Here is a 55,571-nt window from a genome sequence, read left to right as displayed (position 1 = left end):
TCGCCGCCCTGGGCGCCGGCGAGCACGGCGAGTACCTGCTGGCCGCCACCTTCGGCAACGTGCACGGCGTCTACAAGCCGGGCAACGTGGTGCTGCGCCCGGACATCCTCGGCGAGGGCCAGAAGGTCGCCGCCGCCAAGCTGGGCCTGGCCGCCGACGCCAAGCCGTTCAACTTCGTCTTCCACGGCGGTTCGGGCTCGCTGAAGTCCGAGATCGAGGAGTCGCTGCGGCACGGCGTGGTGAAGATGAACGTCGACACCGACACCCAGTACGCGTTCACCCGCCCGCTCGCCGCGCACATGTTCACCAACTACGACGGCGTGCTCAAGGTCGACGGCGAAGTCGGCAACAAGAAGGTCTACGACCCGCGCAGCTACCTCAAGAAGGCCGAGGCCGCGATGAGCGAGCGCGTCGTGGAAGCCTGCAACGACCTGCACAGCGCCGGTAAGTCGCTGGGCGTTTAGTCCTGACTCCCGCAGGGTCGGCCGGTTTCGGTCGGCCCTGCGTCAGCTGCGGGCCTGGCAGATCTTCCACTGGTCGTCGCGGTACTGCAGGTCGAGGCTGCGGGTCGACCGGGTCCGCGGCTCGTAGGCCATGAACGCGGTGACGTTGACCTCCGCCTGCCCGTCGTTGACGACGACCTGGTCGATGCTGGCGATCACCGGGTACTGCTTGGCGGCCGCGATCCGGCTGTAGGTGTCGTTCCAGGCGCGCTGGTCGTAATTGTCGTAGCGGTCCCGGATGTCACCGCAGGTCAGACTGCGCAGCGAGGCGAGGTCCCCGTTCTGCACCGCGACGTCGAAACTCTGGACGGTGTCGCGGACCCGTTCCTCCTGCGACGCCTGCGCCCGGCTGTCCCGGGTCAGCCACAGGGTGCCCAGCACGGCGACCACCGCCAGCGCCAGGATGATCAGGATCAGTGCCATCACCCAGCCCCAGCTGCGCGGCGTCGTCGCCGGCAACCGACCGCCGAAGCGGGCGGAGATCTGCCGTGGTGCGGCCTTGCCCGCCTCGACGCCAGGCTGGGCGGTGATCATCTCGGTGGCCTGCTCGGTGAGGGTCGGCATCACCTCGGTCTTGCTGGCGTCGAAGCCGGGCGCGGTGAACCGGCGCTCAGGCTGGGCTTCCGGCGCCGGGGCGGGGTCGGTGGTGATGACCTCGGTGACCTGCTCATCGGGGTTCGGTTCGGCCGCGGCCGTGGGTTGCGCGGTCTCGGCACTCTCGATGGACTCGATGGCCGCGAAGGTCTCGGTGGCCTCAATAGCCTCGGTGGCCTCGGTGATCTCGGCGATGTTGATGACTTCGGTGGGCTCGGCGGCCTCGTTGGGGTCCGGCTCCGGTTGCTTTGGCATGGGTGGCTGATGTTCTCCGGCTCGGGGATCGGCTGACGCTAGTTCGCAGCTTACTGACCGCACCTGCCAGTCAGCGGTATACGTGCCGACAGACGGCGGTGGAGATGGCTCAGCAGTCGACGCCGCACTCGCCGCCCGCGCCGGGTGGCTCAACCTGGACCGTGGCGTGCCGCAGCCCGCGCGCAGCCAGCACCGCGTGCGCGTCGGTGAGCACCCGTCCCGCGTCAGCGCTGCTCCGCAGGTGGGCGGTGGCCATGTCCTGACCGGGCACCAGGGTCCAGACGTGCAAGTCGTGGACGTCGGTGACCCCGTCGACCGCGGCCAGTGCCGTCCGCAGTTCGCCGACGTCGATGTGGCTCGGGGAGGCCTCCGACAGGATCCGCAGCGCGGCGCCGGCCAGTGAGAACGCCCGCGGCAGCACCCACAGCGCGACGAATACCGCGACGACGACGTCGGCGTAGGGCCACCGGGTGGTCAGCGTGACCACACCCGCGATCAGCACCCCGAGACTGCCCACGGTGTCGGCGACGACCTCCAGGTAGGCGCCGCGCACCGCGAGGCTGTGCGCTGAATGCGACCGCAGCAGCAGTGCCACGCCGGCGTTGACCACCAGGCCCAGCAGTGCGACGACGATCATCGGCACCCCGGGGACCTCCGGTGCCGACCCGATCCGGCGGATCGCCTCGGTGAGGATGAACGTCGCCACCCCGATCAGCAGCACGGCGTTGGCGACCGCGGTGAACACCTCGGCGCGGTGCCAGCCGTAGGTGCGGGACGGCGACGAGCTGCCGCGGCGGGCCAGCATCACCGCCGCCACACCCATGAACAGGGCGGCCAGGTCGGTGAGCAGATGACCGGCGTCGGCGAGCAGGGCGATCGAGTTGATCGCCAGCGCGGTCGTCACCTCGACGGCGAAATACGCGGTGAGGATGGTCGCGGCGATGACCATCCGGGACAGCCGCGCATCGCGGTGGCTGTGATCGTGACCGGCGCCCATGGCTAGTGAATATATTTCGGGGACGATCAGACCGGCTGCGTGGCCTGCACCCGCACGGTCGCCCGCGCCCAGGCGTTGTTCGCGTAGCCGCCGGGATTCCACAGCGTCGCAGGTGATTCCGGATGGCTGGCGCCGGTGTCGTCGACGGCGCGTGCGGTGATGCCCAGCGGACCTTCGGCGACGACGGTGTCCAGCGTCCAGAATCGCCAGGTCCACCGGTTGCGGGGTGCGCTCAGTGTGGCTTCCTGCCAGTTGTGGCCGTCGTCCAGGGAGACCTCGACCCGGGTGATCCGCTCGCAGTCCGCGCCGATCGCGTAGCCGTGGATCGTGAGTTTTCCGGCTGGAACGCCGGCGCCGTCGTCGGGGGTCAGGATCGCGCAGTTCAGCGGCAACGTCGACAGCGCCTCGCCGTGCAACCGATAGTCCACGGCCTGAAAATGATTCGCCGACGGGTCGGTCTGCACGCTGACGCCGGTCAACCATTTGACGCTGCGAGCGCCGATGAAGCCCGGCACCACCACCCGCACCGGGCCACCGTGCACGCGGGGCAGCGGTTCGCCGTTCATCTCCCAGGCCAGCAGGGTGTCACCGGAGAGAGCCGTGGCCAGTGGGATCGAGGCGCCGAACACCTGGTGGACCTGCGTGGCGAGGTCGGGACCGGTGAACGCCACATGCCCTTCGCTGCGATGAATACCCGCCGCCGCCAACACATCTGACAGCGACGCGCCGTGCCACACCGCGGTGGAGATCGCGCACTGCGCCCACGGCTCCTTGCCCGGCATCGGGCGGACCTGCAGCAACTCGCGCCGCCGGTTGCCGGCGCACTGCAGGGTGGCGATCACGTCGCGGGATCGGAAGGTGGTCAGGTCGTGGTAGGTCAGCGTGCGCGGTTCGGAGCCGTCGGTGGTGATCGTCAGCCGCCAGTCTTCGGGCGCGATGGCGGGGATGTGCCCGTGGTTGCGGCAGTAGAACGCCGGGGTTTCGGTGATCTCGTTTCCCGCCAGCGCCGCCGGTGGCGGCTCGCAGTTGAACGGGTCGTCGTTGTGGACGACCATGTCGGCACGCTTGCCCCACTCCGCCACCGCCGAGCGCATGGAGTCCAGCCTAGGGGTGCGATGACGGCTTCGTCTCTGTCTTGTCGTACCCAGGGTGCAGACTGACCCGGTAAGCACGAATGGGGAGGTTCAGATGGGGCAGTGTCAGCTGTACTACGCGGAGTCCGACGGCATGCGGTGCATGCTGGCTGAGGGGCATGACGGGTTGCACCAGGACGCCGACGGCATGGAGTGGACCGACGACGAATCGGACTGACTACGCCGGTCGCAGGATCGCCACCAGGAAGTCCGACTCGGCGGTGAACGGCCGCAGATCCCAGGTGGACAGCAGCAGATCCGGTGCAAGGCCGGCCGCTTCGACGTGGGTGAAGAACTCGCCGTAGTCGTAGCCGAACGCGGCGCCGAAACCGATCACCACCCGGCCGTCATCGGCGACGTGGGCGCGCAGGCGCTCGATCACCAGCGGCCGGGTGCTCGGGGCGAGGAACCCCATCACGTTGCCGGCGGAGACGATCACATCGAACTTCTCGGCGACGCCGCGGGCGGGCAGGTCGAGCTCGGCCAGGTCGCCCACCAGCCAGCGCGGGCCGGGGTGGTCCTCCTCGGCGGCGGCGATCAACTCCGGGTCGACGTCGACGCCGACCACGTCGTGGCCGGCCCGCGACAGATAGCCGCCGAGGCGGCCGGGGCCGCAGCCGGCGTCGAGGATGCGGGCGCCGCGGGGCACCATCGCGTCGACCATCCGCGCCTCGCCGGCCAGATCCTCCCCGGCGAGCGCCTTGGCGCGGAAGCGTTCGATGTACCAGTGTGAGTGGTCGGGATCGGCGGCGACTTTCTGCATCCAGAGACTCTGCTCAACCATGCAAGGCATTCTCGCAACCCGCGATCGGCGGCCGGGAGTCAGGGAATGCGCCGGGTCCACTCGTCGTGGCTGAACTTCTGCGCGCAGCGCTCCTGTGCGCGGGCCAGATCCGCCTCGGTCACCTCGCCCGGTGTCGCGGCGTATCGGGCGGTGAAGTGGTCGAGGAACACCGCGATGATGTCGGCGCGCGCCATCCCGGTCTGCGAGCGCATCGGGTCGACCCGCTTGGCGGCGGACCGGATTCCCTTGTCCCGGATCTTCTCCTGACCGATCCGCAGGCAGTCGAGCATCTTGTCGGCGTCGATGTCGTAGGCCATCGTCGCGTGGTGGACCATCACCCCGGAGGCGAACCGTTTCTGCGCCGAGCCGCCGATCTTGCCGGCGTCGGAGGCGATGTCGTTCAGCGGAACGTAGTGCGCGTCCACCCCGACCTTGCCCAGCGCCTCGAGCACCCACTGATCCAGAAACGGATACGACGCGGCGAAGCTCATGCCGTCGACCAGGGCGGTCGGCGCCACCAGCGAGTAGGTGATGCAGTTTCCCGGCTCCATGAACATCGCGCCGCCGCCGCTGGGCCGCCGGCAGACCGTCATGCCGTGCCGGTCGATGCCGGCCTGGTTGATCTCGTTGTCGTAGGACTGGAAGGAGCCGATCACGATGCACGGCGAATCCCACTCCCAGATCCGCAGGAACGGCTTGCGCCGGCGGGCCGCCACGTCCTCGGCCATCGTCTCGTCCAGGGCGACGTTGAGCATCGGGGCGACGGTGGGGGAGTGGATCACCTCGAAGTCGAGGTCGTCCCAGTCGAGTGCGTGACCGAGTGCCCGGCGTACCGCCACGCCGACCGCGTCGCCGTCGAAACCCAGCAGGGTGTCGCCCGGGTGCAGCGCGTCGGCGACGGCCTGCGCGATCTCCTGCGCGGAGGCGATCGCGGGCAGTCCCTCCAGGGCGCCGGTGATGCGGTCCAGTGCGGAGTCCGGGTCCAGGAAGAAGTCGCCGGCCACCCGCACGTTGGTGAGGCGCTCACCTTCGATGTCGACGTCGACCGTGACGAGTTTGCCGCCGGGGACCTTGTATTCGCCGTGCACGGGTACCGCCTTCTGTCGTGGGGGCGGCCGCGGTGAACCGGAGCCGTCACATCACGATGCCCGAGGTGGCGGCGGGGTTTCAATGCCCGGGAGCGGGCGGCTCGGGCGCCGACTCCCGTCGTACAATCGTCACGGCTCATTGAGCCGGTGTTGGCCGCGTTAGCTCAGTTGGTAGAGCGTCGCTCTTGTAAAGCGGATGTCGAGAGTTCGAGTCTCTCACGCGGCTCCATGCTCCGTCCCCGCCGAACGTGAGCGTGGGTTCACTGCGGACCGTCGAACGTGAACCTAACTTCACGCTCGGCGGGGCAAGCGGGTGGCGGGCGGTCGCTACCGCGAGTCGGGGCCACTCGGCAGTTCCCGCGCCGCCCGCCGGCCCCGGCGCGGCAGCAACGGGATGCGCTCGGCGATGTTGCTCAGCGGATTGACCACCAGCGTCAGTGCGACGACGGCGTCCTGCAGGGTCTCGATCGCCGGTTCCAGGGCCTCCATCCCCGGTGCCAGCCGGGCCAGGGTGTCGGCGACGTTGGCGAGCTGCTCCAGCGGCCCGTTGCGCGCGGTGAGCTTGTCGATCAACCCGCCCTCGCTCAGCAGTCGGTCGGCTAGCCCGTCCTCGGCCAGCAGTCGCTCGATCAGCCCGTCCTCGTCGGTGAGCTGGTCCACCAGGCCGCCCGGCTGCAGCGCCCGCTGCAGGCCGCCACCCTCGGCGGTGAGCCGGTCGATCAGCCCGCCCGGCCCGGTCAGCTGGTCGACCAGGCCGCCGGGGGCCAGCAGCCGGTCCGCCGGCCCGCCGGGTGCCAGCGCGCGTCCCAGCGGGGCGTCGTCGTCCATCAGCTTCGCCAGCCGGTTGGCCCGGCCGATCGCATCCTCCAGGCCCAGCATCTGCGCCATCGAGTTGCCCCCGACCGTGCCGCCGGAGACCTCGCCGAGGCTGCGCTTCGCCATGCCGAGCGCCGCTCCGGCGATGCCCAGGCCCGTCTCGGCGATCGCCAGTCCCATCCGGGCCGGTGCGGTGGATGCGGCGATCAGCTGATTGACCAGGCTCATTCGGCCAGTGTATGGCGCTCACCCGCCCGTATCCGGTAGTTTTGTTGACAACAAACACACAGTTGGTATCCAGGGAGTATTTACCGGACCACGAGGTAATTGAACGCATGGGAGCAACAGTTGCGCAGGAGGCTGCGCCGGAAGCCCGAGTGCTGGTGGTCGATGACGAAACCAACATCGTAGAACTGCTGTCGGTGAGCCTGAAGTTCCAGGGTTTCGAGGTGTACACTGCCTCCAGCGGCCCGGCTGCGCTGGATCGCGCCCGGGAGGTCCGTCCGGACGCGGTCATCCTCGACGTCATGATGCCCGGCATGGACGGCTTCGGCGTGCTCCGCCGGCTGCGCGCCGACGGGATCGACGCACCTGCGCTGTTCCTCACCGCGCGCGACTCGCTGCAGGACAAGATCACCGGCCTCACCCTCGGCGGCGACGACTACGTGACCAAGCCGTTCAGCCTGGAGGAGGTGGTGGCCCGCCTGCGGGTCATCCTGCGCCGCTCCGGCAAGGGCGCCAGCGAGCCGCGCAACTCCCGGCTGACGTTCGCCGACATCGAACTCGACGAGGACACCCATGAGGTCTGGAAGGCCGGCGAACCGGTGTCGCTGTCGCCGACGGAGTTCACGTTGCTGCGCTACTTCGTCATCAACGCCGGCACCGTGCTGAGCAAGCCGAAGATCCTCGACCACGTCTGGCGCTACGACTTCGGTGGCGACGTCAACGTCGTGGAGTCCTACGTCTCCTACCTGCGCCGCAAGATCGACACCGGTGACAAGCGGCTGCTGCACACGCTGCGCGGGGTCGGCTACGTGCTGCGCGAGCCGCGCTGAACCGACGCTACGGAATGGATAGTCACCGCGGCCTGGGGCTGCCGCTGCGGGTGAGCCTGGTCGCCGCCGCGCTGGCGCTGGTGGCGTTCGGGCTGGTGGCCCAGGGGTTCGCCGTCACCTCGATCCTCGAACACCGGCTGGTCAACCGGATCGACGAGACCCTGATCGACGCGACGCACGGCTGGGCGCAGGCCCAGCGCCGGGCGCTGCCGGTCGCCCACAAGAACCCGAACCCGGACCGGCCGCCGTCGCTGTTCTACGTCCGCGCCGTCGACCCGGACGGGCGGGTCTTCACCGTCGTCAACGACCAGCACGCCGAACCGTTGCTGCCGCCGGACAACGATGTCGGCCCCGAACCGGTCACCGTCGGATCCATCGACCGATCCCGGGTGCAGTGGCGGGCGGTGTCGGTGCGCGGTCCGCACGGCGGGCTGATCACCGTGGCCCGCGACCTGTCCGACGTGCACGCCACGATGCGCTACCTGGCCTGGTCGCGGGTGGCGATCGGCGCCGGTGTGCTGCTGGTGCTGGGCGTCGCCGGATATGTGATCGTCAACCGCAGTCTGCGCCCGCTGGCCGAGGTCGAGGAGACCGCCGCCGCGATCGCCGCCGGCCAGCTGGACCGCCGCGTCACCGAACGCGATCCGCGCACCGAGGTGGGCCGGCTGTCGTTGGCGCTCAACGGAATGCTCGCCCAGATCCAGCAGGCGGTGGCCGAGTCGGAGGCGTCGGCCGACAGTGCGCGCACCTCCGAGAACCGGATGCGCCGGTTCATCACCGACGCCAGCCATGAACTGCGGACCCCGCTGACCACCATCCGCGGGTTCGCCGAGCTGTACCGCCAGGGTGCGGCACGCGACGTCGAGATGCTGATGTCGCGGATCGAGAGCGAGTCACGCCGGATGGGGCTGCTGGTCGAGGATCTGCTGCTGCTGGCCCGGATGGACGCGCAGCGGCCGCTGGAGCATCACTGGGTCGACCTGTTGGTGCTGGCCACCGACGCCGTGCACGACGCCCGGGCGATCGCCCCGAACCGGAAGGTGCAGCTGGAGGTGTTCGACGGGCCGGGTACTCCCGAGGTGCTCGGCGACGAGGCGCGGCTGCGTCAGGTGCTGAGCAACCTGGTGTCCAACGCACTGCAACACACTCCGGAGAGCGCCGCCGTCACCGTGCGGGTCGGCACCGACGGCGACGACGCGGTGCTGGAGGTGATCGACGAGGGCCCCGGCATGAGCGAGGAGGATGCCGGGCGGATCTTCGAGCGGTTCTATCGCACCGACTCCTCCCGGGACCGCGCCAGCGGCGGCACCGGCCTGGGGCTGGCGATCGTCAACTCGTTGATCACGGCGCACGACGGCACCGTCACCGTCACCACCGCCCCGGGCAAGGGCTGCCTGTTCCGGGTTGCGGTGCGCCGGCTGGCCGACGAACACGACCCCGAAGTGGACCAGGCTTCGGCCGAGATCGGTTGAGCGCTACAGCAACTCGACCAGCGCGTCGGTGATCTTCTGCTGCGCCTGATCGAGGGATTCCGGAGACGGGTTGCGGTCCACGTTGGCGAAGCCGAAGTCGCTGAGGTCGCGGGCCGGGAAGACGTGCACGTGCAGGTGCGGCACCTCCAGCCCGGCGATGATCAGCCCGGCCCGGTCGGCGTCGAACGCATGGCACACCGCCTTGCCGATCCGCTGCGCGACCCGCATCACCTGGGCCAGCACCGCGCCGTCGAGGTCCTGCCACTGGTCGATCTCGGCGCGCGGCACCACCAGGGTGTGCCCCGGGGTCATGGGTTCGATGGTCAGGAAGGCGACGACGTCGTCGTCCTCGTAGACAAACCGGCCGGGCAGTTCCCGGTTGATGATCTTGGTGAAGACGGTGGCCATGGCGTTCAGCATATGGCCGGGTCCGACTGGGTCAGCCGGGTGTGGCCTGCATGCGGCCGAGGGTCTGGGCGAACAGTCGGTCCAGCAGTTGCCGCTCGGCGTCGACGCACTCGCCGGTCAGGATCAGCCGTCCGGTGCGGGCATAGGCGTAGTGCCGGATCCGGGCCTGCCCGTCGCCGTAGTCGGCGGTCACCGTGTACCGGAAGAGTTGCGGCCGGCCGCGCGGCCGGGAGTCCGTCACGATCCGCACGATCTCCCGGGTGCGCAGGAGCCTGGGGCCGCTGGTGATCTCACCGCAGCGGGCTACCCGCGCGATCATCTCGTCGAACCCGGCCGGCTGGAACTCCCGCTCGATCGCCAGTCGCACGTCGCCGGGGTAGCCGGAGGCGGTGGCGGCCCCGGCGATGTCGACGGCGGTGGAGCTGTCCGGTGAGGCGCCGAACTGCACGTCTGCGCACTCCTCGGGTGTGGTGGGTCCGAGGTCGTCGGCCCGGTGATAGCGCCAGTAGCCGAAGTTCTCGGCGTATCCGGGGTAAGCCTTGAGGGTCCAGCCGGCGGGGAAATCGCCTGCGCCTGGCAGCATTTCGGCGAGTTGCTGGTTGCTCAGCGCCGCTGATCCCGGCGCGGCGGGCTGCGGCCGCTGGGCGATGCTCACCGGGACGACGAGTGCCACCGCGGCCAGCGCGACCACCCACACCGCCGCGGCGAGCAGCCATTGTCGGCGGTTCACAGTGCGGCCAGCTTCCGGGCGGTTCGGGCGCCCAGTTCGCGCACCAGGTCCGCGTCGGCGCCGCGCATCGACGTCGAACACGTCAGCAGCAGCCCGCGCACCGGGTAGTAGCTGACCCGGTGGCTCACCGGCTCGGCGCCGCCGTTGACGTCGACGAAGGTCCGGGTGACGGTCAGCGCGGCGCCTGGATCGGGGGCCTCGACGGTGGTGGTGGCGAACCGCTCGACGCGGGTCCGGGTCTGCGGGTCGAAGACGGTGACCCGGTACGCGTCGCAGCGGCGCAGCCAATCCCGGTATTCGCCGATCGACGACGGTTCGCCCGGGGCGGTGATGACGAAGTCGGTGTCGGGTTCGTCGGTGTCGGGTTCACCGGCGGCCACCGAATCGCGCCAGTAGAGCTTCGCCGACGCGATGCCCACCGGCGTGGTGTCGACATGGACGTTGGCCGGCGAGTCGGCCGCTACGGCCAGCGCCGCCGGCAGCGACCCGCAGTCCGCCGGGGTGTAGGCGGCGGTCGGGATGAGCGGGCCGTCGGGTTCGGCCGTGGTGGAATCAGGCGGGGTTGCCCACCCCACCGACCCCCGGATCGCGTAGTTCCATTCGGCGGGGAAATCCGCCTGCACCGGCAGCGTCGCCGCCAGCTGCCAGTTGGACCGGCCCACCAGGCTGTTCGATCGCGGCGCAGTGGTGAGAACCAGCACGCCGCAGGCGCCGAGCACCGTCAGCGCCACCGCCCCGAGTATCCGCGGCGCCGCCCGCTGGGCTGGTCGGACGGTGGATTTCACGGGTTCGAGCATATTGCCGAGTACCGGATGCAGTCGGCCGCCGCTGGTTATCATCGAATGCGAGCCGGACCGATCGCCCACGGACGAGCCTTCACGAAAAGGAGAGGACATGTCAGCTGTCACAACCTTTCTCAGCAGCCGCGATGCCGTGGGCGTCTGGAGCCTGGATACCGGGCAGTCGTCCATCAGATTCGAGAACGGCACCATGTGGGGCGCGCTGAAGGTGCGTGGCGCTTTCACCGATTTCACCGGCAGTGGGGAGATCAAGGACGCCAAGACGGTGTCCGGCCGTGTCGACATCAAAGCGGCGTCGATCGACACCGGCCTGGGCACCCGCGACCACGATCTGCGCAGGTCGAACTTCTTCGACTCCGACCGCTACCCGGACATCTCCGTGGTGGTCAAGGGTGGGGAACCGGCCAACGGCGACGTCGTCAAGCTGGATGCAGAACTGACCGTCAAGGGGATCACCGGACCGTTGCCGCTGAAAGTGGAGGTCACCCCGCTCGATGACGGCGGCATCCGGCTGAACACCGAGGCGACCGTGACCCGCAAGCAGTTCGCCGTCGAAGGCAACTTCCTCGGGATGGTCGGCAACCGGACGCGGCTGCGGGCGAACCTGGTGTTCCGGCCGGCCGGTTCTTAACCGTTGAGTGTGCGTGTAGGGCGGGTTTTCGGCGTAGAGCCCGCCCTACACGCACACTGAAAACGGTGGCCTAGCGGTCTGCGTCGGTATAGCGGATGATGCCGCGAATGTTCTTGCCGTCCAGCATGTCCTGGTAACCCTCGTTGATCTGCTCCAACTGATACTGCCGGGTGACCATGTCATCGAGGTTCAGCTTGCCGATCTTGTACATGCTCAGCAGTTGCGGGATGTCGTACTGCGGGTTGCCGCCGCCGAAGATGGTGCCCTGCAGGTTCTTCTGCAGCAGGGTCAGCATCGCCAGGTTCAGGGTGACCTCGTTGTCGAGGATGCTGCCCATCGCGGTCAGCACGCAGGTGCCGGCCTTCGCCGTCAGGATCATGTAGTTCTCGATGTCCGCGCCGTGCACCTCGCCGACGGTGACGATCACCTTCTTGGCCATCAACCCGGCGGTGACCTCCATGATGCCGCCCATCGCGGAGTGGATATCGGGGTAGACGTGGGTGGCGCCGAACTTCAGCGCCTGGTCGCGCTTCCACTCCACCGGTTCGACGACGAACACGTTGCGCGCCCCGGCGGCCACCGCGCCCTGCAGCGCAGACATGCCCACGCCGCCGACGCCGACGATCGCGACGTCCTGACCGGGGCGGATGTCGGCCTGGCGCACCGCCGAACCGTAACCGGTGGTGACGCCGCAGCCGACCAGGCACGCCACCTCGAACGGCACCGACGGGTCGATCTTCACCACCGACGTCTTGTGCACCACCATCCACGGCGAGAACGTGCCGAGCAGCGTCATCGGGTAGACGCCCTGCCCGCGGGCGTGCACCCGGAAGGTGCCGTCGCTGACCGCGACGCCGCTGAGCAGTCCGGCACCCAGATCGCACAGGTTGCGCATCCCCGCCTGGCACGACGGACACTTCCCGCAGGACGGGATGAACGACAGCACCACGTGGTCGCCGGGCGCCAAGTCCTCCACGCCCGGCCCGACTTCGGTGACGATCCCGGCGCCCTCATGCCCGCCGAGCACCGGGAAGCCGGCCATCGGAATCGACCCGGTCATCAGATGGTGGTCGGAATGGCACATCCCGGCCGCTTCCATCTGGATCTTGACCTCGTCTTTCTGCGGGTCCCCGATCTCGATCTCCTCGACCGACCACGGCTTGTTGAACTCCCAGAGCAGCGCGCCCTTCGTCTTCACCTGCGAACCTGCTTTCCTGTCGAAAACCCGACCTGGACCCTGTTCCTGCAGCGTATAGCGGACCACCCGGTAGCGGAATGGTTAGCGTGAAATCACTTGCGCCCCAACCGCATCGACACCATCACCACAGCGGCGCCGGGGTTTTCCCGAGCGGGTAGTAGCCGGGCAGCTTCTCGCCGGCCATGCTGCGCTGGATGCGCTGCTGCATGCCCTCCGACAGCTTGCCCGCCTTGATCAACTCCAGGTACAGCGCCGAGACGTGCCCGAAGTCGAAGAAGTCCCGCTGCCAGTCCCACTTGCCGTCGCCGGCGTAGCGGAACCAACTGCCGCCGATCCCGTGGATCTCCGCCTGGCTCCCGTCGGCATCGGTCGCGACCTGCTTCCAGAATCCCACCACCTCACCCTGCTTGTCGTCGATGATGACCCGCTGGTACGGGTAGCTCCAGCCGTGCAGACCCTCCATCTCCAATCCGAGGGCGATGTCGCGGATCTCGTCGATCCCGACGCACATGACGTCCTCCTTCGGCCCGATGTTCCAACCGTAGGTGGCGTCGTCGGTGTAGAACGCGGCCAGATCGCGCCAGTCGCCGGTCTTTTCGGCATCCCGGTTGGCCTGCAGCCAGCGCTCGACGACATCCTCGAGCTCAGCACGGGGGAAAGCAGGCATGGTCACTCTTTCTCTCGGATGGACAGGGCCCGGGTGGGGCAGGCGCGCACCGCGCGCTCGACCTCGGCGCGGGCCTCGTCCGGTGGTTCGGAGTCGAGGATCTGCACCTTGCCGTGTTTGGGCACCCGGAAATAGTCGGGTGATTCCAGTTCGCACATGGCGTGCCCCTGGCACAAGTCCAGGTCGACCTCGACGATGTACTTGCCCATCTCGATCACCTCGCGGATTCACGACGGCGGTAGCGCACCTTGGCCGGGCGGGCCAACTGCACCACCATCTTGGAGTGGTCATTGCGGTAGGACTGCGGTGGTTGCGACATCTCGAAGGAGTACTCGCGCAACAGAACCGAGAAGATCGCCTTGATCTGCATGGTGGCGAACGCCGCGCCCAGGCAGCGGTGGCGGCCGGCGCCGAACGGGATCCAGTTCCAGCGGTGGACGACGTCCTCCTCCCGCGGTGGCAGGTAGCGCTCGGGGTGGAACTCGTTCGGGTCCGGGAAGGACTCCGCGATCCGGTTGGACACCGCCGGGGACGCGGCCACCATGTCGCCGGCGTGGATCGGATATCCGCATACCTCGAACTCGCCCTTGGCAATCCGCATCAGCACGATCAGCGGCGGATGCAGACGCAGCGCCTCCTTGAGGGCGTTCTCCAGGTGCGGGATCTGCCGCAGCGCATGGAAACTCACCTCGCTGCCGTCGGCGTACAGTTCGTCGAGTTCGGCGACGACGTCGGCGAGCACCTGCGGATTGCGCAGTAGTTCGATCATCGTCCAGGCGGTGGTGCCGGAACTGGTGTGATGTCCGGCGAACATGATCGAGATGATGATCCCGGTGATCTCGTCGGCGGTGAACCGCGGATCGCCGTTCTCGTCGGGGATCGACACCATCACGTCGATCATGTCGCGACGCTTCTTGTCCTCCTCCGGATTCGCGATGCGGCCGTTCATGATTCCCTGCACCAGTTCGACGAGCTTGACCCGCGCCTCGTCGCGGCGCCGGAAACTCTCGATCGGAAGATACGGGTCGACGTAGCACAGCGGGTCGGTGCCGCGCTCCAACTCGTAATACAGTTCGGCGAACCGGCCGTCGAGTTCATGACGGAATTTCCGGCCGATCAGGCACGCGGTGGACGTGTAGATGGTCAGCTCGGCGAAGAACTCCAGCAGGTCTATCTCGCCGCTGTCGCCCCAGCCGTCGATCATCTGGCGGACTTCGCGCTCGATGGTTTTGGCGTGGCTGCGCATGTGGTCACCGCGCAGCGCGGTGTTGTGCAGCATCTCCGCACGGCGCTCCGGGGGCGCGTCGAACACCACGCCGTTGCCGAAGATCGGCGTCATGAACGGGTACGCCTCAGCCTGATCCAGTTCCTCGTCGGTGGCCCGGAAGAAGAACTCGTTGGCCTCGGCGCCGGTGAGCAGCACCACCTTCCGGCCGGCCAGGTCGAACCAGCCGACGTCCCCGCACTCGTCGCGGACCCGAGACATCAGCCCGATCGGGTCGGTGCGGAACTCCTCGAGGTGGCCGTGCTCGGCCTGTCCGCCGGAGACCCGGGGCACCTCGGTGGTCGACGTCGTCATGACGGCATCCCTTCGTCGGGAAGTTGCAGGTGCTGCCGCTCGGAGGCGGTGTCTTTCAGCGGCGCCTCCGGTTGGACCTCCATGTTCACGATGTGCGCGCCACGCGGGGTCTCGGCGACGAACGCGATCGCCCGGGCCAGATCGGCCGGCCGCAGGAAGTAGCTGTGCCGGGCCTGCCCCCACTTGGCCCAGTCCTCCAGCATCGGCCCGACCTGCTCGGCGGTGAGCTGCCAGCCCATCCCGGTCAGCGTCGGGCCGGGATGCACGATCGACGCCCGCACCCCGGTGCCCTCCAACTCCATCTGCAGATTGGTGACCATCGCGACCAGGGCGGCCTTCGCGGCGCCGTACGCGCCCATGTGCGGGCGTTGCCGCAGTGCCACATCCGAGCCGACGAAGATGACGTCGCCGCGCCGGCGGGCCACCATGTCCGGCAGCACCGCGGCGGCCAGCCGCTGTGCGCCGACCAGGTGCACTTGGATCTGGTCGTTGAACGCTTCGGTGCTCATCTCGTGGATGCGGCCCGGCACCATGTCCCCGGCACCGGACACCAGCAGTTCGATCTCGCCGAGCGCGTCGATGCTCTGCGCGACGAACGATTTCACCGAGTCGGCGTCGGTGACGTCCAGTGGAAACGCGACCGCCTCACCGCCGGCGTCGTTGATCGTGGCCACCAGCTCCGACAGCTTGTCGGTGCGCCGTGCGCCCAGGGCGACCGGAAAGCCGCGTCGCGCCAGCTCTTCCGCGGTCGCCGCGCCGATCCCCGACGAGGCGCCGGCGACGATGGCGGGGCGGCGTGCCGGGGGAGCGTCGAAACGGGGCATTCAGGCACCGGCCTTCCGGGTGACGGTCAGCGGCAGGTTGGCGAAGCCGCGCACGTTCGACGAGTGCACCCGCACCGCGTTCGCCTCATCGATCTCGTAACCGTCGATCCGGGCGAACAACTCCTCCAACACGATCCGGGCCTCCATCCGGGCCAGGTGCGCGCCGAGGCAGAAGTGCGCGCCGCTGCCGAAGCTCAGCAGCTTCGCGCCGATGTCACGGCCGATCCGGAACTCGTCGGGCTCGTCGAACACCCGGCCGTCGCGGTTACCGGAGCCGGGCAGCAGCAGCACCACCGCATCGGCGGGCACCGTCACGCCGTGCAGGGTGAACTCCTTGACGCACTTGCGCGCCAGGATCTGACTGGGGGTGTCGTAGCGCAGGCTCTCCTCCACCCACAGCGGAATGCGCGAGGGGTCGGCGAAGACCGTCGACAGCTGGTCGGGGTTCTGGTGCGCCCAGTACATCGACGTGCCAAGCAGTTTGGTGGTGGTCTCGTTGCCGGCGATCACCATCAGGAACAGAAACGCCATGATCTCTTCGTCGGTGAGCCGGTCACCGTCGATCTCCGCGGACAGCAGCGCCGACGTCAGGTTGTCGGCGGGCGTCTTCTTGAAGTCGGCGATCATCGACGCGTAGTAGGTCATCAACTCCACCGACGCCTGCATCGCCGACGGCGGCACGTCGTTGATGCCCTCCTCGCGGTGCAGCACCCCGTCGGCGAGGTCACGCACCCGGATCCGGTCGGCGCTCGGCACCCCCATCAGTTCGGAGATGACGTCCATCGGCAGCTTCGAGGCGAAGTCGCCGATGAAGTCAAACGAATCACCCAGCGCCATCGCGTCATCCAGATGCCCCCGGGCCAGCGCGAGCACCTGCGGCTCCAGCTCCCGGATGCGGCGCGGGGTGAACGCCCGCGACACCAGGGTGCGCAGCCGCAGATGGCCGGGGTCGTCCATCGCCAGGATCGACATCACCCGGTGGGCGTGCGGCCCGCGGGAAATCGGATCCAGCGACACGCCTTCGCTGTTGGACAGCACGCCGTCGTCGCGGAAGCCCTCCAGCACGTCGGCGTGCCGGGACAGTGCCCAGAAGTTCAGCTCCTCGTTGTGGTAGACCGGCGCCTCCTCGCGCAGGCGGGCGTAGTACGGGAACGGGTCCTCGTGGAAGTCGTAGTCGTACGGGTTGAGCACGGGCTCGGTGAGCTGAGCGGTCACTGGTGTTCTCCTGGTTCGGCTTTGAGGATCAGGCCGGCCGCGTAGCCGAGCCGGTCGATGATCTGCTGATAGGTGAAGACACCGCTGCCGGCGTTGACCAGCGCGCCGAAGAACGTCATCTGCAGGGCCGACACCGTCCGCGGGTCGGCGTCGGGGCCGATCGCCGAGGTGATCCGGCGGTGGATCTCCGCGCCGATCCGGTCGCGCACCGTGCGCACGGCCGGCTCGCCGCCGCCGCTGAGCAGCGCCGTGGTGCAGGCCGCGGCCACCTCCGGTTCGTCGGCCACCACCAGGGCCAGCTCCCGCAGCGCCTGGTTGACCCGCCTGGGCATCGGCTCGTTGACGTCGGTGAAGAACGGCACCCGGCGCACCAGGTCGAGGTAGACCTCGGCGATCAGGTGGTTCTTCGACGAGAAGTAGGTGTAGGCGGTGGCGGGGGCGACCTGCGCTCTTGCGGCGACGGCACGCACGGTCAGGTCCGCGTACGACTTCTCCCGCAGCATCTCCACGCCCGCGGTCAGTACCTTGCGGAACGTCTCCTCCTGGCGACGGTTGCGTGCTGTGACGGGAACCACGGTTTCACTGGACACTTGTCCAAGTTAACCGAGTTGAGTCTGGTCGACAAGTATGCTGGTAAAACTCGGATGTGCCCTTGCGTTGCGCCGCACGGCGGGGCTAGGGTTCGGCTCGGTAAGTCGGACAGTTGTCTAATCCTCGGGGAGTGCACATGGCGTTACCGGCCGACGGCATCAGCAGCCTGCTCATCGACGGCAAGTTGGTGCCCGGCGGTGCCGGGACCTTCGCCACGATCAACCCGGCGACCGAGGAGGTGCTCGGGGAGGCGGCCGACGCCGACGCCGCCGACATGGACCGGGCCATCGATGCCGCCCGCCGCGCGTTCGACGACACCGACTGGTCGCGCAACACCGCGCTGCGGGTGCGCTGCGTGCGCCAACTGCGCGACGTGCTGCTCAAGCACGTCGACGAACTGCGGGAGATGACGATCGCCGAGGCGGGAGCGCCCCGGATGCTCACCGCCGGCGCCCAACTCGAAGGACCGGTGAACGACCTCGGCTTCGCCGCCGACACGGCCGAGAACTACTCCTGGACCGAGGATCTGGGCCAGGCCGCCCCACTGGGCATCCCGACCCGGCGCACCATCGTCCGCGAGGCCGTCGGCGTCGTCGGCGCCATCACCCCGTGGAACTTCCCGCACCAGATCAACCTGGCCAAACTCGGTCCAGCCCTGGCCGCCGGCAACACGGTGGTGCTCAAGCCGGCCCCGGACACGCCGTGGTGCGCGGCCGCGGTCGGCCAGCTGATCGCCGAACACACCGACATCCCGCCGGGCGTGGTCAACATCGTCACCGGAACCGACCATCGGCTCGGTGCGATACTCGCGAAAGACCCACGGGTGGACATGATCTCGTTCACCGGATCCACCGCGACCGGTCGCGCCGTGATGGCCGACGCGGCGGCCACCGTCAAGAAGGTGTTCCTGGAACTCGGCGGCAAGTCCGCGTTCCTCGTGCTCGACGACGCCGACCTGGGCGCCGCCTGCTCGGTGGCGGCGTTCTCGGCCTGCCTGCACGCCGGGCAGGGCTGCGCGATCACCACCCGGCTGGTGGTGCCGCGGGCCCGCTACGACGAGGCGGTGGCGGCCGCCGCCGGTGTCATGGGGTCGATCAAGGCCGGGGACCCGGCCAAACCCGACACCGTCTGCGGGCCGCTGATCTCCGCCCGGCAGCGCGACCGGGTGCAGGGTTACCTGGATCTGGCGGTGGCAGAAGGCGGTACGTTCGCCTGCGGCGGCGGGCGTCCCGACGATCAGCCGGCCGGCTACTTCATCGCTCCGACCGTGATCGCCGGGCTGACCAACGAATCCCGGGTGGCCCGCGAGGAGATCTTCGGCCCGGTGCTGACCGTGCTCGCCCACGACGGCGACGACGACGCGGTCCGGATCGCCAACGACTCGCCGTACGGGCTCTCCGGCACCGTCTACGGCGGCGATCCGCAGCGGGCCGCGGCGGTGGCGGCGCGACTGCGGGTCGGCACCGTCAACGTCAACGGCGGTGTCTGGTACTCCGCGGACATGCCGTTCGGCGGCTACAAGCAGTCCGGCAACGGCCGGGAGATGGGGATCGCCGGGTTCGAGGAATACCTGGAGATCAAATCGATTGCCACTTCGGCTAATTAGGGAAGGCCAGCACATGGGACAGTTCGACGGCAAGGTTTCGATCGTCACCGGCGCGGGCGGCGGGATCGGGCAGACCTACGCCGAGGCGCTGGCACGCGAAGGCGCGGCGGTGGTGGTGGCCGACATCAACACCGACGGCGCGCAGGCGGTGGCCAAGCAGATCGTCGCCGACGGCGGCAAGGCACTCGCGGTCACCGTCGACGTCTCCGACCCGGAGTCGGCGCAGGCGATGGCCGACGCCACCGTCGCGGAGTTCGGCGGTATCGACCACCTGGTGAACAACGCGGCGATCTTCGGCGGCATGAAGATCGACGGCCTGCTGACGGTGCCGTGGGACTACTACCAGAAGTTCATGAGCGTCAACCTCGACGGTGCGCTGGTGTGCACCCGCGCGGTCTTCGAGCAGATGGAGAAACGCGGCGGCGGGGCCATCGTCAACCAATCCTCCACCGCCGCATGGATGTACGCCAACTACTACGGGCTGGCGAAGGTCGGGATCAACGGGCTCACCCAGCAGCTCTCCCGCGAACTGGGTTGGCGCAAGATCCGGATCAACGCGATCGCCCCCGGTCCGATCGACACCGAGGCGAATCGCACGTCGACCCCGCAGGCGATCGTGAAGCAACTGGTGCAGCAGATCCCGCTGTCGCGCATGGGAACTCCGGACGACCTGATCGGCATGTGCCTGTTCCTGCTGTCGGATCAGGCCGGGTGGATCACCGGGCAGATCTTCAACGTCGACGGCGGACAGATCATCCGGTCATGAGCGAACCGCGACTGGGCTACATCGGGCTGGGCAACATGGGCGCCCCGATGGCGAAACGGCTGGCCGGCGCAGCCGGCGGGCTGACGGTGTTCGACGTGCGCGCCGAGGCGATGGCCCCGCTGGTCGACGCGGGGGCCGCGCAGGCCGGCAGTGTGGGCGACGTCGCCGCGGCCGCGGACGTCATCAGCGTTACCGTGCTCGACGACGCCCAGGTGCGGTCCGTCGTCGCCGAACTGGCTGCGCATGCCAAGCCGGACGCCGTCATCGCGATCCACTCCACGATCAGCGACACCACGGCCGTCGAACTCGCCGCCGACCTTGCGCCGCACGGCATCCACGTCATCGACGCACCGGTCAGCGGCGGCGCCGGCGCGGCCGCGAACGGTCAGCTGGCGACGATGGTCGGTGCGCCGCGAGCCGTCTACGAGCGAGTCAAGCCGGTGTTCAAGCAGTGGGCGGCGGTGGTCATCCATGCCGGCGAACCCGGCGCCGGAACCCGAATGAAGCTGGCCCGCAACATGTTGACGTTCACCGCGTACGCCGCGGCCGGCGAGGCGATGCGGCTGGCCGAGGCGGCCGGGCTGGACCTGCAGGCACTGGGCCGGGTGGTGCGGCATACCGACGCGCTGACCGGCGGGCCCGGCGCGATCATGGGACGGGACTCGGCGGGTCCGCTGCCGGCGGATCACTTCCTGCACGGCATCTTCACCCACACCCGGGGGCTCGGCGAGAAGGACCTTTCGCTGGCGCTGGGGCTGGGCGAGGCCACCGGCGTCGATTTGCCGCTGGCGCAGTTGGCCTTACGGGAACTGGCGGGCGCGCTCGGCGTGCCGCACACCGACTAGGGGAGACGTCATGGACGAACTGCGCCGCACCGGCCTGGCCAAGATGAACGAGGTCTACGCCTGGGAGATGCCGGACATGCCCGGCGAGTACTTCGCGCTCACCGCCGACCACCTGTTCGGCCGGATCTGGACCCGCGAAGGGCTGTCCATGCGCGACAAGCGGCTCATCACGCTGGCCGTCGTCACCGCGCTCGGCGAGCAGAGCCTGGCCGAGATCCAGGTCAACGCCGCGCTGCACAACGAGGAGATGACCGACGACGAACTGCGGGAGATGGCCATCTTCATCACCCACTACGTCGGCTTCCCACGCGGATCGGGCTTCAACGCGGTGGTGGAGAAGGTGATCGCCAAGCGCAAGAAGGCCGCCGCGGCCGGGCGGTCCGAGGACAAACAGGCCAACGTCGAGGCGGTGCTGGGCAGACACGGCGGCACGCCCGAAGCATCTGAACCTGCGTAATACCTGGGTAATCATGTTGGGCGGCTCAAGCACGGATATGCACATCTGAACGCGTGCGTTCGAAAAGCGCCGCGCTCTGGCGTCATGAGTACTTGGCGTATGTCTCTCTGGTCAGTCAAGACGATTCGTCGGAAAAAAAATGTCCATTTCCTTGTACCTGCTGAGACTAACTGGTAATCCTAATCACGGTTAGATCTTCGTCACAGTGCGTCTAAGGGGAGTGTGATGGCAAGTTCACATAGCGGCAAAGGTGGTGGGCGACGTCGGTTCGTCGGGGCGTCCTCGGCGGTGGGAGCGTTTCTTGCGTTGGGCCTGACGCCGTTGGCGTTGCCGAGCGCCCAAGCCGATGGCTTGGAGGACATCTTCGACCCGAGTGCGTGGAGCGCACTGTTCGATGCGCCGGATGTGTCGGGCATAGCCGCGCCTGGTGCCGACTTTGATTTCGCTGACTTCTGGACGCCGATCCACACCAGTATCGAGGACTTCGTGGCGAACACGGAGGCCGCGTTCGCGCCGATCAACAACATCGTGTCGCAGATGGCGGCGCAGAGCTTCCATCTTGACACCTGCGGTCTGATCTGTGACGGTGCGGCCGGCACCTGGGCTGACGGCGGCGACGGTATGGGTCAGATGGGTGGGCTGTTCCTCGGTGACGGCGGTGCGGGTGCGATCGGCACCGCGGCGCATATCGACGGCGGTATCGGTGGTGACGCCGGCGGCCTCGGCAACGGTGGTGACGGTGGTGCGGGCTTCACCGGCACCGCGTCGACGGCGGCGTTTGGCACGGCGGGTGCCAACGGTCTGATTGTCGGCGGTGACGGCGGTGCCGGTGGTTCCGGTGGTGAGTGGCTGGGCAACGGTGGCACCGGTGGTGCCGGTGCGAATGCATACATCGACGCCGGCGGCGGTATCCACGCGGCTGGCAACGGTGGGCTCGGTGGTGACTCCGCGAGCAACCTGACCGACCCGGGCGCACACGTCCCGCCGAACGCGGTGGACAACCCCTACAGCAAGGGCGCCCAGGCACTGGACATCTTCGCGATCGGTGCATCCGGCGACGGTGGTGTCGGCGGCGCCGGTGGTAACGGCCTGACCAACGTCATCGACGCTGACGGCCACGGCTCTCTCGACGGTGTGGCGGGTACCGCGACCAGCATCAACGGTCAGGCCGCCATGGACGCGACGGCCGGCGGTAACGGCGGTAACGGCGGTAACGGCGGGGTGTTCGTCGGTTCCAGTGGCGCCGGTGGCGCAGGCGGGGTTGGCGGCACCGGCGGTAACGGCGGAGCGGGCTTTGACGCCACCGCCGCCGGCGGCAACGGCGGCGATGGTGGTGCCGGTGGTGCCGGTGCCGCAGGTGGCCAGGGCGGTGTGGCCGGCAGCAGCTTCGGCAGCATGCTCGGCGCCAAGGGTGTCGCCGGTGCCGGTGGTGCGGACGGCAATGGTGGCAACGGTGGCGTCGGTGGTAACGGCGCCACCGGTGCCGCGGGTACGCCCGGTGTGATCGCCGGGCCCAACGACCTCGGCGGCACCGATGGTGGGACCGGCCAGGCTGGTGGTGTCGGCGGCAACGGTGGCGCCGGCGGTGCCGGTGGCGGTACCACCGGTAACGGTGGTAACGGCGGTGCGGCGGGCAACGGTGGCACCGGTGGTAACGGTGGCCTCGGTGGGGTGAACAACGACGGCATCCCGCCGGTGCACGGTTATAACGCGGCGGGTGCCGGTGGCGTCGGTGGCGCGGGCGGCGACGGCGGTGCTGCCGGTGCCGGCGCGGTCAACGGCCACGACGGACTCCTCGGGGTCGGCGGTAACGGTGGCAACGGTGGTACCGGTGGTGATGCGGCGCCGTACCAGGCCGCGATCGACCCGGGTAACTCGGCGGGCCCGGGTGGCACCGGTGGTGCCGGTGGTGTCGGCGGTACCGGTCTGCACGCCGGTATCGGTGGTAACGGCGGTGACGGCGGTAACGGCTTCAGCGGTACTGACAGTGCCTCGCAGGACGGCGGCGCCGGTGGTAAGGGTGGCGACGGTGGTGCTGCGGTCTCGGTCGCCAACGGTGGCGACGGTGTCGGTGGTAACGGCGGTGTCGGTGGTAACGGCGGTGATGGTGGTGCGGGCAACCTGACCAGCATCAGCCCGCTCAGCAACCTGGGCGCCAACCGGGTGCTCGACGGCGGCAACGGCGGTGTCGGTGGTGCCGGTGGTAACGGTGGTGCCGGTGACGGTGGCAACGACGGCAACGGTGGCGCCGGTGGTAACGGCGGTTCCGGTGGCGCCGGGGTCAATGGCGGCGGCAAGTTCCTCGACGGCACGATCAACACCAACGGCAGCAGCGGCGGCAACGCCGGTGCTGGCGGTGCCGGCGGTAACGGTTTCAACGCCGGTGACGGCGGCAACGCCGGCACCGCAGGCAACGGCGGCAACGGTGTCAACGGGGTTGACGAGACATCCACCGCCCTCGCCACCGCCGGCGGGGCCGGCGGCAACGGCGGCAACGGTGGCGCCGGCGGCGCCGCCGGTACCGCCGCCACCGGCGGCACGGCCGGCACCGTCGGCACCAGCACCAACGGTGCCGACGGCGGCACCGGCGGCAACGGCGGCAACGCCAACGGCGACACCACCAGTCAAGCGACGGCGACCAACGGTGCTGCCGGCGGCAAGGGCGGCACCGGTGGCACCGGCGCCAAGGACGCCGCGGGCGACTTCGTCACCAACGGTGGCAACGGCGGTGCCGGTGGCAGCGGCGGCGACTACTTCGGCACCACGACGGCCGGCATTGGTACTGCTGGTGCCGGCGGTGCCGGTGGCTCTGGTGGCGCCGGCGTGACCGGTGGCACCGGTGGTGCCGGAGGCGACGGCGGTGGACATGGCGCCGACGGCGACACGAACTGGGGCTTCGGCGGCGCCGGTGGCGCCGGTGGCACCGGTGGTGCCGGCACGACCGGCAACGGCGGCGACGGCGGTGCCGGTGGTAACTCGGGCACCATCGACGGTGGCCATCTCGCAGGCGCCATCGGTGCCACCGGTGGCGCAGGTGGCACCGGCGGAGCCAGCGACAGCGGCAACGGCGGGGCTGGCGGCAACGGCGGCAACGGCTCCACCGGTGCGAACGGTGACGCCGGCGGCGCCGGCGGTGCTGCGGGCGCCGGTGGTGCCAGCAACACCGGCAACGGCGGTGCGGGCGGTACCGGCGGTGCCGGCGGTGTCGGCGGCGGCGGTAACACCGCCGGCAACATCAACGGTTCCTTCGGTGGCGCGGGTGGTGCCGGCGGTAACGGCGGCACCAGCACCTCCGGTGCCGACGGCGCCGGCGGTAACGGCGGTAACGGCGGTAACGGCGGCACCGATGTCGGTAGCACCACGTTGGGCATCGGCACTTCCGGCGCCGGCGGCGCCGGTGGGTCCGGCGGTAACGGCATCACCGGCGGTGATGGCGGTACCGGCGGAAACGGTGGCGGCAGTGGTGCCGAGGGTGATACGCACTGGGGCTTCGGCGGCGCCGGCGGCAGCGGCGGCGCCGGTGGCACCGGCACCACCGGCAACGGCGGCGCCGGTGGTAATGCCGGCAACGCAGGCACCATCGACGGCGGCCACACCGGGGGCGCGACCGGTCAATTCGGTGGCATCGGTGGCGCCGGTGGGGCCAGCGACAGCGGCAACGGCGGAGCCGGTGGCAGCGGCGGCAACGGCTCCACCGGTGTGAACGCTGACGCCGGCGGCTTCGGCGGTGCCGGTGGTGCCGGTGGGGCCAGCAACACCGGTAACGGTGGCGTCGGCGGCGTCGGCGGTGACGGCGGCAAGGGCGGCGGCGGTATCACCGGCGGCTTCACGAACGGCGTCAACGGCGGCGGTGGTGGTCTTGGCGGCAACGGCGGTGTCAGCACCGCCGGCACCACCGGTGCCGGCGGGAACGGCGGCAGCGGCGGTAACGGCGGCGACGCCGTGACCGGTGGCACCACCGGCGGCACCGGTGGCCCCGGCGCGGCCGGCGGCGCGTCGGGCACGACCCCCGGCGGTGCTGCCGACAACACCAACGTCGCACCGAGCGGCACCACCGGTGGCACCGGCGGTATCGGCGGTGCGGGCGCCAAGTAGCAGTACCGCTTCAAACCGGAACACCCCGCACGTGGATCCCCCTCCGCGTGCGGGGTGTTCCCGCGTTCGGGGGCGGTAGCGCGGGACTCAGACAAGCCGGCAGGCAAGCGCCGGAGCGCTACAGTGGCGCTATGGCGACGATTCAGATTCGGGAGATCCCCGAGGACGCGTACGAGGTGATCCGGAAACGCGCCCGGGCCGCCGGACGCTCGATCCAGTCCTATATGCGGGACTGGGTGGTTGACTTCGCCGGCCACTCCACCGCCGACGAGGTGCTGGCGGCGATGGCCGCGGTGCGGGACGCCAGTGGCACTCCGGGGGCGACGAGGGAATCGATCCTTGAGGACCTGGCTGCGGACCGGCGGTGACCGACTACGTCATCGATGCGTCGGCGCTTCTCCTCGCACTGATCGGCAAGACTTCCGACGCCGACGAACTCCGGGCGCGGCTGCCGGAGACGCGGCGTCACGCACCGCATCTGATCGACGCGGAGGTCGGCAGCGTGCTTCGTCGGCACGAGCAGGCAGGGCGGATCAGCGGCGATGAAGCCGAGACCGCACTGCGCGCGGCCGGCCGGCTCGTCGACCACCGTTATCCGCACACCGGCGCGCTCGCCGAGCGGGCGTGGGGGCTGCGGCGCAACGTGACTTTCTACGACGGCCTCTACGTCGCGCTCGCCGCCCACCTCGGCATTCCCTTGCTGACCGTCGACACCCGGCTCAGCCGGGCGCCCGGGCTACCCTGCCGGACCGAGTTGGTCTGACCGCCGCCGCCTGCCGATAGGCTGGTGAACCGTGCACGTTCTCGTAATCGGCTCCGGTGCCCGCGAACACGCCCTGCTGCTGGCGCTGAAGAAAGACCCGCAGGTCGACAAGCTGGTGATCGCCCCCGGCAACGCCGGCACCGCCGCCGTCGCCGAGCAGCGCGACGTCGACATCTCCTCCGCCGACGCCGTCGTCGCCCTGGCCCGTGACGTCGGCGCCGACCTGGTGGTGATCGGGCCCGAGGTGCCGCTGGTGCTCGGGGTAGCCGACGCGCTGCGGGCCGCCGGGATCGCCTGCTTCGGCCCGTCGAAGGACGCCGCACGCATCGAGGGCTCGAAGGCGTTCGCCAAGGACGTGATGGCCGCCGCCGGGGTGCGCACGGCCGCCAGCGAGACCGTTGACAACCCCGCCGACCTGGACGCCGCGCTGGACCGGTTCGGGCCGTCCGCCGGCCAGCCCGCCTGGGTGGTCAAAGACGACGGCCTGGCCGCCGGCAAGGGCGTGGTGGTCACCGCCGACCGGGCGGCCGCGCGCGCCCACGCCGCCGGCCTGCTCGACGACGGGCACCCGGTGCTGCTGGAGTCGTTCCTGGACGGCCCGGAGTTGTCGCTGTTCTGCGTGGTGGACGGGGCGACGGTGGTGCCGCTGCTGCCCGCGCAGGACTTCAAGCGGGTCGCCGACGGCGATGCCGGACCCAACACCGGCGGCATGGGCGCCTACGCGCCGTTGCCGTGGCTGCCGGCGGGCGCGCTGGCCGAGATCGTCGCGGACGTCGTCGAACCGGTTGCGGCCGAACTGGTGCGGCGTGGCAGCCGGTTCTCCGGGCTGCTGTACGCCGGGCTGGCGATGACGTCGAACGGGCCGGCGGTGGTCGAATTCAACTGCCGCTTCGGCGATCCCGAGACCCAGGCGGTGTTGGCGTTGCTGGAGTCCCCGCTCGGACAGTTGCTGCACGCCGCGGCTACCGGCACCCTCGCCGACTTCGGCGCGCTGCGCTGGCACGACGGGTCCGCGGTGACGGTGGTGCTGGCCGCCGAGAACTACCCGGGCCGGCCGCGGGTCGGGGACGTGATCGTCGGCGCCGAGGGCGACGGGGTGCTGCACGCCGGCACCGCCCGCCGCGACGACGGCGCGATCGTGTCGTCCGGCGGCCGGGTGCTGTCGGTGGTGGGCACCGGCGCCGACCTGGACGCGGCGCGGGCCGCGGCCTACGACATCCTCGGTTCGATCCGGTTGCCGGGCAGTCACTTCCGCACCGACATCGCACTGGCGGCGGCCGAAGGCCGGATTCAGCTGTAGGTCGCAGGGCGCGGATCGCTCCAAAGAGTCCAGCTATAACAAACTTTGACTGGGTCAAAGTATGTTAAGGGTGGCGTTGGTATCGGTTGCCGGCGGAAGGTGCAGCATGAATTGGCCACCTCACCACAGCGATGCAACCCCGCGTACCCGCGTACCCGCGTACCCGCGCAACCGGGTGTGGGCGGCATCAGCTGTCCTCACCGAGTTGGATGTGCTCTCCGCGGCGATCGGACGCCGCACCATGCTGCAGTGACCACCGTTGAGCCTGCACCGGATTCAGCTCAGTTCGATGACGGCGACCCGCTGCACTCGGCTTCGCCGAGCTTGCGATCGCCGCTAGAACCCGGCGGCCTGCCCGTCGCGCCGCGGATCGCTTACCCCGAGATAACCGTCACCCAGCCGCCAGATCGCCTGGCAGCTGCCGAACTCCTCATGGTGGTCGGGGACGGTCACGCGGTGCCCGCGGTCGCGTAACCCGTCCAGCGTGGCAGCGGGAAAGCCGTTCTCGCAGTTGACGTCCAAGCCCCCCGCCCAGCGGAAGCGCGGCCCGTCGCAGGCCGCCTGCGGATTCTGCCCGTGGTCGGCGATCCGGCTCACCACCTGCACGTGCCCCTGCGGCTGCATGTCGCCGCCCATCACGCCGAAACTCAGCACCGGGACGCCGTCCTTCGTCAGGAAGCCCGGAATGATGGTGTGGTACGGGCGTTTCCGCGGGCCGACCCGATTGGGGTGCCCCGGCGTGGTGACGAAACCCGAACCGCGGCTCTGCAGCGAGATGCCGGTGCCCGGCACCACCACGCCGGAACCGAAACCTGCGTAGTTCGACTGGATCATCGAGACCATCCGCCCGGATGCGTCGGCGGCCGTCAGGTACACGGTGTTGCCGTGCGGGGTGCCCGCCGTCGTCGGCCGGGCATGCCGTGGGTCGATCAGCGCCGCCCGCTCCCGCAGATACCCGGGGTCGAGCAGTTGATCGGGCCGCACCGGCAGGTGGTCGGCGTCACCGACATACGCGTAGCCGTCGGCGCACGCCAGCTTCATCGCCTCGATCTGCAAATGCACGCTGTCCGCCGAATCCACCGGCAGCGACGCCATGTCGAACTGTTCGAGAATCCCCAGTGCGATCAGCGCGACGAGCCCCTGCCCGTTCGGCGGCAGCTCGTGCAACGTGTAGCCCCGGTAGCCGGCGCTGATCGTGCCCACCCAGTCGCAGCGGTGCGCGGCCAGGTCGTCGGCGCTGAGCGCCCCGCCGTGAGCGGCGCTGTGCGCCACCAGCTTCGCCGCCAGCTCACCGTGGTAGAACGCCTCGCCGGCGGTGGCCGCGATCAACTCCAGGGTGTCCGCGTGCTGCGGCAGCCGGACCTGTTCGCCTGCCACAGGCACCCGACCGCCGGGCAGGAACGTCTCGGCGAAACCCGGCTGGTCGGCCAGCAGTGGGGCCTGCGCCGCCCACTGCCGGGCCACATGCGGGGACAGTCCGAAACCGTTGCGGGCGTAGCCGATCGCCGGGGCGAACAGCCGCGCGAACGGCAGCGCACCGAACCTGGTGTGCAACTCCGCCCAGCCGGCGACCGCACCCGGCACCGTCACCGAGTTCCAGCCCAGCGCCGGCACGCCGGCGTCGCCGAAGAACTCCGGGGTCCACGCCGCCGGTGAGCGGCCGGAGGCGTTGAGGCCGTGCAGTTCCCGGCCGTCCCAGACGATCGCGAACGCATCGGAGCCGATGCCGTTCATCGTCGGCTCCACCACCGTCAGCGTGATCGCGGTGGCGATCGCGGCGTCCACCGCGTTGCCGCCGTCGTGAAGCATCCGCAGGCCGGCCTGCGCGGCCAGCGGCTGCGACGTGCACACCACATTGCCGGCCAGCACCGGGGTGCGCGGCCAGCGGTAGGGGAGGTCCCAGGAGAACGGTGTGCTCATCAGGCCGTCAGCAGCGGTGCGATCCAGGCGATCTCGGCGGGCAGCTGTGAACTCCAGTACGCCCCGTCGTGCCCCCCGGGGGAGAAGCCGCCGGCCGGCGGGTGCGGCAGTTGCGCGATGAACGCCTTCGTCGCCGAGTAGAACGGGTCGGAATCCCCGCAGTCCACCCGGATCGGGATCGACGCCAGCGCCGGCATCCCGAACACCGAGTTGGCCTCGAAATCCGAGGCGCCGTCGAACGCCCCCGGCGCGGTCGCCCCCGGCGACAGCCACAGTGCCGGGCTCACCGCGCAGATCGCCGCCGTGCGGCGCGCCCCGAGCCGGCCGCCGAGCAGCAGCGCCCCGTAGCCGCCCATCGACCAGCCCAGGAACGCCACCCGGGAGGTGTCCAGACCCTGGTCGGCCAGCAGCGGCAGCAGCTCGTCGGTGACCATCGCCCCGGCGTCGTCCCCGGAGGCCCGCTGGTGCCAGTAGCCGCCGCCACCGTCGACGGCGACGGCCGCGAACGGCGGCAGGCCGGCGTCGACCGCTTCGGCCAGACCGTGCTCCACGCCGCCGGCCATCACCGTGCCCGCATCGCTGCCCTTGCCGTGCAGCAGGATCAGCGGGCGCAGGGCGCCGGTCTGGCCCGGCGGGCGGGCGATCGCCCAGTTGGTGACGGCCCCGCCGCGCGCCGCCGACGCGAACGATCCGCTGACCATGGTGGGCGCCGCGGGGGCGGCCAGGGAGGTCGTGGCCCGCGGCACGGCCCCGGCGGCCAGCATGGCGGCGGCGCCGGCACTCAGGCGCAGCACCGAACGTCGGCTCAGTTCAGACATCCCGGCCATCATGCCAGCGGGCGGAAAACCGCGAAACCACCCTGCGCCGCCCGCCCGGCTGGCAGCATTTCTACCCGTGATGGCAGCGGTCACCCCCAAGGGGGAACGTCGACGGTATGCGCTGGTCAGCGCTGCCGCCGAGCTGCTGTGCGAAGGCGGGTTCGACGCGGTCCGGCATCGTGCGGTGGCGCAGCGGGCCGACCTGCCACTGGCGTCGACCACCTATTACTTCTCGTCGCTGCACGAACTGATCGCCAGCGCGGTGGAGCACATCGGAATGCTGGAGGTCGCGCAATTGCGGGCCCGGATCGCCGGGCTGTCCCGGCGCCGGCGCAGCGCCGAGACCACCGCCGACATGCTGGTCGAACTGTTGGTCGACGAGGACTCCGACGCCCAGGGCATCGACCAGTTGATCTCCCGCTACGAGCGCTACATGGCCTGCGCGCGCCAACCCGCGCTGCGTGACATCCAGCGTCGTATCCTGCATCAGCGGTCCGACGCCGTGGTGGAGGTCGTCGAACGATCCGGCCGCGTCACGCGAATGGAGATGGCGTATGACCTGGTCTGCATGGTGGACGGCGCGGTGATGGCGGCACTGGTCGACGACCGGGTGGGGCCGCGGGCCGCTGCCCGGGCCGCGGTGATCGACGTCATCGACATGCTCGCCCCGCTGGACCAGCGCGCGGTATCGGCGTGATGCGGGTCGGCCGCGGGATCGCCGACATCACCGGCGAACCCGCCGACTGCGGCATGCTCGGCTACGGCAAGGCCGAGCAGCGCACCACCGGCATCCACCTGCGACTGCGGGCCCGGGCGTTCGTCTTCGAGGCCGAACCGAACCGGGTGCTGCTGGTCGTCGCGGAACTGCCGCTGCCGATGCAGAGCGTCACCGACGAGGTGCTCGCCCGGTTGCGGCGCAGCCTCGCCGGCCGCTACACCGAATCCAACACGCTGATCACCGTCACCCACACCCATTCCGGGCCGGGCGGCTACTGCGGGCATCTGCTCTACAACATGACCACCGGCGGATTCCGGCCGGCGACGTTCGAGGCGATCGTCGGCGGGATCGTCGCCGCCGTCGAGCAGGCCGACGCCGACCTGGCCCCGGCGCAGGTCAGCCTGGCCCGCGGGGAACTGCACGACGCCAGCACCAACCGCTCCCCGAGCGCGTTCGCGCGCAACCCCGCCGCCGACCGGGCGGTGTTCCCGGACGGCATCGACCCGCAGACCAGCCTGCTGCGCATCGACCGGGACGGTGCGCCGGTGGGGGCGATCAACTTCTTCGCCACCCACGGCACGTCCATGACCAACCACAACACGCTGATCTCCAGCGACAACAAGGGTTACGCCGCCTATCACTGGGAGCGCCTGGTGCAGGCCCAGGACTACCTGGCCGGCCCGCTGGACTTCATCGCGGCGTTCGCCCAGACCAACACCGCCGACATGAGCCCGAACGTCGGCGGCCGCCTCGGGATGGGGCCGACCGAGGACGAGGTGGAGAACACCCGCATCATCGGGCTGCGGCAGTACGAGGCGGCGGCCGGGCTGCCCGGCGGCACCCCGATCGGCGACACCGTCGAGGCGAGGATGATCCGCGTCGACCTGGGTGACGTGCAGGTCCGCGGCGAGTTCACCCCGGACGGCAAGCCGCATCGCACCGGCCGGCCGATGGTGGCGGCGGCGGCGCTGGCCGGCACCGACGAGGGGGAGGGGTTCCCCGGCTTCCACCAGGGCCGCAACCTGCTCTTCGACACCGTCTCGGCGGGCGTCTACCGGCTCAACCGGCGGCTCCGCGACGCCCATGCCCCCAAAGGCCTGATCGCGCCGGGCAGCCTGCTGAACCGGCTCCGGCCGTTCATGCAGGAGCGCGTGCCGGTGCAACTGCTGCGGATCGGCCGGCTGTACCTGATCGGCATCCCCGGCGAGGTGACGATCGTCGCCGGGCTGCGGCTGCGCCGCGTGGTCGCCGGCATCGTCGGGGCGGACCTGGCCGACGTCCTCTGCGTCGGCTACTCCAACGCCTACATCCACTACGTCACCACGCCCGAGGAGTACACCGAGCAGCGCTACGAGGGCGGCAGCACGCTGTTCGGCCGTTGGGAGCTGCCGGCGCTGATGCAGACCGCGGCCGGGCTGGCCACCGCGATGGGTGACGGGGTGCCGGCCGGGCCCAGTGCGCCCCCGGCGGCCACCACCCGGGCCAGCTGGCTGCGCAAGCCCCGCCCCGACACCGGCGAGTTCGGGGCCGTCGTCACCCAGCCGCAGACCGAATACCTGCCGGGGCAGCAGGTGCGCGCCGAGTTCGTCAGCGCCAACCCGAACAATGATCTCCACAACGGCGGGACCTATTTAGAGGTGCAGCGCCGTGACGAGAACACCTGGGTGCGGATCGCCGACGACGGCGACTGGACCACCCGGTTCCGGTGGCGGCGCACCGGCCGGGGCGGCTCATTAGCCGGCGTGGAATGGGTGATCCCGGCGGACGCGTCGCCGGGCCGATACCGGATCCTGCACCACGGCACCGCCCGCGGAGCCGGCGGCAACGACACCTCGTTCAGCGGCGCCACCCACGCCTTCACCGTCGGCGGCCCGCGCTGACGCGTGGCCCCGGAGATGCCGACGGGCCCCGGCTTCCTGGGTGGGAAGCCGGGGCCCGCGGTCAGAGCAGGATCAGAACAGGCTGTTCAGACCCAGTGCGTCGTTCAGGTCGGTGAACATCACCGTCAGGTCACCCGCGTCGTTGAGGTTCGCCGAGTTGGAGAACAGGTCGGCGAATTCGCCGCCGTTCTTGCCCATGAAGTCATCCATCACGGTCTCGTAGGACTGACCGAAGACGTACCACGGGTTCGCCATCAGGGCCGCGATCTCGGGCAGCTGCGAGGCGATACCGCCGTAGTAGGTCTGGATGTCGCTGAAGCCGGTCGTGTCGCCGGTGTTCAGCTGGCTCCAGATGTCGCCCAGCTGGGAGTGCTCGAAGTTGCCGAGGTCGTTGGCGCTGAGGTCGCCGGCCTTGAAGTCGGTGTTGGCGGCCAGGTTGCCGTCCTTGTCAAGCGTGTACAGGTACGCCGACGGGTCCTGGGCTCCGGTCTCCGTTCCGGTCCCATCCCCGGCCCCGTTGACGAACCCGTAGTACTCGACGGCGTTCTCGCCGGTGCCGAGCGTCGTTCCGCTGAGGTCGGCGAGCTGGTTGTCCCCGGAGCCGTTGGCGGAGTTGAACGCCGCGGCGAGCTCGCTCAACTGGTCGGTGGTCAGCGGGGTGCTCACCGGCTGGCCCTTGACGACCTCGGCCGCGGTGGCGTGGAACGCCTCGGCCAGCGTCGGGTCGAACGCGGTGACGCCCGCGGTGATGTCAGCCGCGCTTGCGGCGGTCAGCGTGATGTCGTGGTTCGCCAGCGTGGCACCACCGGCCACCGCGCTGACGCTGAGCGCGCCGGCGGCGACGACGCCGAGGCCGAGGGCCAGACCCTTGATGTTCTTCATGTAGTTCCTCCCGATGCTGAGATGCGACTGTCTCTCCAGTGCAACTCATCCTTAACTTATGCCGGGTGAAAGCTAGCAGAGAACGATGTCTTGCCGTCAAGCGTGGCGGCTGTCTACATGAAAAATACCTGATTATGGCGCATCTCAGTGATGAACGTCACGGTTTTCACTGTGAAACATCGATGTTGTAGCACGGTTTCGCTCGTCGGTTCCGCACTTACGATCCCACGCGGCCGGCGCTCGGCGGCTCCCCTGCCGGTCCACGTCGCCGTACCCGCCCCGGGGTCTCGCGGAACCCGCAGCGGCCGGCACACGGTAGGGTGTCCCGATCTGTCGGTACGACGCTGGCTATCAGCCGGTTGCAGCCGACTGACGGTATGCCCCCGAGATGCGATTGCGAGAGAGCGACGTCATGATTATCGGTGTCCTTTCCGAGGCTCAGCCCGGTGAGACGCGAGTGTCGGCGACCCCTGCCACCATCGCCCAGCTGCTCAAACTCGGCTACGAGGTCGTCGTCGACGCCGGCGCCGGCGCCGCGGCGTCGTTCTCCGACGCCGCCTACGTCGAAGCCGGCGCGACCATCGGCGACGCCGCCGGCGCGGACGTCGTCTTCGGCGTCAACGCCCCGTCGACGCAGCAGCTCGACGCGATGAAGTCCGGCGCCACCGTGGTCAGCCTGCTCTCACCGGCACTGAACCCCGACCTGGTCGAGGACCTGGCGAAGCGGCCGATCACCGCGCTGGCGATGGACGCGGTGCCCCGGATCTCCCGGGCGCAGTCGCTGGACGTGCTGAGCTCGATGGCCAACATCGCCGGCTACCGCGCCGTCGTGGAGGCCGCGCACGCCTTCGGCCGGTTCTTCACCGGCCAGGTCACCGCCGCCGGCAAGGTGCCGCCGGCCAAGGTGCTGGTGGTGGGCGCCGGGGTGGCCGGGCTGGCCGCGATCGGCGCCGCCGGCAGCCTGGGCGCGATCGTGCGGGCCACCGACCCGCGCCCGGAGGTCGCCGACCAGGTCCGCTCGCTGGGCGGGGAGTACCTCTCCATCCAGTCCGCGGAGACCGAGGTGTCGGCCACCGGTTACGCCAAGGAGATGGGCGACGACTACAAGGCGCTCGAAGCGCAGCTCTACGCCGATCAGTGCAAGGACGTCGACATCATCGTCACCACCGCGCTGATCCCGGGTAAGCCCGCGCCGAAGATCATCAGCGCCGAGATGGTGGCGTCGATGAAGGCCGGCAGCGTGATCGTGGACATGGCCGCGGCCAACGGCGGCAACGTCGAGGGCACCGTCAAGGATCAGGCGATCGTCACCGACAACGGGGTGACGATCATCGGCTACACCGACCTGGCCGGCCGGCTGGCGGCGCAGGCCTCCCAGCTGTACGGGACCAACCTGGTCAACCTGATGAAGCTGATGACGCCGGGCAAGGACGGGCAGTTCGTCGTCGACTTCGACGACGTGGTGCAGCGTTCGATCACCGTCGCCCGGCTCGGCGCCAAGACCTGGCCGCCGCCGCCGGTGCAGGTCTCGGCCGCACCGGCCGTCGCCGCACCCGCCCCGGTCGTCGCGTCGCCGGCGCACAAGCCGATGTCGGCCGCCCGCCGGCTGGCGCTGGTGCTGGGCAGCGCCGCGGTGCTGTTCGTGCTGGTGGCGGCCGCGCCGGCCGCGCTGCAGGTGCACCTGACGGTGTTCGCGCTGGCGATCGTGATCGGCTACTACGTGATCGGCCACGTCCACCACGCGCTGCACACCCCGCTGATGAGCGTGACCAACGCGATCTCCGGGATCATCGTCGTCGGCGCGCTGCTGCAGATCGGGCTGGGCGCCCCCACCATCACGGTGCTGGCCTCGGCAGCGATCCTGCTCGCCAGCATCAACATCTTCGGTGGCTTCGCGGTGACCCGCCGCATGCTGGCCATGTTCTCCCGCAGCTAGCCTGCGCACCCGAATAGTTGGAGTAGACCCCGCTTATGTTCTCTGTCGCAACCGCCGCCTCGGCGGCCTACATCGTCGCGGCCCTGCTGTTCATCCTGGCGCTGGCCGGACTGAGCAAGCACGAGACGTCCAAGGCCGGCAACAGCTTCGGCATCGCTGGCATGACCGTGGCGCTGGTCGCGACCATCGCACTCGCCGCCCACGGCGGGCTGAGCCCGGTGGCGCTGTCGCTGCTGATCGGCGCCACCGTGATCGGCGCTGCGATCGGCCTGTGGCGCGCCAAGGTCGTCGAGATGACCGGCATGCCGGAGCTGATCGCGCTGCTGCACTCGTTCGTCGGCCTGGCCGCGGTGCTGGTCGGCTGGAACGGCTACCTGCACGTCGAGGCCTGCCCGTGCGGCAGCGAGGCGCGCGCCCTGGACGCCCAGGGTCTGCTGGGCATCCACTCCGCCGAGGTGTTCATCGGCGTGTTCATCGGTGCGGTGACCTTCACCGGCTCGATCGTGGCCAACCTGAAGCTGTCCGGGCGGATGAAGTCCAACCCGCTGATGCTGCCGGGGAAGAACTTCCTCAACATCGGCGCCCTGGTGGCGTTCCTGGCGCTGACCGTGTGGTTCGTGCAGGAGCCGACGCTGTGGCTGCTGATCCTGGTGACCGTGCTGGCGCTGGCGCTGGGCTGGCACCTGGTGGCGTCCATCGGCGGCGGCGACATGCCGGTGGTCGTGTCGATGCTCAACAGCTACTCCGGTTGGGCCGCGGCGGCGTCGGGCTTCCTGTTGAGCAACGACCTGCTGATCATCACCGGCGCCCTGGTCGGCTCCTCGGGTGCCTACCTGTCCTACATCATGTGCAAGGCGATGAACCGGTCGTTCATCTCGGTGATCGCCGGCGGCTTCGGCATCGAGGCCGGGCCCGCCGAGGACAAGGACTACGGCGAGCACCGCGAGATCACCGCCGAAGGCGTGGCGGAACTGCTCGCCGGTGCCGACTCGGTGATCATCACCCCCGGCTACGGCATGGCCGTGGCGCAGGCCCAGTACGGGGTCGCCGAGCTGACCCGCAAGCTGCGGGACCGCGGCGTCAAGGTCCGGTTCGGCATCCACCCGGTCGCCGGCCGACTGCCCGGCCACATGAACGTGCTGCTGGCCGAGGCCAAGGTGCCCTACGACATCGTGCTGGAGATGGACGAGATCAACGACGACTTCGGTGACACCTCGGTGGTGCTGGTGATCGGCGCCAACGACACCGTTAATCCGGCGGCAGCCGAAGACCCGTCCAGCCCGATCGCCGGTATGCCGGTGCTGACGGTGTGGGACGCCGACAACGTCATCGTCTTCAAACGCTCGATGGCGTCGGGTTACGCCGGCGTGCAGAACCCGCTGTTCTTCCGGCAGAACTCGGCGATGCTGTTCGGCGACGCCAAGGACCGCGTCGAGGACATCCTGCACGCGCTGTAAGGCTGGGTAGGGTTTCCTGCAAAGCGTCTGAATAGGTCTGTCTCAGATTGATAGGCACCGTTCTGCTTCGTTAGCGTGGCCATCCGCATAGATAGCTGTTCTTATCTCCGGAGGTCCGCCATGACAGGCCCGCGTAAAACGACGTCGCACCGCCGCAACCGGGCGGCTGCCCTGGGGGTGTCGACGGCTGCGATCGTGGCGTTCGGCCTCGCCTCGCCGGCGATTACGCCGACCGCCCACGCCGACGTCGATGCCTTTGCCGACCTGCTCGACCCGCTGTTCGGCATCGACCCGACCGCGGGGTCCGCGGCGGTCGACCCGGGTGATCTTGTGACGGCTCTGACCGGCGCGGTCGACGACATCGCTAAGATCGACCCGTCGTTCCTGGCCGAGATGCACGACCTCAACACCTGGCTGGAAGGCAACTGGATCGGCACCACCTTCGGTGACTGGTTCGATCAGCAGGCCAACGCCGCCGCCGCCGACGCCGGCCTGGGTGCGCTGATCGGCAACGGCGCCGACGGCACCGCCGCCGATCCCGACGGTGGCGACGGTGGATACCTCTTCGGCAACGGCGGCAACGGCTTCAGCTACACCGCGGCCACCGACACCGACGGTGCGGCCATGAACGGCGGTGACGGCGGTTCGGCGTCGCTGTTCGGCAACGGTGGCAACGGCGGTAGCGGGTTCGACGGCGGCAACGGCGGTGACGGCGGGGCCGGCGGGCACCTCAGCGGCAACGGCGGCGCCGGTGGCGACGGCGGAGCCGGGCTGACCGGGGTTGACCACGGCGACGGCGGCGACGGCGGCAACGGCGGGCTGGCCGGGATCTTCGGCGGCCATGGCGGTGCGGCCGGTAACGGCGGCGACGGTGCCGACGCCAGTGGTGCCGGTGCGACCGCGGGTATCGGCGGCAACGGAGGCAACGGCGGCGGTGGCGCCCTGTTCGGCAGCACCTTCAGCAGCGGCGGCGCCGGCGGTAACGGTGGCACCGGTGGTGACGGCACCGACGGGGCCCTGGCCGCCCATGGTGGCAACGGCGGCTACGGGGGTGGTTCCGGTCTGGGTGCCGGCCACGCCGGGGTCGGCGGCGCGGGCGGGGACGGCGGGGTCAGCGGCGGCGGCACCGCTGGGCAGGGTGGTGCCGGGGGGCAATATGCCATCGGCGATGGTGACCTGACGTTCCCGGCCGCCCACGGCGGTGGAGGCGGTGGTGGCGGTGGTGGCGCCGGCGACGGTGGCACCGGCGGCAACGGTGGTGCCGGTGGTGACGGTGCGGCCGGCGGCCGGGGCAACGTGCCCAACATCTTCGGCGGCGTCGACCAGGGCGCCAGCCAGGGCGGCACCGGTGGCCTCGGCGGTGACGCACACGGCGGAACCGGCGGCGACGGCGGTGTCGGCGGCAACGGTGGCAACGGCAGCAACGGTTTCGGTGCGGTCTTCGGCAGTCGCGGTGGCGACGGTGGCGACGGCGGCGCCGGGAACGGCGGGCACGGCGGCGTCGGCGGTAACGGTGGCAACGGCGGCAACGGCATCAGCGGGGTTGTCGGCGGCTCCAGCGGGGGTAGCCCGCTGGTCGGGCAGGGCGGCAACGGCGGCGACGGTGGGGCCGGCAGCACCACCACCTCCGGCGGTGCCGGCGGCAACGGTGGCAACGGCGGCAGCGACAGCGGCAACCCCGGGATCGGCGGCAACGGCGGTAACGGCGGGCAGGTCGGCCCCAACGGCGACGGTGCAGGCGGCAACGGCGGCCTCGGCGGACCTGACGGACTGGCCGGTGCGAACGGCACCAACGGCGGCAGCGACGGCACACCCGGCAAGGACGGTCTTGCCGATCTGGGCAGCTGACCGGCCGGGCACGCGTTCCAGGCCGCGATAGGGTAGCCATCCGTGAGCATCCCCAACGTCCTGGCGTCCCGCTACGCCAGCACCGCCATGGTCGAGATCTGGTCTCCGGAGGCGAAAATCCGTGCCGAGCGCCGGCTGTGGCTGGCGGTGCTGCGCGCCCAGGCGGAGTTGGGGGTGGAAGGCGCCGCCGGTCCGGCCGTCATCGCCGACTACGAGCGGGTGCTCGATCAGGTCGACCTGGACTCGATCGCCGCCCGCGAGCGGGTCACCCGCCACGACGTCAAGGCCCGCATCGAGGAGTTCAACGCGCTCGCCGGCCACGAGCACGTGCACAAGGGCATGACCAGCCGAGACCTCACCGAGAACGTCGAGCAGATGCAGGTCCGCCAGTCGCTGCAGCTGGTGCACGACCACACGGTGGCGGTGCTGGCCCGGCTGACCCGGCACGCCGTCGAATACCGCGACTTGGTGATGGCCGGACGCAGCCACAACGTCGCCGCGCAGGCCACCACACTGGGTAAGCGGTTCGCCTCGGCCGCGCAGGAGACGCTGATCGCGTTGCGCCGGGTGTCCGAGCTGCTGGAGCGTTACCCGCTGCGCGGTATCAAGGGCCCGATGGGCACCGCCCAGGACATGCTGGACCTGCTCGGCGGGGACGCCGGGAAACTGGCTCAGCTGGAACGTTCCGTGGCTGAGTTCCTGGGATTCGATGCGGTGCTGACCAGCGTCGGGCAGGTGTACCCGCGGTCGCTGGACCACGACGTGCTCTCCGCGCTGGTGCAACTCGGCGCCGGGCCGTCGTCGCTGGCCCACACCATCCGGCTGATGGCCGGCCACGAACTGGCCACCGAGGGGTTCGCGCCCGGACAGGTCGGCTCGTCGGCGATGCCGCACAAGATGAACACCCGCAGCTGCGAGCGGGTCAACGGCCTGCAGGTGGTGCTGCGCGGCTATGCATCGATGGCCGCCGAACTGGCCGGCGCCCAGTGGAACGAGGGTGACGTGTTCTGCTCGGTGGTGCGCCGGGTGGCGCTGCCGGATGCGTTCTTCGCTCTGGACGGCCAGATCGAGACGTTCCTGACCGTGCTCGACGAGTTCGGCGCCTACCCGGCGGTGATCGACCGGGAGCTGAACCGCTACCTGCCGTTCCTGGCCACCACCAAGGTGCTGATGGCCGCGGTGCGCGCCGGGGTGGGCCGCGAAACCGCTCACGAGGTGATCAAGGAGCACGCGGTGGCCGTCGCGCTGGCGATGCGGGAACGCGGCGCCGAACCCGACCTGCTGGACCGGCTGGCCGCCGATGACCGGCTGCCGCTGGACCGCGCCGCACTCGATGCGGCGGTGGCCGACCGGGCGGCGTTCACCGGGGCGGCCGGCAATCAGGTGGACACGGTGACCGCGGCGGTGGCCGAACTGGTGGCCGCCTATCCGGCGGCGGCGGCCTACACCCCCGGCGCGATCCTCTAGCCGCCCATGACCGTCCGGGATTTGGCTGACGTCGACCTCACCGACCTGGACAATTTCGCCGACGGGTTCCCGCACCAACTGTTTGCGCTGCACCGCCGGGTGGCCCCGGTGTATTGGCACCCGGCGACCGAGCACACCCCGGACGGCGACGGCTTCTGGTCGGTGGCGGGGTACCGGGATTGTCTGGAAGTGCTGCGCGACGCCGACACCTATTCGTCGGTGACCGGTGGTTCCCGGGCTTACGGCGGCACCGTGCTGCAGGACCTGCCGGTCGCCGGGCAGATCCTGAACATGATGGACGACCCGCGGCACGCCGAGATCCGCAAGCTGGTCAGCTCCGGGCTCACCCCGCGGATGATCCGCCGGGTCGAGGAGGACCTGCGCCGACGGGCCGGTGTGCTGCTGGACGCCGCGAGGCCTTCTACGCCTTTCGATTTCGTCGTCGACATCGCCGCCGAGTTGCCGATGCAGATGATCTGCATTCTGCTCGGCGTGCCCGAAGCCGACCGGCACTGGCTGTTCGAGGCGATCGAGCCGACCTTCGACTTCCGCGGCTCCCGGTCGGCGACCATGCCGCGGCTGTCGATCGAAGACGCCGGCAACCGGGTGTACGCGTTCGGCCGTGATCTGATCGCGAGTAAACGTGCCGCACCGACCGACGACATGCTCTCGGTGGTGGCCAATTCGACGGACCCGGTTTTGAGCGATCTGGAGGTGTACCTGTTCTTCCAGTTGCTGTTCTCGGCCGGCGCCGAGACCACCCGCAACGCGATCAGCGGCGGGCTGCTGGCACTGGCCGAGAGCCCTTCGCAATTAGCTTTGCTGCGTGGCGATTTCGGGTTGCTGGGCACCGCGGTCGAGGAGGTCATCCGGTACACCACGCCGTCGCCGTCGAAACGCCGCACCGCCACGAGGGACACCGTGCTGGGCGGATGTTCGATCGCGGCCGGGGACAAGGTTCTGGTGTGGGAGGGTTCGGCGAACCGCGACTCGGCGGTCTTCGAGCGGGCCGACGAATTCGACGTCACCCGTAAACCCAATCCGCACATCGGGTTCGGGCACGGCGCGCACTTCTGCCTCGGCTCGCACCTGGCCCGCCTGGAACTGCGGGTGCTCTATGAGGAGCTGTTCACCCGCTTCACCGAGGTGAACGTGGTGGGGCCGGTGGAGTGGACCCGCAGCAACCGGCACACCGGGATCCGGCACCTGACGGTGGAGCTGACGTGACGCCGCGCCCGCAGCCGGACGTGTTCGCCGCGGTGATGGCGACCGGGATCCTGTCGATCGCCGCGCGCAACCACCACTACCCGTGGATCAGCGACGCCCTGGGGGTGCTGGCGACGGCGCTGCTGGCGGTGCTGGTGGTGCTGGTGCTGGCCCGGCGGCCGGCCTGGGACCTGCACGCCCCCGACGTCACGCTGCGACTGTTCACGTTCGTCGCGGCCTGCGCCGTACTGGACTCGCGGTTGGTCGCCCACCCGGTGGTGGTGCGCGGGCTGGGGGTACTGGCGCTGGCGGCGTGGCTGACGCTGGCCTGGCTGACGGTGCGCGCCATGAGATCCCGAACCTGGGCGCAGCTACGCGCTCACGCGCACGGCGCCTGGGAGCTGGCCAGCGTCGGCACGTCGGGGCTGGCGATCATCGCCGCGCAGGTCGCGGCGCGCACCGGCGCGTCGGGCTGGCTGGCGGTGGCCGTGCCGGCGTGGGTGCTGGCGCTGTGCGTGTACGGGCTGATGACCTGGCTGATCCTGTGGCGCACCGTGATCGAACGCACCGACCGGGAGGGCTTCCAGCCGGACGACTGGATCCTGATGGGGGCGCTGGCGATCGCCACGCTCGCCGGCGACCGGATCCATGCGGTGTCACCGGACTGGCTGGCCGGCCCGGTGCGGGCGGTCACCGAGGTGACCTGGGTGGTGGCCAGCCTGTGGATCGCGCCGCTGATCTACTTCGTACTGCACCGGGTCAACCAGCGGCCGGCGGTGCTGCAATACACCGGGGTGTGGTGGGCGCTGGTGTTCCCGCTGGGCATGTACTCGGTGGCCACCGACGCGATGGCCGCCGAGGTGGGCCGACCGTCGATGGGCACGGTGTCACTGGTGTTCTTCTGGGACGCACTGGCCGCCTGGGGGATCGTCGTGGTCGCCGCCGCCCTGCGATTTCGGCGCGCTGCGTCCCGCTCAGCGGGCCCTAACGCGCCGAAATCGCACGACGGATCTCGGTGAGGACTCGCTCCGGGTTCTCCGTCAGGTCCAGCCAGGTGAAGCGCAGCACCGTCCAGCCGGCCAGGGTGATCGTGTTCTGCCTAGTACGGTCGTTCTGGAAGTCGGCGGCACTGCTGTGGAAGGCGTAGCCGTCGATCTCGATCGCGACCTTGCTGTCGGGGAATGCGACGTCGACCCGGTACCCGCCGACCGGGTAGTTGGCCACCCAACCGGTGATACCCGCGCGGGTCAGGAGTTGTACCAGCAACCGCTCCGCAGCTGATCGCGCGCCGGTCTCCGCCGCCTGCAACATCCGGCGGGCAGTCGGCGACCCATAGCGGCCGGTGTTGCGCATGTGCGCCCGCCACAGCTGCGGCAGTTCGGTGTGGCGTTGCAGGGCGGTGTCCAGCACCTTGGGTCCGCCGCCGCGCCGGGCCGCCGCTTCGATGACCGTCAGGGCCAGACCCGTGACGCGCAGTCCGTCGCACTCGGTGATGTCGGCGGGCAGCAGATCCCGACGCCGAACCCTTGCACCCGGACGCGATCGACCGTGCGAGTTGCGGGGCACGGTGACCTCCATGGGCTTCGGCGCGGTGCTGATCAGACCGTGCCAGAAGGCGGCGGCCAGGCCGCTGGCGACGGCGTCCGGACCGTACCCCCACACCGCTGCCCGAATGCGTGCGGCGATGGTGAACGGCCGGTCGTCGACGAAGTACACGCCGGGCCCGACCCGTCGCCACCTCCCGGATCGCACCCGGCGGCTGATGCCGGATCTACTGAGGCCGCATTCGAGCGCCTGGATGCGGGTGATGACGCCGTCGTGGCGGCGCAGGTAATCGTCCATATCGGGTTGGACGCAGCCACTGCCCGCCCGGTTCCCCCGTGATTTCGGCGCGCTGCGTCCCGCTCAGCGCGCAGAATCGCGCCGAAATCGCGTGAGCCAGGTCCACGCCCAGGTCAACGGCACCTGCCGGCCGGTGACCAGGTACTCCACCGTCGACGGGTAGTGGCAGACCTCCCGGACCTGCGCCAGGCCGTCACGCCTGCCGACCAGCAGCACCTGGTCGCCGAGGACCAGCGCGGTGTCCTCCGGCGGCATGAACCGGCGCCGGCCGCCGCGCACCAGCACCAGGGCCGCCAGCGGCAGGATCGCCTCCCGGTCGTCGGGCCGGCGCAGCACGTCGCGCAGCGCCAGGGTCTTCCCGTCGCGCAGCCAGGCGGTGAGCGCGGGGGCGTGCTCGTCGGTCAACTCGACGACGTCGCGTTTGGGGGTGCGGCGCCCGCAGCGCTGCTCCAGGTGGTCGCGGACCTCGGTGGCCCACTGCTCATCCCGGGCGAACGCGTGCGTGACGAAACTCCAGAACACCGGCGTCAGCACCCGGGCCAGGGTCTCGCGGGCGATGAGTTCGGTCGCGATGTAGACCTCATCGATCTGCAGCGCGTCCAGCAGCGACTTCTTGACGTTCCGCTGCTGGCGGACCACCAGATACACATCGGGGTTGGCCAGCCGGGCCTGCTCGGCCAGCGCGATGTTGGTGGTGTCGTTGCGGGTTCCGGCGATGAACCCGATCGCGCCGGCGACGTCGGGGGCGGTGTCGCCGGGGTTGGCGAGGTCCACGGTGAGGCCACTGGCCGTGAGATCGCTTGCCACGTCCCGCCCGAACCCACTGCCCGCGCAGACCACCCAGCGGCCGTCGGCCAGGTCCCGGCGCAGCGGTGGCAGCACGTCCTCGTCGTTGTCCATCAGCCAGCGCACCAACTGGTGGTTGACCGGGCGGTGGATCGACAGTGCCAGGTAGTCGCCGAACCGGTCGTCGGGATTGATGACGCCCGCCGGGGAGAAGTGCTCGATTCGGGCCTGCGCGCGGCTGTCGGTGCAGCGGGCGAACACCGGGATCTCCGGCCGCAGCAGCGCCACCGTCATCACCACCGCCAGGTTGGTCTCGTCGTCGTCGGTCAGCGCCAGCACGCCCTCGCAGTCGCGGTGAGCGAGCCCGGCCATGCCGAGCATCGCCGGGACGGCGCAATCGCCCTCTACCGCGGGCACGTCGAAACCGAGTTGCTCGGCGACCACCGCCTGCACCCGGGACTCCTGCTTGTCGATGACGACGAACCGGCGCCCGTGCTTGTCGAGCTCGGTGCCGACGGCCCGACCGGCGTGCCCGTAGCCGGCCACGATCACGAACGGCTCCACCAGTCGGCGCACCTGCCGCCGAAAGCGTTGAGCGGCAATCGCATCCTGGAAGGCGGTGTCATTCACCAGTGCGAAGAAGACCCCGATGGCGTAGGCCCAGCTGATCACCACCAGGTAGATCGACATCGACAGCCACATCCGCTGCGGGTAGCTGAACGCGTGCGGCACCTCGCTGTAGCCGACCGTCGTCAGCGTGATCGTCATCTGATAGAACGCGTCGAACACGGTCAGCCGGTACGGGTTTCCCTGTGCGTCGACGCCGGGCATCAGGATCAGCCCGATCGTGCAGACGCTGAACATGGTGATGACGACGATGAACGGCGCCCGCATCCGCCGCATGAACAGGAAGATCGCGTCGGTGGTCGGTGCGTTACTCGGAACGCGGACCGGCTTGAGCACCGGGCGCGGTCGCCGCCGGTTCCAGAACGCGAACAGCTGCAGCGGATTCGGCATCGGCCGGCTCTCGGGTGGCTATCGGCGCCGGAAGGACGCCGTCTCGACCACGAGCAGCGTCACCGACACGATGTTGGCCAGCAGGGCGCCTCCCGACAGTGACACCACGCTCGCCGTCGCGTGCCGGTCCAGCCCGTAGACCGACACCTGGGTGTAGTAGACCCACATCCCTGAGGCGGCGGCGAGCTGGAGCAGCGCGACGAGGCTGGTGGACAGGTGAACCGCCCCCATCTGGGTCCGGTCGCCGAACTTCAGGATGGTGGTTATCAGCGCCACGATCAGCGCCAGGAACAACTCCCACGGATTGTGGATGATGGGGTCGCCGACGTCGCCGACGAAGAACCCGAAGTTCAAAGTGGCCGCCAGCAGCACGAAGAAGCCGAACACCACCTTCTCGAAGTTCACACCGGCAGCCTAACCGCTCAGGTGCGCCGGATGGTGGCGTCGCGCCAAGCCGGCCGACCGCAGTTCCAGGGCGGCCAGGCCGTGGATCACCCGGTGGTCGGCCCGCCGCCAGGCGCCGGCCGGGTCCGGGCTGACCGCGATCAGCTTCCCCAGCGGACGGCCGGTCAGCGCCCGCAGCGCCAGCAGCTGCTCGCCGCCCGGGGTGGCGGCCAGCTCCAGCGCCGCGCGCTTGCGCCGGAAGAACCGCAGCCGCAGCATCAGCCACGGTGCGCCGACGATCGCGATGGGCGCGGTGGCCACCGCCAGGCCCAGCAGCACCGCCAGCCAGCCGGCGGTGGCGTGCAGGGTCTGCCCGGCGCCCGCGATCTCCAGGGCGGCGGCGCTCGCCCCGGTCAGCGGTTTGCTCAGCGCGTCACCGACGAGCGGGATGCGGTCGGCACTACCGCCGGCGGACTGCAGGTTCGATGCGACGCCATGCGCGCCGGACTCCACCTGCTCGCCGACCGTGGCGAACACCGCGACCGCCCGGTGCACCAGCAGGCCCACCAGCACCCAGCCGGCCGTCCACGCGGCGATCAGTGCGTCGCTGAGCAGCTGGGCCAGCAACCGGGCCGGTGTGGTGGCGTAGGGCAGAAACCGTGAGCTCATGGATTCGATCCCAGCACCATCGGGGTGATTTCGGCGCGGTTCGACTCGCTCAGCGAGCCCTACCGCGCCGAAATCGCAGGGGGATAGGCTGGCCTGATGGCACGCCCCGAGCTCTCCGAATACCTGCACCTGGCCAGTGGCAAAGTCCGCGAGCTCTACCGGATCGACGACGACCACCTGCTGTTCGTCGCGACCGACCGGATCTCGGCGTTCGACTACATCCTGGACAGCGAGATCCCCGACAAGGGCCGCATCCTGACCGCGATGAGCGTGTTCTTCTTCAACCTCGTCGAAGCCCCCAACCACCTGGCCGGGCCGCCCGACGACCCGCGCATCCCCGAGGCGGTGCTGGGCCGCGCCCTGGTGGTGCGCCGGTTGGAGATGATGCCGGTGGAGTGCGTCGCCCGCGGCTACCTGACCGGGTCGGGGCTGCTGGACTACCAGGCCACCGGTGAGGTGTGCGGCATCCCGCTGCCGCCGGGACTGGTGGAGGCCAGCGCGTTCGCCAGTCCGCTGTTCACCCCGGCCACCAAGGCCGAGATCGGCGCCCACGACGAGAACATCTCGTTCGCGAAGGTCATCGAACTGGTCGGCCCGGTGCGGGCCACCCAGTTGCGGGATCGCACGCTGCAGATCTACGTGCAGGCCGCCGAGCATGCGCTGAAGAACGGAATCATCATCGCCGACACCAAATTCGAGTTCGGCGTCGACGCGAACGACAACCTGGTGCTGGCCGACGAGGTGTTCACTCCCGACTCGTCGCGGTACTGGCCGGCGGATGGCTACCGGGCCGGGGTGGTGCAGCAGAGCTTCGACAAGCAGTTCGTCCGCAACTGGCTGACCGGACCGGACTCCGGTTGGGACCGCAACGGCACCGAGCCGCCGCCGGCGCTGCCCGACGACGTCATCGCCGCGACCCGGGCGCGCTACGTCGAAGCCTACGAGCGGATCTCGGGCCTGCGCTTCGACGACTGGATCGGCCCGACCGCATGACCTCTGGGCCGACCCCACCCGTCGCCAAGCGGGTGGAGCACACACGTACCCATCACGGGGACGTCTTCGTCGACAACTACGAATGGTTGCGCGACAAGGCCGACCCCGCCGTCGTCGCCCACCTGGAGGCGGAGAACGCTTACACCGAGGCCGTCACCGCACCGCTGGAACCGCTGCGGCAGCAGATCTTCGACGAGATCAAAGCCCGCACCAAGGAGACCGACCTGTCGGTGCCCACCCGGCGCGGCGACTGGTGGTACTACGCACGGACTTTCGCGGGCAAGCAGTACGGCGTGCAGTGCCGCTGCCCGGTGGCCGACGCAGCCGACTGGAACCCGCCGGTGCTCGACGAACGGATCGACATCCCCGGTGAGCAGGTGCTGCTCGACCAGAACGTGGAAGCCGAGGGGCACGACTTCTTCGCACTCGGCGCGGCCGGTGTCAGCCCCGACGGTCACATCCTGGCGTACTCGGTGGATGTCGTCGGCGACGAGCGGTACACGCTGCGGTTCAAGGACCTGCGCACCGGTGAGCTCTACGACGACGAGATCCCCGGGATCGGCGCCGGAGTGACGTGGGCGACCGACAGCAACACCGTCTACTACAGCACCGTCGACGATGCCTGGCGTCCGGACACGGTGTGGCGCTACCGGATCGGCGCCGGTCAGCCCGCGGAGCAGGTCTACCACGAGGCCGACGAGCGGTTCTGGCTGTCGGTGGGCCGCACCCGCAGCGACGCCTACGTGCTGATCGCGGCCGGGTCGTCGATCACCTCCGAAGTGCGCTACGCCGACGCCGGCGACCCGGACGCGGAGTTCACCGTGGTGCTGCCGCGCCGGGACGGCGTCGAATACGCCGTGGAACACGCCGTCGTGTCCGGGCAGGACCGCTTCCTGATCCTGCACAACGACGGCGCGGTCAACTTCACCCTGGTGCAGACCCCGGTCGGCGAGCCGGGCGACCAGCAGACGCTGATCCCCGGACGCGACGACGTCCGCCTCGACGCGGTGGACGCGTTCGCCGAGCACCTGGTGATCAGCTACCGGGCGGACGGGTTGCCCCGCATCCAACTGTGGCCGATCAGCGCGGACGGCGAATACCAAGCGCCGCAGGAGGTGTCGTTCGACACCGAGCTGATGTCCTCCGGGCTGAGCGCCAATCCGAACTGGAACGGTCCCCGGCTGCGGATCGGCGCGACGTCGTTCATCACCCCGATGCGGGTCTACGACGTCGATCTGGTGAGCGGTGCGCGCACCCTGCTGCGCGAGCAGCCGGTGCTGGGCGACTACCGCCGCGACGACTACGTCGAACGCCGGGACTGGGCTGTTGCGGCCGACGGCACCCGCATCCCGGTGTCGGTCGTGCACCGGGCGGACCTGCAATTCCCGGCGCCGACACTGATTTACGGCTACGGGGCCTACGAGATGTGCGAGGACCCGGCGTTCTCGATCGCCCGGCTCTCACTGCTGGATCGCGGCATGGTGTTCGCGGTGGCGCACGTCCGCGGTGGCGGCGAGATGGGCCGGCTGTGGTACGAGCACGGCAAGATCCTGGCCAAGAAGAACAGCTTCACCGACTTCGTCGCGGTGGCACGGCATCTGGTGGACACCGGCGCGACCACACCGGCGCAGCTGGTGGCGATGGGCGGCAGCGCCGGCGGGCTGCTGATGGGCGCGGTGACGAACCTGGCGCCGGAGGCGTTCGCCGGGGTGGTGGCGCAGGTGCCGTTCGTGGACCCGCTGACCACGATCCTGGACCCGTCCCTGCCGCTGACCGTCACCGAGTGGGACGAGTGGGGAAACCCGCTGGGCGACAAGGACGTCTACTTCTACATGAAGTCCTACTCGCCCTACGAGAACATCGCCGAGCGGGAGTACCCGAAGATCCTCGCGATGACGTCACTCAACGACACTCGGGTGTACTACGTGGAACCGGCGAAATGGGTTGCGGCGCTGCGGCACACCACCACCGGGGCCAACCCGGTGCTGCTGAAGACCCAGATGAATGCCGGGCACGGCGGGATCTCCGGGCGCTACGAACGCTGGAAGGAGACCGCGTTCTGCTACGCCTGGGTGCTGAACGCGGCCGGGACGACGCGGTCCTAGTCCGTCGGCGTGATCGCCTCGGCGAACTGCTGCGGCAGCCAGTTCAGCAGCGCCGGGATGATGCCGCCGAGCGGAGTGCCGGCCAGTTCCCGGGAGATGTCGAAGGTGCCGGGGTAGGCGTTGATGTTGATCGGCGGCGGCGTTGTGCCGCCGATGATCGTCAGGAGACGTTCGTGGAAGACGACCCGGCCGCCGGAGTACTCCACGGTCGCCTCGACGTCGGGGTGTGCTGACCGCGTCAGGATGCCGCCCAGCGGAATGGTGCCGGCGAGGGACTTGACGGTGATGTCACCCAGGCGAGCGGTGCCCGACCCCAGCAGCGGGACGTCTACCGGTTGCGATCCGAGATCGAAACGCTGGCCCACCAGGTCGCCGGGGGAGCGACCGAACGCACCCAGGACGTTCAGTGAAACCCCGGACCCGTTGAGCACGGCGTCGAAGAAATGCGCCGGTGCGGTGAACACGCCAGTGAACGCACCCCACCAGTCGCCGTCGCGCAGATCGCCGAAGACGTCTTTGATGCTGTCCACGACGGCGTTCCAGCCCAGGATGGGGGCGCCCAGCGCGTCGATCAGCATCACGAGCGGCGCTCCGATGGACAACGTCGGGATCGCCGATGCTGTCGACCACGCGCTGGATCAGGTCGTGGAAGTTGCCGCTGAGCACCGCCGTGATGATCTCCCCGGCCGACGGCTCCACGATGCCGTCCCGCAGTGCCGGCAGGTCCACGCCCACCGAGAAGTCGAACGCGGTGCGCAGGACGTTGACGAAGTTCTGCCGCATGTCTTTTCCGGTGTCGAGGATCGCCTGGCCGAAGCCGGCGAAGTCGCCGTGGAACAGCGCGCCGACGATGTCCCGGGCATAACCGATCTGGTTGGCCAGCACCCGGCGTGCGAACGGAAACGGGTTGGCCCTCCAGACCTTGCCGAGCGCCACCAGGTTGGCCCAGGTGTTGCCGAGCAGGTCGGCATAGGGCGCGACCAGGCTGCCGAGGGCACCGATGAGTTGCACAACAGGCGTGGGGACGGTCGGGCGCGGCGGTGTCACCAGGGGGTGTGATCAGGCCGGCGGCGGTGACGACGATGTCCGCCTGATCCGGGGACGGGTTAGCGGACGGTGCATGACGGCAGAATATTCGACGCGGTGATCCCGGATCGTCCGGCGTGGCGTCGCCGCGCGGGTAACGTCGCGGCAATGAGCATCACCGACATCCCGCTGACCACCCTCGCCGGTCAGCCCACCTCACTGGCCGACTATGCCGACCGAGCCGTCCTGGTCGTCAACGTCGCCTCCAAATGCGGGCTGACCCCGCAGTACAGCGCCCTGGAGAAACTCGCGCAGGACTACGCCGACCGCGGGCTGACCGTCATCGGGGTGCCGTGCAACCAGTTCATGGGCCAGGAGCCCGGCACGCCCGAGGAGATCCAGACGTTCTGCTCCACCAACTACGGGGTGACCTTCCCGCTGCTGGCCAAGACCGAGGTCAACGGCGACGGGCGCGACGCGCTCTACACCGAACTGACCAAGACGGCCGACGCCGACGGCACCGCCGGTGACGTGCAGTGGAACTTCGAGAAATTCCTGATCGCCCCGGGCGGTACCGTCGTCAACCGGTTCCGGCCCACCACCGTGCCGGACGCCCCCGAGGTGATCGCGGCGATCGAGGCCGTGCTGCCGAGCTGACGCCCGCCGTCTGCCCGCCCGTCACCTGCCCGACACCCTGGCGCGCCACACTGGCGGTGTGACCGGACAGCTGATCGTCTCCGTCTCCGGGATCGCCGCGGACACCCGCGCCGACGCCGCCGCGTTCTGCGCCCAGTTGGATGACCGCGGCGTACCGGCGTCGCTGCTGGTCGCGCCGCGGCTGCGCGGCGGTTACCGGCTGGACCGCGACCCGGTGACCGCCGACTGGCTGACGGCACGCCGGGCGGCGGGCGCGGGGATCGTGCTGCACGGGTTCGACGAGGCCGCCACCCGCAAGCGGCGCGGCGAGTTCGCGACGTTGCCCGCGCACGAGGCCAACCTGCGGCTGATCGGCGCCGACCGGGTGCTCGAACACCTCGGCCTGCGGACTCGGCTGTTCGCCCCGCCGGGCTGGGAGGTGTCCGACGGGGCGCTGCGTGCGCTGCCGCGCAACGGATTCCGCCTGCTGCTCGGGATGTACAGCATGACCGACCTGGTGTCGGGCGCCACCGTGCGGGCCCGGGTGCTGGGCATCGGCGGGGCGTTCCTGGCCGAACCGTGGTGGTGCTCGACGGTGGTGCTGTCCGCCGAGCGGGTCGCCCGGCGCGGCGGTGTGGTCCGGCTCGCGCTCACCGCCCGTCAGCTGAGCCGGCCGGCGGTGGTGCGGGCAGCGCTGGACGCCGTCGACGCGGCACTGGACCAGGGTTGCGAGCCCGCCGTGTACCGGTGGCCGATGACGGCCGATCGGCACTGTGAGCGCAGCGCCTGAGTCGTTAGGCTGGACCGCCATGAGCGATCATGCGGACGCCGATGCGATCATCGTCGGAGCGGGCCTGGCCGGTCTGGTGGCGGCCTGCGAACTGGTGGACCGCGGCCAGCGGGTGCTGATCGTGGACCAGGAGAACGCGGCGAATCTGGGCGGCCAGGCGTTCTGGTCGTTCGGCGGGCTGTTCTTCGTCGACAGTCCGGAGCAGCGACGGCTCGGGGTGCGGGACAGTCACGAATTGGCGCTGCAGGACTGGCTCGGCACCGCGGGGTTCGACCGGGATGAGGATTACTGGCCGCGGCAGTGGGCGCACGCGTACGTCGACTTCGCCGCCGGGGAGAAGCGCAGCTGGCTGCGGGCCCGCGGGTTGCGGATCTTCCCGATGGTCGGCTGGGCCGAACGCGGCGGCTATGACGCACTGGGCCACGGCAATTCGGTTCCGCGGTTCCACATCACCTGGGGCACCGGGCCGGCACTGGTCGAGATCTTCGCCGGCCGGCTGCGCGGTCGGTCGCGGGTCCGGTTCGCGCACCGGCACCGGGTCGACGAACTGATCCTGGAGGACGGTCGGGTGGCCGGGGTGCGCGGTGCGGTGCTGGAACCGTCATCGGCGGCGCGAGGCGTGTCGTCGTCGCGGAACACCGTGGGGGAGTTCGAACTCCGAGCACCGGCGGTGATCGTGACCAGCGGCGGCATCGGCGGCAACCTGGATCTGGTGCGGCAGAACTGGCCGGCGCGGCTGGGCCGGGTGCCCGGCCAACTGCTGGCCGGGGTGCCCGCCCACGTCGACGGCCGGATGATCGGCATCACCGAGGCCGCCGGCGCCCGGGTGATCAACCGGGACCGGATGTGGCACTACACCGAGGGCATCACCAACTACGCCCCGGTCTGGCCGCACCACGGGATCCGGATCATCCCCGGACCGTCGTCGCTGTGGCTGGACGCCACCGGCAGGCGGCTGCCCGGGCCGCTGTACCCGGGTTTCGACACCCTCGGCACGCTGGAGTACATCGCGGCCTCCGGACACGACTACACCTGGTTCCTGTTGAACCGCAAGATCATCGAGAAGGAATTCGCGCTGTCGGGCCAGGAGCAGAACCCGGATCTGACCGGGCGGAGCCTGCTGAAGCTGGCGCGGTCGCGGGTCGGGTCCGGGGCGCCGGGGCCGGTGCAGGCCTTCGTCGACCGCGGGGTGGACTTCGTGCAGGCGGACTCGCTGCGTGAGCTGGTGACCGCGATGAACAAGGTGCCCGACGTGACCCCGCTGGACTACGCGACGGTGGAGGCCGAGGTGACCGCCCGCGACCGTGAGGTGGTCAACCGGTTCACGAAGGATGGTCAGATCACCGCGATCCGGGGCGCTCGCTCGTACCTGGGCGATCGGCTGGGCCGGGTGGTGGCGCCGCACCGGCTCACCGACCCGAACGCGGGGCCGCTGATCGCGGTCAAGCTGCACATCCTGACCCGGAAAACGTTGGGCGGACTGGAGACCGACCTGGATTCACGCGCGCTCGGCGCCGACGGCAAGCCGATCGACGGACTGTACGCGGCCGGCGAGGCAGCCGGATTCGGCGGCGGCGGCGTGCACGGCTACCGGGCGCTGGAGGGCACCTTCCTGGGCGGCTGCATCTTCTCCGGCCGGGCGGCGGGCCGCGGCGCCGCCGGCGACATCGCCTGAGCGCCCTCGCGTCCTTTTCTCTGCGCCGAGCGGGCGCCTACGTTCACGTTCGACGGCCGAGCGTGCGCCTACGTTCACGTTCGGCGGGGTGGGCGGGAGATCAGAACGTGACGGCGTCCTCCGCCGGCAGCACCTGAAAGTCGGTGCGGCCCATCTCCGCGAGCCGGCCGTGATAGATGCCGCGGGCCTCGGCGGCGATGATCGCCTGGTGGATCGGGACCGCCCGCGCCGGCGCCACCGCCCGCAGGTAGTCGACGGCCTCGGAGATCTTCATCCACGGCGCCGCCGCCGGAGTCGCCAGCACATCCACCGGCTCATCCGGCACGAACAGCGCGTCGCCAGGGTGCATGAACCGGGCCGGATGTTCAGCATCGCCGATCAGATACGAGATGTTGTCGATCAGCGGCAGTTCCGGGTGGATCACCGCGTGCTCACCGCCGGCGCCGCGCACCACCAGATCCCCGACGCTGAACAGGTCCCCGGCATGCACCGCGCGCCACGGCGGCCCCAGCTGGGCGGCGGTCTGCGGGTCGGCGTAGAGCGCCGCGCCGGGGTTGGCGTCCAGCAGTGCCGGCAACCGTTCCACGTCGACGTGATCGGGGTGCTGATGGGTGATGAGGATGGCCGAAAGACCGGTGATCCCCTCGAAGCCGTGCGAGAAGTTCCCCGGGTCGAACAGCATCGCGGTGCCACCGAAGTCGGCGAGCAGACAGGAGTGGCCGAAGTGGGTCAGTTGCATACCTTCGATTGTGCGCCGCGGCGATGGACGGCCGCAGCCGGACTCGCCGGATGCGTCGGGGATGACGAATCCTGCTCGCAGACGTAGACTTTCAGCAATCACGAGCCCGGACGGGAGGACTGTGAATCCGCTGTACGGCGTCGACCTGTCCAACGACAACTGGGGTGGCCGGGCGCCCGCGACGATAGTGCCCGTGTTGAACGAGATCATCCGTGAGGGCTTCACGTTCATCGAACACAAGGTGTCGCAGGGGAACTATTTCACCGACCCCTACTGGCCGACGGTGCTGTCGTGGGCGAAGTCCACCAAGAACATCGTCGTCGGCTACCACTACGTCACCACCAATGACGCCGCGCAGCAGGCCGCGACGTATCTGTCCAACGCCGGCGACCCGAAAGTGCCCTGCATGCTCGACTTCGAGGACCTCGGTGGCGACATCGACAACTTCTGGGCGGTGTGGCGGGCGTTCGTGGCCGCCGGGGTCAATATGCGGCTGTCCTATATCCCGCACTGGTACTGGCAGGACATCGGTTCGCCGGACATCTCCGAGGTCGTCGGGTTGATCGCCTCGGACTACGTCGCCGGAACCGGTTATGCCTCAGTGCTTTACCCGGGCTCGTCGTGGCCGGGCTGGAACGCCTACGGCGGCGCCACCCCGGCGATCCTGCAGTTCACCGACCAGGCGCAGGTCGCCGGTCTGGTCTGCGACGCCGACGCCTTCCGCGGAACCGTGTCAGATCTGCATCGTTTGCTGGGAACAGGAGGACCACTGATGGCGCTCACCGATGAGCAACAGCTGCAACTGCTCAATGCGGTGCTGGACATCCAGACCCAGTTGCGCGGACCGGGTTTGGCCGGCTGGCCGCAACTTGGACAGAACAGCAAGGGGCAGAACCTTACCGTCGTCGACGCACTGGCCGCGGTGAAGAACGACGTCGAGAGCGAAAACCACTAGGAGGCAGGCCATGACCGATCCGAACGTCGACGCGACCGCGCAGACGGTGTCCGACAAACTCGACGGAACCAACTTCGTCGGGCAGATCCTCGGTTACCGGCAGGCGGCGATGTTCTACGACGCCAACATGTTCGGGCTGAGTAAGGACTACGCCTTCCCCGAGGGCGCCAACGCGTCGCCGTCGCTGCTGGACCAGGCGACCAGCATGGCCAAGCTGCTCACCCGCAAGCAGAAACTCGCCGATGGCAACGACTACGACCTGTGGGACTGCGTCTTCACGCTCACCAAGTGGGTGCTCACGCAGAACCCGCACATCAACGACGACGAGATCAACTCGGTGAACTACAAAGGGCAGAAGTGACCCTGGCACTGTTCACCGTCGGCGGCACCGGGCAGGCCGGGCCGACCGATCCGAACCAGTTCCCGGTGCAGGTCGCGCAGGCGCTGATGCCGTCACCCTGGCAGATCGTCGCCGACAAACTCGACGGGCTGGCGGCGACCTCGCCGGTGAACTGGTTCCCGATCAACTACCCCGCCGCCGTCTACCCGATGGCGCCCAGCGTGCAGGGCGGGCGGGAGAACCTCGTCGCCGCCATCCGCAGTACGCCGGGGCCGATCGTGCTGTGCGGGTACAGCCAGGGCGCGATCGT

Annotated in this window: 56 protein-coding genes and 1 tRNA gene (2 of these 57 running past the window's edge); 32 read left to right on the top strand and 25 right to left on the bottom strand. The window is 69.8% G+C overall.

The features are described 5' to 3' along the window. Positions 1-464, top strand: the end of a protein-coding gene (gene fbaA / locus KIH27_RS02845; protein ID WP_214091397.1) for a class II fructose-bisphosphate aldolase. 571 nt of this gene lie to the left of the window's left edge; the window shows 464 of its 1,035 coding nt (coding positions 572-1,035); the start codon falls outside the window, past its left edge; the stop codon is at positions 462-464. 42 nt (positions 465-506) lie between these two features. On the opposite strand, the gene KIH27_RS02840 is transcribed toward fbaA, so the two are convergent. The 3 genes from KIH27_RS02840 to KIH27_RS02830 all read right to left on the bottom strand — a co-directional run bounded on the left by KIH27_RS02840 (position 507) and on the right by KIH27_RS02830 (position 3,443). Beyond that, a complete protein-coding gene (locus KIH27_RS02840) occupies positions 507-1,352 on the bottom strand; it encodes an Rv0361 family membrane protein (RefSeq protein ID WP_214091396.1) in 846 nt (281 codons plus the stop codon). Between the two features lie 109 nt (positions 1,353-1,461). After that, positions 1,462-2,349, bottom strand: coding sequence for a cation diffusion facilitator family transporter (locus KIH27_RS02835; protein WP_214091395.1), 888 nt, complete (start codon positions 2,347-2,349; stop codon positions 1,462-1,464). 26 nt (positions 2,350-2,375) lie between these two features. Continuing rightward, positions 2,376-3,443: a sulfite oxidase gene (locus KIH27_RS02830; RefSeq protein ID WP_214091394.1), complete on the bottom strand. Its 1,068-nt coding sequence runs from the start codon at positions 3,441-3,443 to the stop codon at positions 2,376-2,378. A gap of 94 nt (positions 3,444-3,537) precedes the next feature. On the opposite strand from KIH27_RS02830, the gene KIH27_RS22920 reads away from it, so the two are divergent. Beyond that, complete coding sequence (locus tag KIH27_RS22920) at positions 3,538-3,660, top strand: hypothetical protein (protein ID WP_284144669.1); 123 nt, start codon at positions 3,538-3,540, stop codon at positions 3,658-3,660. Here the strand turns inward: KIH27_RS22920 and KIH27_RS02825 are convergent, their stop codons facing one another. Then, positions 3,661-4,266 carry a class I SAM-dependent methyltransferase gene (locus KIH27_RS02825; RefSeq protein ID WP_214091393.1) on the bottom strand — a complete coding sequence of 202 codons (606 nt, stop codon included), beginning with the start codon at positions 4,264-4,266 and terminating at the stop codon, positions 3,661-3,663. Positions 4,267-4,304: 38 nt separating this feature from the next. Then, positions 4,305-5,354, bottom strand: coding sequence for a lipoate-protein ligase LplAB (lplAB, locus tag KIH27_RS02820; protein WP_214091392.1), 1,050 nt, complete (start codon positions 5,352-5,354; stop codon positions 4,305-4,307). Between the two features lie 153 nt (positions 5,355-5,507). On the opposite strand from lplAB, the gene KIH27_RS02815 reads away from it, so the two are divergent. Next, positions 5,508-5,583, top strand: a tRNA-Thr gene (locus KIH27_RS02815). Between the two features lie 98 nt (positions 5,584-5,681). Here the strand turns inward: KIH27_RS02815 and KIH27_RS02810 are convergent. Further along, positions 5,682-6,398: an MlaD family protein gene (locus tag KIH27_RS02810; RefSeq protein WP_214091391.1), complete on the bottom strand. Its 717-nt coding sequence runs from the start codon at positions 6,396-6,398 to the stop codon at positions 5,682-5,684. Positions 6,399-6,505: 107 nt separating this feature from the next. Between KIH27_RS02810 and KIH27_RS02805 the strand changes: the two genes are divergently transcribed. Continuing rightward, positions 6,506-7,225, top strand: a complete 720-nt coding sequence (locus tag KIH27_RS02805; protein WP_214091390.1) for a response regulator transcription factor — start codon at positions 6,506-6,508, stop codon at positions 7,223-7,225. A gap of 14 nt (positions 7,226-7,239) precedes the next feature. Next, a complete protein-coding gene (locus tag KIH27_RS02800; protein ID WP_214091389.1) occupies positions 7,240-8,697 on the top strand; it encodes a sensor histidine kinase in 1,458 nt (485 codons plus the stop codon). Between the two features lie 3 nt (positions 8,698-8,700). Here the strand turns inward: KIH27_RS02800 and KIH27_RS02795 are convergent, their stop codons facing one another. Genes KIH27_RS02795 through KIH27_RS02785 form a run of 3 tightly spaced genes read right to left on the bottom strand, consistent with a single transcriptional unit; the run spans position 8,701 to position 10,620 of the window. After that, on the bottom strand, positions 8,701-9,105 hold the full coding sequence (locus KIH27_RS02795; RefSeq protein ID WP_214091388.1) for an HIT family protein: 405 nt from the start codon (positions 9,103-9,105) through the stop codon (positions 8,701-8,703). A gap of 31 nt (positions 9,106-9,136) precedes the next feature. After that, positions 9,137-9,835 carry a hypothetical protein gene (locus tag KIH27_RS02790; RefSeq protein WP_214091387.1) on the bottom strand — a complete coding sequence of 233 codons (699 nt, stop codon included), beginning with the start codon at positions 9,833-9,835 and terminating at the stop codon, positions 9,137-9,139. Then, the gene (locus KIH27_RS02785; protein ID WP_214091386.1) at positions 9,832-10,620 is read right to left on the bottom strand and encodes a hypothetical protein; all 789 of its coding nucleotides are present in this window, start codon (positions 10,618-10,620) and stop codon (positions 9,832-9,834) included. Before KIH27_RS02785 ends, KIH27_RS02790 begins: the two co-directional genes overlap by 4 nt. A gap of 109 nt (positions 10,621-10,729) precedes the next feature. On the opposite strand from KIH27_RS02785, the gene KIH27_RS02780 reads away from it, so the two are divergent. Beyond that, positions 10,730-11,266: a YceI family protein gene (locus KIH27_RS02780; RefSeq protein ID WP_214091385.1), complete on the top strand. Its 537-nt coding sequence runs from the start codon at positions 10,730-10,732 to the stop codon at positions 11,264-11,266. Between the two features lie 70 nt (positions 11,267-11,336). Here the strand turns inward: KIH27_RS02780 and KIH27_RS02775 are convergent, their stop codons facing one another. From KIH27_RS02775 to KIH27_RS02745, 7 genes are all read right to left on the bottom strand, one after another. After that, positions 11,337-12,464, bottom strand: a complete 1,128-nt coding sequence (locus tag KIH27_RS02775) for an NDMA-dependent alcohol dehydrogenase (RefSeq protein ID WP_214091384.1) — start codon at positions 12,462-12,464, stop codon at positions 11,337-11,339. A gap of 121 nt (positions 12,465-12,585) precedes the next feature. Further along, positions 12,586-13,131 (bottom strand): YybH family protein, encoded by a 546-nt coding sequence (locus KIH27_RS02770; protein WP_214091383.1) that lies wholly within the window; start codon positions 13,129-13,131, stop codon positions 12,586-12,588. 2 nt (positions 13,132-13,133) lie between these two features. After that, the gene (fdx, locus tag KIH27_RS02765; protein WP_214091382.1) at positions 13,134-13,340 is read right to left on the bottom strand and encodes a ferredoxin Fdx; all 207 of its coding nucleotides are present in this window, start codon (positions 13,338-13,340) and stop codon (positions 13,134-13,136) included. Between the two features lie 5 nt (positions 13,341-13,345). After that, positions 13,346-14,710, bottom strand: a complete 1,365-nt coding sequence (gene cyp51, locus KIH27_RS02760; RefSeq protein WP_214091381.1) for a lanosterol 14-alpha demethylase — start codon at positions 14,708-14,710, stop codon at positions 13,346-13,348. Beyond that, positions 14,707-15,534 carry an SDR family oxidoreductase gene (locus KIH27_RS02755; RefSeq protein WP_214091380.1) on the bottom strand — a complete coding sequence of 276 codons (828 nt, stop codon included), beginning with the start codon at positions 15,532-15,534 and terminating at the stop codon, positions 14,707-14,709. Before KIH27_RS02755 ends, cyp51 begins: the two co-directional genes overlap by 4 nt. Continuing rightward, entirely contained in the window at positions 15,535-16,749 is a 1,215-nt protein-coding gene (locus KIH27_RS02750; protein WP_214091379.1) for a cytochrome P450, read from the bottom strand. Further along, complete coding sequence (locus KIH27_RS02745) at positions 16,746-17,339, bottom strand: TetR/AcrR family transcriptional regulator (RefSeq protein ID WP_214091378.1); 594 nt, start codon at positions 17,337-17,339, stop codon at positions 16,746-16,748. The genes KIH27_RS02750 and KIH27_RS02745 overlap by 4 nt, the downstream gene beginning before the upstream one ends. Positions 17,340-17,476: 137 nt before the next feature. On the opposite strand from KIH27_RS02745, the gene KIH27_RS02740 reads away from it, so the two are divergent. The 9 genes from KIH27_RS02740 (at position 17,477) to KIH27_RS02700 (ending at position 27,425) form a co-directional block, all read left to right on the top strand. Beyond that, the gene (locus KIH27_RS02740) at positions 17,477-18,946 is read left to right on the top strand and encodes an aldehyde dehydrogenase (RefSeq protein WP_214091377.1); all 1,470 of its coding nucleotides are present in this window, start codon (positions 17,477-17,479) and stop codon (positions 18,944-18,946) included. Between the two features lie 13 nt (positions 18,947-18,959). Beyond that, the gene (locus KIH27_RS02735; protein WP_214091376.1) at positions 18,960-19,712 is read left to right on the top strand and encodes an SDR family oxidoreductase; all 753 of its coding nucleotides are present in this window, start codon (positions 18,960-18,962) and stop codon (positions 19,710-19,712) included. Continuing rightward, the gene (locus KIH27_RS02730; RefSeq protein WP_214091375.1) at positions 19,709-20,557 is read left to right on the top strand and encodes an NAD(P)-dependent oxidoreductase; all 849 of its coding nucleotides are present in this window, start codon (positions 19,709-19,711) and stop codon (positions 20,555-20,557) included. Before KIH27_RS02735 ends, KIH27_RS02730 begins: the two co-directional genes overlap by 4 nt. A 10-nt stretch (positions 20,558-20,567) precedes the next feature. Continuing rightward, on the top strand, positions 20,568-21,014 hold the full coding sequence (locus tag KIH27_RS02725) for a carboxymuconolactone decarboxylase family protein (protein WP_214091374.1): 447 nt from the start codon (positions 20,568-20,570) through the stop codon (positions 21,012-21,014). A gap of 225 nt (positions 21,015-21,239) precedes the next feature. Continuing rightward, positions 21,240-25,109: a hypothetical protein gene (locus tag KIH27_RS02720; protein ID WP_214091477.1), complete on the top strand. Its 3,870-nt coding sequence runs from the start codon at positions 21,240-21,242 to the stop codon at positions 25,107-25,109. Positions 25,110-25,240: 131 nt separating this feature from the next. Beyond that, entirely contained in the window at positions 25,241-25,477 is a 237-nt protein-coding gene (locus KIH27_RS02715; protein ID WP_214091373.1) for a FitA-like ribbon-helix-helix domain-containing protein, read from the top strand. After that, positions 25,474-25,872: a type II toxin-antitoxin system VapC family toxin gene (locus KIH27_RS02710; protein WP_214091372.1), complete on the top strand. Its 399-nt coding sequence runs from the start codon at positions 25,474-25,476 to the stop codon at positions 25,870-25,872. Before KIH27_RS02715 ends, KIH27_RS02710 begins: the two co-directional genes overlap by 4 nt. Before the next feature lie 31 nt (positions 25,873-25,903). Then, entirely contained in the window at positions 25,904-27,172 is a 1,269-nt protein-coding gene (gene purD, locus KIH27_RS02705; protein ID WP_214091371.1) for a phosphoribosylamine--glycine ligase, read from the top strand. Positions 27,173-27,278: 106 nt separating this feature from the next. Next, complete coding sequence (locus KIH27_RS02700; RefSeq protein ID WP_214091370.1) at positions 27,279-27,425, top strand: hypothetical protein; 147 nt, start codon at positions 27,279-27,281, stop codon at positions 27,423-27,425. A gap of 83 nt (positions 27,426-27,508) precedes the next feature. Here KIH27_RS02700 and KIH27_RS02695 read toward each other — a convergent pair whose 3' ends face one another. Both KIH27_RS02695 and KIH27_RS02690 read right to left on the bottom strand, forming a co-directional pair. Further along, positions 27,509-29,092: a gamma-glutamyltransferase family protein gene (locus KIH27_RS02695; RefSeq protein ID WP_214091369.1), complete on the bottom strand. Its 1,584-nt coding sequence runs from the start codon at positions 29,090-29,092 to the stop codon at positions 27,509-27,511. Next, complete coding sequence (locus KIH27_RS02690; RefSeq protein WP_214091368.1) at positions 29,092-29,922, bottom strand: alpha/beta hydrolase-fold protein; 831 nt, start codon at positions 29,920-29,922, stop codon at positions 29,092-29,094. Before KIH27_RS02690 ends, KIH27_RS02695 begins: the two co-directional genes overlap by 1 nt. Before the next feature lie 67 nt (positions 29,923-29,989). Between KIH27_RS02690 and KIH27_RS02685 the strand changes: the two genes are divergently transcribed. After that, a complete protein-coding gene (locus tag KIH27_RS02685) occupies positions 29,990-30,607 on the top strand; it encodes a TetR/AcrR family transcriptional regulator (RefSeq protein WP_214091468.1) in 618 nt (205 codons plus the stop codon). Then, a complete protein-coding gene (locus KIH27_RS02680) occupies positions 30,604-32,508 on the top strand; it encodes a neutral/alkaline non-lysosomal ceramidase N-terminal domain-containing protein (protein WP_214091367.1) in 1,905 nt (634 codons plus the stop codon). Before KIH27_RS02685 ends, KIH27_RS02680 begins: the two co-directional genes overlap by 4 nt. A gap of 72 nt (positions 32,509-32,580) precedes the next feature. On the opposite strand, the gene KIH27_RS02675 is transcribed toward KIH27_RS02680, so the two are convergent. Beyond that, positions 32,581-33,390 (bottom strand): hypothetical protein, encoded by an 810-nt coding sequence (locus tag KIH27_RS02675; RefSeq protein WP_214091366.1) that lies wholly within the window; start codon positions 33,388-33,390, stop codon positions 32,581-32,583. A 412-nt stretch (positions 33,391-33,802) separates the two neighbouring features. Between KIH27_RS02675 and KIH27_RS02670 the strand changes: the two genes are divergently transcribed. The 6 genes from KIH27_RS02670 (at position 33,803) to KIH27_RS02645 (ending at position 42,323) form a co-directional block, all read left to right on the top strand. Continuing rightward, a complete protein-coding gene (locus KIH27_RS02670; RefSeq protein WP_214091365.1) occupies positions 33,803-35,326 on the top strand; it encodes a Re/Si-specific NAD(P)(+) transhydrogenase subunit alpha in 1,524 nt (507 codons plus the stop codon). A gap of 35 nt (positions 35,327-35,361) precedes the next feature. Continuing rightward, complete coding sequence (pntB, locus tag KIH27_RS02665) at positions 35,362-36,783, top strand: Re/Si-specific NAD(P)(+) transhydrogenase subunit beta (protein ID WP_214091364.1); 1,422 nt, start codon at positions 35,362-35,364, stop codon at positions 36,781-36,783. Positions 36,784-36,903: 120 nt separating this feature from the next. Then, positions 36,904-38,631 (top strand): PGRS repeat-containing protein, encoded by a 1,728-nt coding sequence (locus tag KIH27_RS22915; protein ID WP_214091363.1) that lies wholly within the window; start codon positions 36,904-36,906, stop codon positions 38,629-38,631. Positions 38,632-38,673: 42 nt separating this feature from the next. Next, on the top strand, positions 38,674-40,098 hold the full coding sequence (gene purB, locus KIH27_RS02655) for an adenylosuccinate lyase (RefSeq protein WP_214091362.1): 1,425 nt from the start codon (positions 38,674-38,676) through the stop codon (positions 40,096-40,098). A 6-nt stretch (positions 40,099-40,104) separates the two neighbouring features. Continuing rightward, positions 40,105-41,325, top strand: a complete 1,221-nt coding sequence (locus KIH27_RS02650) for a cytochrome P450 (protein ID WP_214091361.1) — start codon at positions 40,105-40,107, stop codon at positions 41,323-41,325. Next, positions 41,322-42,323, top strand: a complete 1,002-nt coding sequence (locus KIH27_RS02645; RefSeq protein ID WP_307856765.1) for a tellurite resistance/C4-dicarboxylate transporter family protein — start codon at positions 41,322-41,324, stop codon at positions 42,321-42,323. Before KIH27_RS02650 ends, KIH27_RS02645 begins: the two co-directional genes overlap by 4 nt. Here KIH27_RS02645 and KIH27_RS02640 read toward each other — a convergent pair. The 4 genes from KIH27_RS02640 to KIH27_RS02625 all read right to left on the bottom strand — a co-directional run bounded on the left by KIH27_RS02640 (position 42,289) and on the right by KIH27_RS02625 (position 46,002). Next, on the bottom strand, positions 42,289-43,146 hold the full coding sequence (locus KIH27_RS02640; protein WP_214091360.1) for a PDDEXK-like endonuclease domain-containing protein: 858 nt from the start codon (positions 43,144-43,146) through the stop codon (positions 42,289-42,291). The two genes, KIH27_RS02645 and KIH27_RS02640, sit on opposite strands and share 35 nt — an antisense overlap. A 63-nt stretch (positions 43,147-43,209) precedes the next feature. Next, positions 43,210-44,949: an NAD-binding protein gene (locus KIH27_RS02635; RefSeq protein WP_214091359.1), complete on the bottom strand. Its 1,740-nt coding sequence runs from the start codon at positions 44,947-44,949 to the stop codon at positions 43,210-43,212. 18 nt (positions 44,950-44,967) lie between these two features. Next, a complete protein-coding gene (locus KIH27_RS02630) occupies positions 44,968-45,354 on the bottom strand; it encodes a DUF6394 family protein (protein ID WP_214091358.1) in 387 nt (128 codons plus the stop codon). Between the two features lie 9 nt (positions 45,355-45,363). Next, positions 45,364-46,002: a hypothetical protein gene (locus KIH27_RS02625; protein WP_214091357.1), complete on the bottom strand. Its 639-nt coding sequence runs from the start codon at positions 46,000-46,002 to the stop codon at positions 45,364-45,366. A 96-nt stretch (positions 46,003-46,098) separates the two neighbouring features. Between KIH27_RS02625 and KIH27_RS02620 the strand changes: the two genes are divergently transcribed. Together KIH27_RS02620 and KIH27_RS02615 are read left to right on the top strand one after the other, a co-directional pair. Then, positions 46,099-46,995, top strand: a complete 897-nt coding sequence (locus KIH27_RS02620) for a phosphoribosylaminoimidazolesuccinocarboxamide synthase (RefSeq protein WP_214091356.1) — start codon at positions 46,099-46,101, stop codon at positions 46,993-46,995. Further along, positions 46,992-49,100, top strand: a complete 2,109-nt coding sequence (locus tag KIH27_RS02615; RefSeq protein ID WP_214091355.1) for a S9 family peptidase — start codon at positions 46,992-46,994, stop codon at positions 49,098-49,100. The genes KIH27_RS02620 and KIH27_RS02615 overlap by 4 nt, the downstream gene beginning before the upstream one ends. Here the strand turns inward: KIH27_RS02615 and KIH27_RS02610 are convergent. Next, positions 49,097-49,702 (bottom strand): hypothetical protein, encoded by a 606-nt coding sequence (locus KIH27_RS02610; protein ID WP_214091354.1) that lies wholly within the window; start codon positions 49,700-49,702, stop codon positions 49,097-49,099. The two genes, KIH27_RS02615 and KIH27_RS02610, sit on opposite strands and share 4 nt — an antisense overlap. Between KIH27_RS02610 and KIH27_RS02605 the strand changes: the two genes are divergently transcribed. The 4 genes from KIH27_RS02605 to KIH27_RS02590 all read left to right on the top strand — a co-directional run bounded on the left by KIH27_RS02605 (position 49,695) and on the right by KIH27_RS02590 (position 53,227). Beyond that, complete coding sequence (locus KIH27_RS02605) at positions 49,695-50,159, top strand: hypothetical protein (RefSeq protein WP_214091353.1); 465 nt, start codon at positions 49,695-49,697, stop codon at positions 50,157-50,159. The genes KIH27_RS02610 and KIH27_RS02605 overlap by 8 nt on opposite strands. A gap of 135 nt (positions 50,160-50,294) precedes the next feature. After that, a complete protein-coding gene (locus KIH27_RS02600; protein WP_214091352.1) occupies positions 50,295-50,783 on the top strand; it encodes a glutathione peroxidase in 489 nt (162 codons plus the stop codon). Between the two features lie 58 nt (positions 50,784-50,841). Continuing rightward, positions 50,842-51,552, top strand: coding sequence for a DUF2334 domain-containing protein (locus tag KIH27_RS02595; protein WP_214091351.1), 711 nt, complete (start codon positions 50,842-50,844; stop codon positions 51,550-51,552). A gap of 19 nt (positions 51,553-51,571) precedes the next feature. Beyond that, positions 51,572-53,227 (top strand): FAD-binding dehydrogenase, encoded by a 1,656-nt coding sequence (locus KIH27_RS02590; RefSeq protein WP_214091350.1) that lies wholly within the window; start codon positions 51,572-51,574, stop codon positions 53,225-53,227. 100 nt (positions 53,228-53,327) lie between these two features. Here KIH27_RS02590 and KIH27_RS02585 read toward each other — a convergent pair whose 3' ends face one another. Continuing rightward, positions 53,328-53,966 (bottom strand): MBL fold metallo-hydrolase, encoded by a 639-nt coding sequence (locus KIH27_RS02585; RefSeq protein WP_214091349.1) that lies wholly within the window; start codon positions 53,964-53,966, stop codon positions 53,328-53,330. A 121-nt stretch (positions 53,967-54,087) separates the two neighbouring features. Here KIH27_RS02585 and KIH27_RS02580 point away from each other — a divergent pair, with 121 nt between their 5' ends. The 3 genes in view from KIH27_RS02580 to KIH27_RS02570 are tightly spaced (at most 10 nt apart) and all read left to right on the top strand, a layout consistent with a single transcriptional unit that may run on beyond the window. After that, positions 54,088-54,921 carry a GH25 family lysozyme gene (locus KIH27_RS02580; RefSeq protein WP_214091348.1) on the top strand — a complete coding sequence of 278 codons (834 nt, stop codon included), beginning with the start codon at positions 54,088-54,090 and terminating at the stop codon, positions 54,919-54,921. A 10-nt stretch (positions 54,922-54,931) separates the two neighbouring features. After that, complete coding sequence (locus KIH27_RS02575) at positions 54,932-55,282, top strand: hypothetical protein (RefSeq protein WP_214091347.1); 351 nt, start codon at positions 54,932-54,934, stop codon at positions 55,280-55,282. Further along, positions 55,279-55,571 carry the start of a PE-PPE domain-containing protein gene (locus KIH27_RS02570; RefSeq protein ID WP_214091346.1) on the top strand. 541 nt of this gene lie beyond the right edge of the window, so 293 of the gene's 834 nt are visible here — the first part of the coding sequence; its start codon is at positions 55,279-55,281; its stop codon lies beyond the right edge, outside the window. The genes KIH27_RS02575 and KIH27_RS02570 overlap by 4 nt, the downstream gene beginning before the upstream one ends.

The sequence above is a fragment of the Mycolicibacter acidiphilus genome (assembly GCF_018455725.1).
Lineage (GTDB): Bacteria > Actinomycetota > Actinomycetes > Mycobacteriales > Mycobacteriaceae > Mycobacterium > Mycobacterium acidiphilum.
This window is presented reverse-complemented; position numbering and strand designations above follow the sequence as displayed.

Excerpts from the sequence above, each read along its gene's own strand:
- KIH27_RS02840 (WP_214091396.1), bottom strand. The coding sequence starts at position 1,352 with ATGCCAAAGCAACCGGAGCCGGACCCCAACGAGGCCGCCGAGCCCACC.
- KIH27_RS02835 (WP_214091395.1), bottom strand. The coding sequence starts at position 2,349 with ATGGGCGCCGGTCACGATCACAGCCACCGCGATGCGCGGCTGTCCCGG.
- KIH27_RS02830 (WP_214091394.1), bottom strand. The coding sequence starts at position 3,443 with ATGCGCTCGGCGGTGGCGGAGTGGGGCAAGCGTGCCGACATGGTCGTC.
- KIH27_RS22920 (WP_284144669.1), top strand. The coding sequence starts at position 3,538 with ATGGGGCAGTGTCAGCTGTACTACGCGGAGTCCGACGGCATGCGGTGC.
- KIH27_RS02825 (WP_214091393.1), bottom strand. The coding sequence starts at position 4,266 with ATGGTTGAGCAGAGTCTCTGGATGCAGAAAGTCGCCGCCGATCCCGAC.
- KIH27_RS02810 (WP_214091391.1), bottom strand. The coding sequence starts at position 6,398 with ATGAGCCTGGTCAATCAGCTGATCGCCGCATCCACCGCACCGGCCCGG.
- KIH27_RS02805 (WP_214091390.1), top strand. The coding sequence starts at position 6,506 with ATGGGAGCAACAGTTGCGCAGGAGGCTGCGCCGGAAGCCCGAGTGCTG.
- KIH27_RS02800 (WP_214091389.1), top strand. The coding sequence starts at position 7,240 with ATGGATAGTCACCGCGGCCTGGGGCTGCCGCTGCGGGTGAGCCTGGTC.
- KIH27_RS02795 (WP_214091388.1), bottom strand. The coding sequence starts at position 9,105 with ATGGCCACCGTCTTCACCAAGATCATCAACCGGGAACTGCCCGGCCGG.
- KIH27_RS02780 (WP_214091385.1), top strand. The coding sequence starts at position 10,730 with ATGTCAGCTGTCACAACCTTTCTCAGCAGCCGCGATGCCGTGGGCGTC.
- KIH27_RS02770 (WP_214091383.1), bottom strand. The coding sequence starts at position 13,131 with ATGCCTGCTTTCCCCCGTGCTGAGCTCGAGGATGTCGTCGAGCGCTGG.
- fdx (WP_214091382.1), bottom strand. The coding sequence starts at position 13,340 with ATGGGCAAGTACATCGTCGAGGTCGACCTGGACTTGTGCCAGGGGCAC.
- cyp51 (WP_214091381.1), bottom strand. The coding sequence starts at position 14,710 with ATGACGACGTCGACCACCGAGGTGCCCCGGGTCTCCGGCGGACAGGCC.
- KIH27_RS02755 (WP_214091380.1), bottom strand. The coding sequence starts at position 15,534 with ATGCCCCGTTTCGACGCTCCCCCGGCACGCCGCCCCGCCATCGTCGCC.
- KIH27_RS02740 (WP_214091377.1), top strand. The coding sequence starts at position 17,477 with ATGGCGTTACCGGCCGACGGCATCAGCAGCCTGCTCATCGACGGCAAG.
- KIH27_RS02735 (WP_214091376.1), top strand. The coding sequence starts at position 18,960 with ATGGGACAGTTCGACGGCAAGGTTTCGATCGTCACCGGCGCGGGCGGC.
- KIH27_RS02730 (WP_214091375.1), top strand. The coding sequence starts at position 19,709 with ATGAGCGAACCGCGACTGGGCTACATCGGGCTGGGCAACATGGGCGCC.
- KIH27_RS02725 (WP_214091374.1), top strand. The coding sequence starts at position 20,568 with ATGGACGAACTGCGCCGCACCGGCCTGGCCAAGATGAACGAGGTCTAC.
- KIH27_RS02720 (WP_214091477.1), top strand. The coding sequence starts at position 21,240 with ATGGCAAGTTCACATAGCGGCAAAGGTGGTGGGCGACGTCGGTTCGTC.
- KIH27_RS02715 (WP_214091373.1), top strand. The coding sequence starts at position 25,241 with ATGGCGACGATTCAGATTCGGGAGATCCCCGAGGACGCGTACGAGGTG.
- KIH27_RS02700 (WP_214091370.1), top strand. The coding sequence starts at position 27,279 with ATGAATTGGCCACCTCACCACAGCGATGCAACCCCGCGTACCCGCGTA.
- KIH27_RS02695 (WP_214091369.1), bottom strand. The coding sequence starts at position 29,092 with ATGAGCACACCGTTCTCCTGGGACCTCCCCTACCGCTGGCCGCGCACC.
- KIH27_RS02690 (WP_214091368.1), bottom strand. The coding sequence starts at position 29,922 with ATGATGGCCGGGATGTCTGAACTGAGCCGACGTTCGGTGCTGCGCCTG.
- KIH27_RS02685 (WP_214091468.1), top strand. The coding sequence starts at position 29,990 with ATGGCAGCGGTCACCCCCAAGGGGGAACGTCGACGGTATGCGCTGGTC.
- KIH27_RS02675 (WP_214091366.1), bottom strand. The coding sequence starts at position 33,390 with ATGAAGAACATCAAGGGTCTGGCCCTCGGCCTCGGCGTCGTCGCCGCC.
- KIH27_RS02670 (WP_214091365.1), top strand. The coding sequence starts at position 33,803 with ATGATTATCGGTGTCCTTTCCGAGGCTCAGCCCGGTGAGACGCGAGTG.
- pntB (WP_214091364.1), top strand. The coding sequence starts at position 35,362 with ATGTTCTCTGTCGCAACCGCCGCCTCGGCGGCCTACATCGTCGCGGCC.
- KIH27_RS22915 (WP_214091363.1), top strand. The coding sequence starts at position 36,904 with ATGACAGGCCCGCGTAAAACGACGTCGCACCGCCGCAACCGGGCGGCT.
- KIH27_RS02650 (WP_214091361.1), top strand. The coding sequence starts at position 40,105 with ATGACCGTCCGGGATTTGGCTGACGTCGACCTCACCGACCTGGACAAT.
- KIH27_RS02640 (WP_214091360.1), bottom strand. The coding sequence starts at position 43,146 with ATGGACGATTACCTGCGCCGCCACGACGGCGTCATCACCCGCATCCAG.
- KIH27_RS02635 (WP_214091359.1), bottom strand. The coding sequence starts at position 44,949 with ATGCCGAATCCGCTGCAGCTGTTCGCGTTCTGGAACCGGCGGCGACCG.
- KIH27_RS02625 (WP_214091357.1), bottom strand. The coding sequence starts at position 46,002 with ATGAGCTCACGGTTTCTGCCCTACGCCACCACACCGGCCCGGTTGCTG.
- KIH27_RS02620 (WP_214091356.1), top strand. The coding sequence starts at position 46,099 with ATGGCACGCCCCGAGCTCTCCGAATACCTGCACCTGGCCAGTGGCAAA.
- KIH27_RS02615 (WP_214091355.1), top strand. The coding sequence starts at position 46,992 with ATGACCTCTGGGCCGACCCCACCCGTCGCCAAGCGGGTGGAGCACACA.
- KIH27_RS02605 (WP_214091353.1), top strand. The coding sequence starts at position 49,695 with ATGGACAACGTCGGGATCGCCGATGCTGTCGACCACGCGCTGGATCAG.
- KIH27_RS02600 (WP_214091352.1), top strand. The coding sequence starts at position 50,295 with ATGAGCATCACCGACATCCCGCTGACCACCCTCGCCGGTCAGCCCACC.
- KIH27_RS02590 (WP_214091350.1), top strand. The coding sequence starts at position 51,572 with ATGAGCGATCATGCGGACGCCGATGCGATCATCGTCGGAGCGGGCCTG.
- KIH27_RS02585 (WP_214091349.1), bottom strand. The coding sequence starts at position 53,966 with ATGCAACTGACCCACTTCGGCCACTCCTGTCTGCTCGCCGACTTCGGT.
- KIH27_RS02575 (WP_214091347.1), top strand. The coding sequence starts at position 54,932 with ATGACCGATCCGAACGTCGACGCGACCGCGCAGACGGTGTCCGACAAA.